The sequence below is a fragment of the Psychrobacter sp. BI730 genome, from assembly GCF_013414195.1.
Taxonomy (GTDB): Bacteria; Pseudomonadota; Gammaproteobacteria; order Pseudomonadales; family Moraxellaceae; genus Psychrobacter.
In genome coordinates, this window is the sequence record NZ_JAATTV010000011.1 from 57672 (window position 1) to 113233 (window position 55562).

Consider the following 55562-nt stretch of genomic DNA (forward strand, 5'->3'; position numbering starts at 1 on the left):
CGATAGCATGCTTGGTCATCTTTAACAAAAAACACCACATTTTTCATAGTATCAAACAGAGGCATCAATAACGATATATTGCCAACAAACTCATCAAAATTGGCTGGTTGATAAGTCTGTAGGTGCTTTGACAGTTGTTTTGTAAGTGTTTCTAATACTAACGGCCGCATCGGTATATTCTCATATAGCATCTCAAGCTTGTCGTTGAGCTTTTCAGGTATTTTAGGGTGCTACACAATATTTATACTCCTAAATATCTTTATAGCCTGTGCAGAAATGCGCATTTATTCATATAAAAACATCAAGACTGCTTTTCTGAAAAACGTCATTCTATATTTACGCCTTGTTCATTTATGAATAACGCTAACAGTATATTAACTCACGGATGAATCAGGTAGGCAGTCATGTTTGATACGCTTTTCACTCTTAAGATTATTGATTCGCATACTGGCGGTGAACCTACTCGTATGGTGTATGCAGGATTTCCTGAGCTTAGTGGGCAATCTATTCAAGAAAAACTTCAAGACTTCAAACAGAATTTCGATCATTTACGTCAAAGTATTATCCTAGAACCTCGTGGTAATGATGTGCTTGTCGGAGCGATTTTGTGCCCGCCTTCTGATCCTCGTGCCACGGCTGGCGTGATCTTCTTTAATAATCATGGCTATTTAGGTATGTGTGGCCATGGCACTATCGGCGTTATTACATCTCTAGCTTATCAACAAAAGATAACCGCTGGTGATCACTATCTAGAAACAAACGTAGGCCTAGTTAAAGCAACCTTGCATGATGATGGTAGTTGTAGCGTCCAGAATATCCCCTCTTATCGCTACCAAAAACAAGTAGAAGTTCAAGTACCCGATATCGGTCCTATCTATGGAGATATCGCTTGGGGTGGTAATTGGTTTTTCTTAGTCAACGATCATAAGCAAGCTATTGAAGCCAATAATGTTGAGGCGCTTACTCAATTTAGCATACAGATCAAAAAAGCTCTTCATAAGTCTGGAATCACGGGTGCTGACAATGGCGAAATTGATCATATAGAACTGTTTGGCAAGAGCGATCTCGCCGGCACTAACAGCAAAAACTTCGTATTATGCCCTGGATCTGCCTACGATCGCTCTCCTTGTGGTACTGGAACCAGTGCCAAATTGGCTTGCTTAGCCGCAGACAATGTACTCGCACCTGGTGAGACTTGGTATCAGCAAAGCATCATTGGCAGTGTCTTTAGTGCCAGCTATCAGCCTATTGATGTGCTTAGTCATCATAGCTCTCTTCATAACCACCCTATCAATACTATTATCCCCACGATCCGAGGGTACGCCTACGTATGTGCAGAGACCTCGCTCATCGTTCAAGACAGCGATCCGTTCAAATGGGGTATTTCTTTATAGATACCAGTTTATATAGCTTCTAGGAAGTAACCAATCACTGCTCAGTAAGGTCAAAAAAGCGAGACTCTCATGGACACACAAGTGTTTGATATACATATCATCGGTGGTGGCATTATCGGACTATGTGCTGCGGTTACCCTACAGTCTCGTGGGGTAAAAGTTGCAATTTTGGAAGCTAATAAAATCGCTCGCGGTGCAACTTATGGTAACGCAGGTCACATTGCCACTGAACAGGTTTTCCCTATTGCTGATGCCAGTATCCTACGACATGTTCCTGCCATGCTACTCAACCCTGAAGGGCCTCTGCGGATAGATTGGCGCTACCTTCCACGCTTAGCACCATGGGCATTCAAGTTATTACTTAATATGCGTACCGAACCATTTGCACGTAGTCACCAAGCGCTTTTGGCATTAAATGCACAGAGCCTTCAAGCTTGGCAAGATTTTGCCAAAGAGTGGCAGTTACATTCTTGGGTGCAAATACAAGGCTCTGTATTAACTGCAGAGACGCCCAACAGTCTAAAAGTGCTGACTGAACATGGTCAACGCTTAAATAGTTTAGGGGTTTCTAACAACCTACTCTCACAGTCAGCACTGACAGATCTTGAGCCTGCGTTAAAAGACAATCAACTGGGTGCTTTGTTTTTTCCAGAGACAGGTCATATCACCAATATAGAAGCCATTACCCATAAATTAAGCACTATTTTTAGATCGCTTGGTGGTCAAATTTATGAAAACTGCCGTGTTCTGAGCGCGGAAGTAATAACTGATGGTATTCGTTTGACGACGACACAAAAGCAGCTTCATGCCAGCAAAATTATGCTCGCCGCAGGAGCTAATTCCAAAGCCTTAGCCAAACAGCTAACAGGCGTCTCAGTACCAATGGATACAGAGCGAGGCTATCACCTGATGCTTCCTAACGAAAGTCAGCGTCTCAACATCCCTATTTCTAGCATGGATCGCCGCTTTATTATGACACCAATGGAAAAAGGGCTGCGCTTGGCTGGCACTGTTGAGTATGCAGGACTTGAGGCGCCAGCAAATATGAACCGTGCGAATATGCTATTAAAACAAGCTCAAGCAATGCTAAAGGCCCCACTAGATAGTGACAGCAATACGCAATGGATGGGGTTTAGACCTTCTACAGCAGACTCGCTACCCATCATAGATAAACATAACTCAGTCTTTTTAAACTTTGGTCATCAGCATCTAGGTCTGACCCAAGCTGTGGTAAGCGCACAGATGATCGCGGCTTTGTATTTTGGCGATACTGCCATGGTAGATCCTACTGCCTATCGTCTAAATCGCTTCAAACGTAAGTCTTTTAAATAATAATCGAACATCTTATCTCTATGACAATTCATAGAACCAACAACGTCGCTAATAGCTCATGGCTTACTAACGGCTTTTACTTCCAAATAAGGATATTTATATGAACATTCATGGCGTTTTAGTCCCTATCGTTACTCCTTTCGATGTTAATGGAGATATTGATACTCAAAAGTTAACCGAACTGGTCAATGTATTCATAGAAAAAGGCGTTACCGGAATCGTAGCTTGCGGTACAACGGGGGAATACTACACGTTCTCGCCTGCAGAGCGTGAGCTGGTTTTGACCACTATCGCTGACGCTGCCAAAGGCAAAGTCACTCTGATTGCAGGTATCAACAGTTTATCGACCAATCATTCTATCGAACTTGCTCATCAAGCCAAAAATCTGGGCTACGACGGCTTAATGTTATCAGCCAATCCGTATAGCCTACCAGACCAAGACGGTATTATTGCGCATTTTGAAACCGTCGCTGATGCCACTGACCTACCTATCATTATGTACAATTTTCCAGCACGCGTCGGTGTGAGCATTGAATTTGAAACCGTCGCGCATTTATCCAAACATCCCAATATTGTAGGTGTCAAAGAAAGCAGCGGCGATTTTAGCCATGCATTACGTATGCTACAGGCTGATTTTGAAAACTTTGAAGTGGTTTGTGGTTGTGACGACCAACCAGTAGATTTCTTCTTTTGGGGTGCTAAGAGCTGGATCGCTGGTGCGGCTAACGTATTTCCAGCAGAACAAGTCGCATTGTTTGAAGCCACAAAAAAAGGCGATTGGAACCGTGCTAAAGAGCTGATGACAGCCATGTATCCTGCTATCCACTCTATGGAGTCTGGAAACTATAACCAAAAGGCCAAAGCAGGCTGCATTAACGGGAGCATTAATGTTGGGTCAGTACGACTACCTTTGACTGATATGTCAAAAGAAGAGACTCAGTCATTTTTAGCACTTCTGTCTTGATACATCGAACCATTCTTATCGTTCCTACCATTGTATAGAAAAGGACAATCTAATGAGTATGACCACAGCACAAGTCTTCGAACTCGCCAGCAACCAACAGCTTTGGGCAGGCCATTTAATAGATACCACAGCACCAGTATCCGAGACAACACTCCCTAACTACAGCCCTATTGATAATACCTGCATAGGTAGTATTGCTAATGGGAGTCAGCAAGATGTTAATACGGCGGTCGCGGCAGCCCGAGACGCTTTTGAACAGGGTGAGTGGCGACGGATGTCTCCTGCAGAGCGCAAAGCTATCATGCAGCGTTGGTGTCAGTTAATGCATGAGCATATGGATGAGTTAGCTGCCTTAGATTGCGTCGATGCAGGCAAGCCTATTACGGAATGTCTCAACACTGACCTACCCGCTACGATTGAAACCTTTGAATGGTACGCCGAAACGGCTGATAAAGTTTTTGGCAAGGTTGCTCCTACTGGCGCAGATGCACTAGGCCTTGTGGTACAAGAGCCTATTGGTGTGGTGGGTGCAGTACTACCATGGAATTTCCCAGCACAAATGTATGCATGGAAAGTTGCACCCGCATTAATAACCGGCAACTCAGTCATTGTTAAACCGGCTGAATTGACCTCGCTCTCAGCATATCGATTAACACAATTGGCGTACGAGGCTGGCGTGCCAAAAGCGGCGTTGCAGTTAGTCTGTGGGCTTGGGGAAGAAGTAGGTGCGGCACTCGGTCAGCATATGGATGTTGATATGGTTTCTTTTACAGGATCAACCGAAGTCGGTCGACTGTTTCTACAGTACTCTGCACAAAGCAACCTTAAGGAAGTCGTCTTAGAGTGTGGTGGCAAAAGCCCTCAAATCGTCTTTGCAGATGCCATTATCAACGAACAAACCATCGAGCATATTTTATCCGCTGCTTTTTGGAATATGAGCGAAAATTGTAGCTGTGGTTCACGTCTACTTGTCCACTCTAGCCAAAAAGAAGCCTTGTTAACGCTATTAAAAGAAGGTCTTCAGTCTTGGAAGGTGGGTCATCCTTACGATCCCGAGGTCGCTATTGGCCCAATGATCGAAAAAGCGCATTTTGAGAAAGTAATATCACATCTCAATACTGCAAAAACGGAGGGTGCTCGTTTGATCGCAGGTGGACGTATCCACGATGAACTCGGTAGTGGCTGGTATATCGAGCCTACCATCTTTGATAATGTCAGCCCGGATATGACGCTGTTTAAAGAAGAAGTTTTTGGTCCACTTTTAGCTGTCACAAGTTTTGAAACCGAAGAAGAAGCTATTCAGCTCGCCAATCAGAGTAATTATGGGCTTGCCGCTTCCTTTTATACACAAAACATCCATCGCGCATTCCGCGTGGCATCCGCTATTAAAGCTGGTACCGTCTCGATTAATGGTTTCTCTGAAGGCAACATTACGACACCTTTTGGTGGTTATAAACAATCTGGCTTCGGTGGTCGTGACAATGGTTTAGAGGCGTTGTCCCAGTATACCCAAACCAAAACTATCTGGTTGGTGAACTAAAAACTGACATTGTCCGCTATCCACGCCCAAGTCAGCATAACCGAAAAGACTACAAGGAAGTAAAGTTATGGAAAATATCATCAATACTATCGTCGGGTATATTTGGAGTGACGCCTTAGTCTATCTTGCGTTAGGCGTCGGCATATATTTTACGATTATGACTCGTGCTGTACAAATCCGTTATTTCAAAGAAATGATTAGGTTGTTGTTCGACAAACAAAGCTCATCAGCAGGGATTAGTTCCTTCCAAGCTTTCTGTATGGCGCTATCAGGACGTATTGGTGTGGGTAATATTGCTGGGGTGGCAACAGCCATTGCAGCAGGTGGCCCTGGGGCAGTATTTTGGATGATTTTCATGGGTGTGTTAGGTGGTGCTAGTGCTTTTATTGAGTCTACCTTAGCGCAGGTATACAAACATAAGGTCGGTGATCAATATCGTGGCGGCTCCCCGTTCTATATTGAAAGAGGATTGAAGCTAAAACCTTTTGCTATCATCGTCGCTATCGTGACCTGTCTATCTTACGGCGTGTTAGTGCCTGGTGTTCAGGCCAATACCATTGCGGACTCTTTTAATACAGCATTTAATATACCGCCCGTTGTAACAGGAATTATCCTTGTCGTACTCTTAGGTATCATTATATTTGGCGGTGTAAAGCGTATTGCTAATTTTGCAGGAAAAGTCGTACCTGTCATGGCAATCGGTTATATTCTCATGATGGTGATTGTATTGGCATTTAACGCTCAAAATATCCCTGCAATGTTTGCACTTATCTTTAAGAGTGCTTTTGGCATGGATGCAGTGTTTGGTGGTATGGTTGGAACTGCTATCTCTTGGGGCGTACGCCGTGCTGTTTTCTCAAACGTTGCGGGTGCTGGCGAGGCGACCTTTAGCTCAGCGGCAGCCGAAGTATCACATCCTGCTAAACAAGGCTTAGTGCAAAGCTTCTCTATCTACATCGATACGGTGCTTGTCTGTACTGCAACAGCGTTGATGATTCTATCAACTGGCATGTATAACGTGGTGACCCCCGAAGGTGTAACCCTAGTTGATAATATGCCTGGTATTGAAGCTGGCACGGCATTTACCCAAGCAGCTGTATCTACTGTCTTTAACCAGTATGGAAGTGGCTTTGTTGCGATTGCTATCTTTTTATTTGCCTTCACCTGCTTGGTTGCTTATTACTATATTGCCGAAACTACGTTGGTCTATTTGGACAATAAACTGCGCTACCCCATTCTCAAGCATGTACTCAAACTGGTCTTTTTAATCGTTTGTTTTACTGGTAGTGTTCAGTCAATCGGTATGATGTGGGCGTTAGGTGATATAGGGTTTGGTAGTATGTGCTACTTAAATTTCATTGCTATTTTACTTCTAAGTAAGGTTGCTCTAAAAGTTCTAAAAGACTACGACGAGCAGATGAAATTAGGTATAAACCCTGTCTTTGATCCTAGAAAGGCTGGATTGGATAATGCGGACTTTTGGATAGAATATAGCAATGAGCATGGTCACAAAAAATCGCTCTAATAATAGTGCATTAGAGGTCTGCCAGTATCTACTAGTAAAAAAGTTGCTATCAACATCAAGCAGGCCTCACCTATTTATGTTAAATTGCAAAAAACCATAAGGATATTACGTATAAGATAACCATAGTATTGTATCCATTCATTTGATAGGAAGGTTGAAGATGACACTAGATAACAACGTACTACGTAAACGCACCAGCTTGTTGGGTTCATTATTAGGTGATGCTATTTCTCGCCAATCTGGTGAGCAGACGCTAGATACGATTGAGACGCTGCGCAAAGGCTTTATTCAACAGCGTCGTGAGCCGAATGAGGCACATAAACAGCAGCTTATCGATTTTATTGCTTCTTTGGATAATCAAACCTTAAAAAACGTCATACGCGGCTTTTCTATCTATTTTTTCCTAGCCAATCTAAGTGAAGAGAATTACTTGCGTGAGCAGCGTCATGAGCTGCGTATACAATCTGAGCAAAGCTGGGAAGGGTCATTTCGCCGTACCTTACTTGAGTGTCGTGAACGCAATATCGAGCCTGCTCAAATGCAAGAGCTAATTGATCAGCTGAAGTTTACACCTGTATTTACGGCGCATCCTACCGAAGCGCGTCGCCGTACCACGATGAATATCTTACAAAGTCTATTCACGCATAGCGACGCCCTAAACAATGTGTCTGAAAACAGCTTCGCCTACGAGCAAGCCAAAGAGCAAACGGCGCAAACGATTGATCTACTATGGTCTTCCGATGAAGTGCGCACTCGTAAGCCATTGGTATATGATGAGATTAACAATGGCTTGCATTACTTTAATGCCAGTTTGTTCAATGCCATTCCTAAAGTGTATCGTAATATCAAAAAAGCCATTGTCGATATCTATCCAGAGCTCACAGACTATCCACTGCCTGCATTTATGAGCTTTGGCTCATGGATTGGTGGTGATAGAGATGGCAATCCTTTTGTGACTTTTGAGACCACAGAGCTTGCCGTATTGATGCATGCAGATACTGTGCTGCGTCACTATCAGGTGCTACTCAAAAAACTGCGCCGACAGCTGATTCATAGTGACACTATTGTCACCGTTTCACCTGACGTATATGCCAAGATTAAAAGTTATGATGAGCTCGATCAGCGTGTGTTTGACTATAACCTCGATGACTATCGCAATGAGCCATATCGTCGACTACTCTCTATTATTCTGACTAAAGTCAAAGCCACCAATCGCCGCATCCAAAGCAAAGGCACGGATATCGAAGCTGAAAAAGATGCCTATGCCAATCCAGAAGAATTACTAGAAGACCTGCGCATTATCCGTCAAAGTGTCAATACACACGATACGGCACACGCAGAAGGATTACTGCTAGATGTGATTCGTTTGGTCAAAACTTGCGGCTTTCATTTGGCAGCGCTCGATATCCGTCAAGAGTCGTCATACCATGGCGAAGTGATTGCAGATATCTTTGCTAGTGCCTCCAACCTGCCTGATTATCAGACGCTAAGCGAAACCGAACGTCAAGAGTGGTTGACGCGCTTGCTAGAAAAACCAGGCACGCCGCTTATCTATACTGATAACCTGACAGACAAAACGCGTGAACAATTATCACTGATGAATTCGGTCGCTACTCTACGCAAATTGGTGGGACAGGCTACTTTTGGTAGCTATGTTATCTCGATGACCAATAATGCTAGCCAGCTACTAGAAGTATTGCTGCTCATGCGGTTTGCAGGCTTATGCAGAATTGATGACGAAGGTCAATTGTCTGCTGATTTGCCAGTTGCGCCGTTGTTCGAAACCATCGAAGATCTCAAAAATATCGATAAAATCTTGCCTGCCGTATTAGATAATCCACTATATCGTGGACTGCTACGGAACACGGATAACACGCAAGAGATTATGCTAGGTTATTCAGACTCATCAAAAGACGGCGGTATTATCACCTCTGCTTGGCAGCTTTATAGTGCACAGCAAACCATCAATAACATTGCTGAGCAATATGGCATAAAAACACGCTTGTTCCATGGTCGTGGCGGTTCTGTGAGCCGTGGTGGTGGATCAACGCACAAAGCCATTGCGGCACAGCCAGCAGGCACGCTACATGGGCAGATTAAGGTAACTGAGCAAGGCGAAGTACTCTATGCTAAGTATGCCAATACGGACACCGCTGTGTTTGAGCTAACTATGGCAATCACAGGCACACTCAAAGCCTGCTCGACAAGGTTTGTGGTACAACCGACTGAGTTGCCAGAGTATGAAGCGCTGTTTGCACGCTTAGCAGATGCAGGTGAACAACGTTATCGAGAGCTGACCGATCGTACCGAAGGGTTTTATAAATTCTACTCCGAGGTCACCCCAGTACAAGAAATATCTCTGTTAAACATTGGCTCACGTCCTGCCCATCGCAAAAAAGGCCTGCCAAGTAAGACCACCTTGCGAGCGATTCCTTGGGTATTTGGCTGGTCACTGGCACGCTTTACCTTACCTGCTTGGTATGGCGTCGGTAGTGCGCTAGATAGTGTCAAAAAAGACGAAGCATTGATGAAAGAGATGAATCAGCATTGGCCTTTCTTTAGCGTATTTATCAGTAATATCGAGATGGCCTTTACCAAAGCCAATATGAATATCGCTGAGGCTTATAGCCAACTGTGTGATGATAAGCCGTTACGCGAAAAAATCATGACAGCGGTCACCGATGAATACACGCTGACCAATTCAGGATTAAACTCTCTGCTTGAGCAAGACTCTTTATTATCCAATCAGCAGAATCTTGCTTCATCCCTGCAGTGGCGAGACGCTTATCTAGATCCTATTAACTATATCCAGATTGAGCTGTTAAAGCGTGCCAGACAACAGGACGCCCCGAACGATTCGGCACATGACGACCTTAATGTAGAAGATCCATTAATCCGTAGTATCAATGCGCTAGCTGCAGGGTTACGAAATACTGGTTAAGGTAGCTTTTCGATAATTAGCTTTCGGATAAATAAAAAGCTTATACCAATTGTCGCAAATATTAAGGCTTCGTTCGCGAAGCCTTAATATTATCCAAAACCCTTCAGAAAATATCTCGCCAGATATCAATCGCAGTTTAGTACTGCGTTGATTGATATTGCCTATTAGGTGATTCGTAATTCATTGTTTGAATAACCGATCCGAACAAGATACCGTAAAATATATTTTTACTTCATGTATATGTAGGGTCTGCTCCAATGGAAACGCCTCAATCAACACCATCTCTAGACATCGCAGCAATTGATTACCATATAGAATCCGTTGCACTCATTGACCGCGCTATTCAAATACGCTGGAATGATGGTATTGACAGTACGTACCACTATATCTGGCTGCGTGATAACTGCCCATCGGCTTTTCATCCGCACACTGGCGAGCGTAGCTTTGATTTACTGAGTGTCTCAAAAGATATCCATCCACTATCCGTCTCTTTTGATGAGACAACGCTAACGATTGAATGGTCAGAACAAGCGCATATCAGTCACTTTGATCAGAGTTGGTTACGTGAGTTTGGGTATTCTAGTGCATTGGCCAAGGACCATAGCAGTCCTTATGAAAGTTGGGATGGCACGTTTATTGACCACATCCCCATGTATGACCAGCAGAGCATCATGACCAGTGACAGTGCTTTATATGAGTGGATGAGTGCGCTGGATAAATATGGGCTTACTATCATTGATAATATGCCAGATGACTCTGATGCTGGCGTACAGACCGCCATGCGAGTCGATTATCTGCGGCAGACTAACTTCGGTATGACCTTTGATGTGATATCAGAAAAGTCACCAATCAATTTGGCTTATACCTCGCTCTCATTACCTTTGCATACCGACTTGCCAAATCAGGAGTTGCCTCCAGGCTATCAATTCTTGCATTTTTTGAGTAATGAAAGCATAGGCGGCGAATCTACTTTCGTAGACGGATTAAAGGTGTTAGAAGGGTTACGAGAAGAGCAGCCTGAGTATTTTCGCTTGCTTGCCGGGTATGCTATCCCCTTTCGTTTTCATGACACTGCCCATGATATTCGGGAGCACCACCCCGTCATCAATCTAGACAACTTCGGCAATATTGTCGAAATCAAATACAACGCGCATCTTGCAGATGTTTTTGATTTGCCCAGTGACGTAATGCATGACTACTATCTCGCTTATCGAGAGCTGATGGCTCGACTAAAAGACAATCGCTATAAGATTGAGTTAAAACTAGCAGCTGGTCAAATGGTGGTTTTTGATAACCGCCGAGTCCTGCATGGGCGTAATGCCTTTGATGAAAACGTCGGTGAGCGTCGTCTCAAAGGCTGTTATGTTGACCGCTCAGAATTTAAAAGCCGTTTACGAACGCTTAAAAAGCAACTGGCTTAACACGACCTGCAAGCTAGCTAAAGCATGGAGCACTGAGCCCACAAAAAAAGCCCCATTTCTCCTCTCTAAACATGAGAGAAGAGAAATGGGGCTTAATATTATTCACTTACTGACTTATAGTTATCATAATCTTATAGTGCTAATAGCAGCCCTAATAACTGGATTCACGATATAAGGTTTTATGTGCTTCTATTCTAAAGTCTTCAGCGCTGACAGCAGGCGTTATACCATGTGCACTGTACTTGGCTTGTATGATCTTTTCTTCCTCACGGAATAGCACATTTTGCGCTTCTTGCTTGAAGTCATGATAGCTAATGGCGGTGTCATCTTCATGACCGTCAATAACTATAGGTTTGCTAGGCTGGTTTTGGCTATTCGAATGCTGTTGTGCAGCCTGATTAGCATTAGCCTCTTTAGTAATGTTGCTGACTGTTAAACCGTTATTAGTCGTCGACGCTTGAGATAGCGTGGAAGAAATACGGTTAGACATATAGAAGGCGGATATTAGAACAATACAGATGACACTGATAATAGCAAAAACAAGGCTACGGGGTCTGATGCTTTTTGGCTCGATATCATTATTCACGTTTTCTGATTCATTCATAGTTACGTACCGTATAATTCATATCATAAATGGCACATAAACGCGCCTTTTACATAATGATACGAATTTTATATTGTGTTGCAACAATTTCTAGTACGAGCGCTCGAATAAATTGATAGACGGTTATCTAACCGTCTGAAATGGTATAAAACGTAAATCCTTTAATTATTGGTTTCGCGGTACAAGGTAGTCTGCGACTCTTGTCTAAAGTCCTCATAAGTTATAGCAGCTTCCTCAGTAGCTATAACAGTGGCATCATTTTCTGGTGTAGGAGCTTCAGAGGTTGACTTTGACTCATTAGCAGCTGGCAGGTCCTGTCTATTGTTGTCCAAAGTATCTTGCTGAGTAGTGGCTGGTTGCGTACTTACAGGGTCAACGCCATCCGTAGTTGTTTGACTGTCAGTAGACAGTACTGGATCAACACTAACAGCTGGTGTACTGTCTATCTCTACATTACCATCAGTGCTGTTGTCTATACTATCAACCGCAGAAGTAGATAAGACTCCTGAAAACACGAGCATTAATGCAATAGCAACCAATACTACTGAACCAATTACCATAGCCATCATGATTGGTTTCTTGCTTTTGATCACTTTATTGTTTATGACTGGCTCTTCGATAACTGATTCAGACACATTCTCAATTTTCAAAGGGATGTTTAAAGAATCATCATCCGATATCTCATTTATGTTAGATTCACTATGGTCAACCGTAGAGTGCGACTCTGTTTGATTGCTACTATCTATCTTGTTGCGTTCTATGTATTCTGAGGCTTCTGTATCTGAACTGACATCATTGACATCAATACTAATACTATCGCTATCATTGGCGATATTCAGCACATTATTTTCAGATATATTTTCAAATACTGTACTTGTATCTGAAGCTTCAGAGGTAGTGTTTGCTGCTGTAGCATTTTCTGTTTCTAGCAATAATTCTTGCTCACTGCTTTGATCTTCAAACAGCTGTAACTCTTCTGTGCTCAAAGGTTCGAAAGCGGCAAGGTTCTTTGCACTCTCTAGTGTTTCAAATTCAGCCTGATCGTTCTCTTCAGAACCATGAACTCGATTAATAAAGCGTTCATAGATATCATTGTTATTACGCTTACGCGATTTTTGGTCAATAATTCTAGCCAATTTTTCATCAAAATCGGTGCCAGCGTCTTTTTTTTCGTCGCTCATAGAATAATACCAAACCAGTTTTTTTACTGGTGTTAAATGATTGCTAGAATGAATTTTCTTACTATAGTGTAACAGTGTTATTAGCCAACAATATAGTTGCTCGACCTATTATCTTCAAGCACAATTTATGGGATAACGCTAATATTGATAAGAACTATTCTAAATAATATGATAAACCAACCCTAAGAACTGATCTATGTAGAGATAACATAGACTATGACAGGCTCAATAGTATGGATTTAAAACAGCTTAATGCGTTTATCGCGGTTGCAGATTTGTGCAGCTTTAGCGCTGCCGCCACCAAGACAGGACTGTCACAGCCGACCCTGAGTCGCTTGCTAAAACAGCTAGAGACTGACATGGGCGTGGTGCTTATTGATCGCTACCACAGGCCACTACATCTGACTGAAGCGGGCAGTTTTTTCTACGATAAAATAAGCACCATACTGACCGAGATTGATACGGTGACTAGTATGACTCAGCGTCTATCAGCACCCAGCAGCGTTTTAAATATAGGTTTTGTGCCCTCAGTGCTATATGGCCTGTTGCCTGAAATCATTGCCACGCTTAAACAGTTCAGCCCTGATATCGACGTTAATTTAAAAGACATTAGCTCATATCAACAAATGGATGCCCTCAAGTCTGGTGAGATTGATGTTGGTTTTGGCCGATTTGCCCATCAAGATCCATGGATTCAGCAGATTCTGCTACGTCATGAACGCTACGTGGTGGCATTGCCAAAATCACACCCGCTTGCCAATGTACGTAAGCAGCGCTTGATAGACCTAGCGAACAATCGCTTAATTTTATATCATCAAACACATTTGCCAGTATCGTCCACGGTGACGACAGAGGCAGTGACCCAAGCGAACGACAAGTTATCTACAAATAGAGTCAACCGTGCTGCTACTCATGAAGCAGCATCTAGCGAGCCTATTACTGAGCCTTTACTACATCTTTTTGCCCAGTATGGCATCTCACCTTTTATGACCACGACAGTCAGTGATTTGCAGGTCGCATTGGGACTGGTCGCGGCAGGCGAAGGCATTACATTGGTGCCTGCCAGCTTGCAAACCGTACGTACGGAACAGATCAGCTACCAACGTTTGGTTCATGAAAATGTCACCTCCCCTATTTATTTACACACCCTCAAAGACTTTGTACACCCAAAAATACCTGACTTGCTCACAGCCATTTATCACGTCTACGAACAGCGCGGCATTACTTATCGGCAGCAAAATTTTGTGTCACAGGCCTAAATGGGCAGATATCCGTTGAATATTGTGTTATAAAGAACCGCCAAAAATAATTCATTTTAAATATTGATATTATTTTATAAGTATGCTAACTAACAAGAATAGCAATGCAAACAAATAGTAATAATAACTAGAATAATCATTCTCCTAGACAGTGTTGGTGCGATAAAGTCGATACGATGTAAATCGTTTTATATTTAGACGGTTTATAGGACGTTCTTTTCTGATCATTGGCAAGCTGACACAGGTAAGTGATAATTTGCTGTTTTAACCATTTCGAGGTATTCATGTCCACACAACAACTCAACAACCCAAGTGCCCCTGACGATAGCGTTGCCTCGCAACAAGAGGGCTTTAGCTGGCGCATCTTTGGCCCAGGCATTTTGATGGCAACTGCTGCCATTGGTGGTTCGCATTTGATTTCATCAACACAGGCCGGTGCTATCTATGGCTGGCAATTGGCTATTATGATTGTATTGGCTAACGTGTTTAAGTATCCGTTTTTTCGCTTTGCAACTGACTACGTCTACGATACTGGCGAGAGTTTGATTGCAGGCTATGCCAAACGCTCAAAGGTATATCTTTGGATATATTTTATTCTTTCTATCTTGTCAGCGGTTATTAGTACGGGTGCGGTCTCACTTATTGCGGCCGTAATTTTGGGCTTTATGTTGCCAGCCTCACTTGGTCTGTCGACAATGGCGTTATCTCTCATTATCGTCGCAGTCTCTTGGTTCTTTTTGATTGCAGGGCATTATAAGTTGCTCGATGGTGTGACTAAGTGGATTATGATTGCGCTTACCACGGCTACTGTTGCTGCAGTTATCATTGCTGCTGGCAAGCCAACCGTTATGGCAGTAGATTTTGTGGCGGCCTCTCCTTGGAATTTAGCCACGTTGGGATTTATCGTAGCACTCATGGGCTGGATGCCAGCACCGCTAGAGTTTGCAGCAATTACATCTATGTGGACCTCTGCCAAAGTCAAAGCAGATCACACCACGCATAGCCAAGGTTTGTTAGATTTTAACGTTGGCTATGCAGTTTCAGCGATATTGGCGTTGTTCTTCTTATCGTTAGGTGTGTTTGTCCAGTATGGATCAGGACAAGAGATTGAGTTGGTCGGCGGTGCTTATATCAACCAGTTGATCAATATGTATACCGCAACCATTGGTGAATGGTCGAGGCTACTGGTCGCTTTCGTCGCCTTTATGTGTATGTTCGGCACGACCATCACCTGTGCTGATGGCTATGGACGCGCTAATGCTGAATGCTGGCGCTTGCTAAAAGGTGAAAGCGAAATAAATAAAAAGCAGATCGCTTTTTGGACGACCTATGCCATCGGTGGTGGTCTAGTAATTATCACTTTCTTCACAGGACAACTAGGCGCTATGCTTAAGTTTGCCATGATATCGGCGTTCGTCTCTGCGCCTATTTTTGGTTGGTTAAACTACTCATTGGTTAAAAAGCATAAGAAACTGTCAGCAGGTATGAATGCTTTGTCTATCGCAGGCTTAATATTCTTGGCAGGCTTCGCGTTATTGTTCTTAGCCAATATGGCAGGTCTATTTGCTTAAGCTTTTTGCTTAATTTAAAACTCAGCACTTAACAATCTTATTTAAGCGGAACATAAGCCCTAATAGCCTAGCTGTTGGGGCTTTTTGATGAGTGTAATTATATCAATAAGGCAAGGCAGCCTTAGTAATTGTAACTAAATGTAAAAAATAGAAGATTCTAAAAGCTGTGATTTTAAGTAATATGAATACTTATCATAAGAAATTACCAATAAATGCATAATGCTATTTGAATCATGAATACTATTAAAAATAATACATTCAATTATTATTTAAATTAAATACCAATCAAGAACCTAAACTTTTCAGGCATGAATAATTGAGTATAATCAACTACAACAATTAGAATATTCTCCCTCCATGTAAGGACAGTCACATGACTTCATCTTCAGCAGGCGCGCGCTTTCGCAGTGCTCTCACTCAAAAAAATGATAACAACCAACCATTACAGATTGCAGGCGCTATCAATGCCTATACAGCGATGATGGCGACCCAAGTTGGTCACCAAGCGTTGTATCTCTCTGGTGCTGGCGTGGCCAATGCCTCATTTGGCTTGCCTGATCTCGGTATGACCAGCCTTGATAACGTACTAGAAGATGCTCGCCGTATCACCGATGCCGTTGACACACCGCTATTGGTTGATATCGATACTGGCTTTGGTGGCGCGTTTAACATCGCCCAGACCATCAGAAAGATGGAAAAAGCAGGCGTCGCGGCGGTACATATCGAAGACCAAGTGGCACAAAAACGTTGTGGTCATCGCCCTAATAAAGAAATCGTTAGTATCTCAGAGATGGTTGATCGTCTAAAAGCGGCGTTGGACGCAAAGACTGACCCTGACTTTGTAGTGATGGCTCGTACAGATGCCCTATCAGTAGAAGGTTTGGACGCTGCTGTTGAACGTGCCGTCGCATTTCAAGAAGCGGGCGCAGATATGATCTTTGCAGAAGCGCTGACCGATATCGAGATGTATCGTAAGTTCACTGATGTACTCGATATTCCAGTACTAGCAAACATGACAGAGTTTGGTCAGACAGATCTATATACCACTGATCAGTTGTATAGTGTGGGTGTCGAGATGGTGCTATATCCACTATCCGCTTTCCGCGCTATGAACAAAGCAGCATTGAACGTTTATCAGCATTTGTTAGATGATGGTACACAAGACAAAGTCGTTGATACCATGCAGACTCGTATGGAGCTCTATGATTTCTTGAACTATCATGAGTTTGAGCAGACACTAGACAAGCTATTTGCTGATAATAAGTAGTTAATAACTAATAATTGCCAAGTAGCAACGCCGAAACGATAAACCACCTCTGTGTGCTTTATCGTTTCAAAACCCGTCTTCATTTACCTTTAGGTTATTTATGCCATTTTCTACTGCTCATACGGTTGTCAAATCCTCACTACTTAGTAGCACGCTTGCGGCGCTGTTATTCATGACAGGCTGTGATAAAACACCAGAAAACGTCGACGATACTACCAGTGATACGAGCGAGACTGTGGTTAGCGAAAGCGAAGCTGCACCTTCAGAGACTGATGCTCAAAATGACTTGATCATGACGACGATTACATTAGATACCGTCAACAGCCTATTGTTTGCACCAATTATCAATAGCGGCGCGCTCAGTGAAGAGCAAGTCAGCTGCCTCGAGTCACGTGACAAAGACTTGGGTAAAGCGGAAGTCGATCGTTTTTATAAGAGTCAGTTTACTGATGCAGAGTTAAAAGAATTAGATGATTTTTATACGTCGGACGTGGGTAAAAAGCTGCTTGCTTTTGGCAATGAGCAATTGCGCGTCATGAATGGCGAAGAAGTAGCAACGCCAATGGCTGACCCTACTCCAGAAGAAATGACTGAGATTCAGACATTTATGGAGTCACCACTGGGTGCCAAATATATGAAGATCAACAATGCAGAAGGCGAAGGCAGTGCAATGGAAGTCTTAAATGGCCCTATTGAAGCTGAATTTGAGCGTTGTAACGTCGATTTAGACGGTCCACAGCCTGAACAGCCTGCATAACGCTAAACTGGCGCTATAGTCATTAACCAATAAATTTATTGTCAGAAACACCGTTTTCACTCAAAAAAGCTACCAACAAAAGGAATGTAAATATGGCAGCACAGAAAGAACTTTCAGGCGCAGGTCTACGTGGACAAGTCGCTGGTAAAACCTCTCTATCTACCGTTGGCAAATCAGGCTCTGGTCTGACCTATCGCGGTTATGATGTATCAGAACTGGCAGATAAGTGTATTTTTGAAGAAGTGGGGTATTTGCTGTTATACGGCAATTTGCCTACTCAAAGCGAGCTTGATGCCTATCAAGCCAAGCTCAAAAGCTTACGTGGCCTACCACAAGCGTTAAAAGACGTGCTTGAACGTATCCCAGCTGATGCGCATCCAATGGACGTGCTACGTACTGGCTGCTCTATGCTTGGCAACCTTGAGACCGAAACTGATTTTGCTCAGCAAAACGATCAAACTGACCGTATGCTAGCTGCCTTCCCATCGATTATCAACTATTGGTATCGTTTTACCCACGACAATGTACGTATCGAGACCGATACAGATGATGCCACTATTGGCGGACATTTCTTACATTTGCTCAAAGGCGAAAAACCAAACGAGCTGCACGAAAAAGTGATGAACGTCTCGCTTATCCTTTATGCAGAGCATGAGTTTAACGCGTCGACCTTTACCGCTCGTGTGTGTGCATCTACCTTATCTGACATTCATTCTTGTATCACTGGTGCAATCGGTTCACTACGCGGTCCATTGCATGGTGGAGCGAATGAAGCGGCGATGGATATGATTGAAGGTTTCAGCTCACCTGATGAAGCTGAAGAAGAGATGATGGGTATGTTGGCTCGTAAAGACAAAATCATGGGCTTTGGTCATGCCATCTATAGTGAGTCAGATCCACGTAACGTTGTGATTAAAGGCTGGGCTGAGAAACTGGCCGCTGACGTGGGTGATGAAGTGCTATACCCAGTATCGGTACGCTGTGAAGAAGTGATGTGGCGCGAGAAGAAACTGTTCTGTAATGCTGACTTTTTCCATGCTTCTGCCTATCACTTTATGGGTATCCCGACCAAGCTATTCACCCCTATCTTTGTCTGTTCACGCTTGACTGGTTGGGCTGCTCACGTATTTGAGCAACGTGCTAACAACCGTATCATTCGCCCAAGTGCAGAGTACACTGGCGAAGATCTGCGCCCAGTACCAGATATGAGTGCACGTTAAGTAATTGTTGTTCATTGCTTATTGCTAAACAATCATTATCAGCTAGCGGCAATGCTAGCTGATACAGGTATGATGATTGAGCCTTGTTATTTTTTTAGGCTTAATCGTCATACGCTTATTACCATTTATATAAACCATGCCTTTTCAATATCGCTTCTTTAGCAAAGCCTATGATAACGAACGATGATTTTGCTAAAGGAATGAATTTTTACTCAATATCAACGCTTAACTACTTATTATAATTAGCCAACAGCCAAAGGTGACTTATGGACAACGCCCTAGTACAACCAATGAACGAACAATTCAAAAAGCCACTTCCCGGCACTGATTTGTATTATTTTGACACCCGCGAGGCTGTCGAGAGTATCGAAGCTGGCGCGTATGACAAGCTACCGTTCTGCTCAAAAGTATTATGTGAAAACCTAGTACGCCGTTGCCCACCAGAAGAGCTAACCGATGCGCTAAAACAGCATATCGAAGGCAAGCAAGATCTAGACTTTCCTTGGTACCCTGCCCGCGTCGTTTGTCATGATATCTTGGGTCAGACCGCGTTTGTTGATTTGGCAGGTTTGCGTGATGCTATCGCTGAGCAAGGCGGTGACCCGTCTAAAGTAAACCCTATCGTGCCAACTCAGCTTATCGTTGACCATTCATTGGCCGTTGAGCACGCAGGCTTCGAAGATGACGCATTTGAGAAAAACCGTGCGATTGAAGAGCGCCGCAACGATGACCGTTTTCACTTTATCAACTGGTGTCAGTATGCTTTTGACAATGTAAATGTCGTGCCACCGGGCAATGGCATCATGCATCAGATTAACCTAGAAAAAATGTCACCCGTGGTACAAGTGGTAAAAAACAAAGCGGGTGAAGAAGTCGCTTTTGCCGATACGCTAGTTGGTACTGATAGCCACACGCCGATGGTCGATGCACTAGGTGTAATCTCAATCGGTGTGGGCGGTCTAGAAGCCGAAAGCGTCATGCTAGGAAACCCATCCTATATGCGCCTCCCTGATTACGTTGGCGTCAAACTAACGGGTAAACTGCAAAAAGGCATTACCGGTACAGATTTGGTACTGGCAATGACTGAGTTTTTGCGTGATGCCGGCGTAGTGTCTACTTACATTGAATTCTTCGGTGACGGTGCACGCCAGCTAAGTGTCGGTGACCGCGCTTCTATCTCCAACATGACACCTGAATATGGTGCCACTGCCGCGATGTTCTATATCGATGAGCAAACCACTGACTATCTACGTCTGACTGGTCGTTCTGAGCCTCAGATTAAATTGGTTGAGCAGTATGCCAAGCAAACGGGCCTATGGGCTGACGGCATGGAAAAAGCCGAATACGCACGCGTCCTTGAGTTTGATTTGTCATCAGTCGGTCGTAATATGGCAGGCCCGTCGCGTCCCCATGCCCGTGTATCGACTACCGACTTGGTTGCCAAAGGTATCGCTCATGGCGCTGACGAGAAACTGCCTGAACCTAAAGACGGTCTCATGCCAGATGGCGCGGTTATTATCGCTGCTATCACCAGCTGCACCAATACTTCAAACCCACGCAACATGGTGGCCGCAGGCCTTGTCGCTCGTAATGCGAATGCCAAAGGCTTATTACGCAAACCTTGGGTGAAGTCATCCTTAGCACCCGGCTCAAAAACCGTCAAAATGTACCTAGAAGAAGCGGGACTGATGCCAGAGCTACAAGAAATCGGTTTTGATGTAGTAGGCTTTGCCTGTACGACATGTAACGGTATGAGCGGTGCACTTGACCCTGACATCGAGCAAGAAATCATCGACAATGATTTGTTCACTACGGCAGTGCTATCTGGTAACCGTAACTTTGACGGTCGTATCCATCCGTATGCCAAGCAAGCATTTTTAGCATCGCCGCCACTGGTTATCGCTTATGCCATCGCTGGTAACATCCGTTTTGATATTGAAAAAGACTCGTTGGGTAAAGACCAAGACGGCAATGATGTCTATCTAAAAGACATCTGGTTTGATGATGAAGAAGTGGATGCCATTGTCGCTGCTGCCGTTAAGCCTGAGCAGTTCAATGCGGTATATATTCCAATGTTTGATGAAGCCAAAAAAGACACAGGTAAGGCATTAAGCCCATTGTATGACTGGCGTGAAATGACCACTTATATCCGCCGTCCGCCGTATTGGGAAGGTCAAATGGCAGCGATGAACAAACTAAAAGGTATGCGTCCGCTTGCAGTCCTTGGTGACAACATCACAACCGACCATATGTCACCATCAAACGCTATCCTTGGCTCATCGGCAGCTGGTGAGTATCTCGATACTATGGGCTTGCCTGCCGAGGACTATAACTCATACGCGACCCATCGCGGCGACCATTTAACCGCGCAACGTGCGACCTTTGCCAACCCTAAGCTATTGAATGAGATGGTACGAGATGAAGATGGCGAAGTTATCCAAGGCTCATTGGCGCGCGTTGAGCCAGAAGGTCAAGTCATGCGTATGTGGGAAGCGATTGAGACCTACATGAACCGTGAGCAGCCGCTGATCATCATCGCAGGTGATGGCTATGGTCAAGGCTCAAGCCGTGACTGGGCTGCCAAAGGTGTGCGTCTCGCTGGCGTAGAAGCCGTCGTTGCTGAAGATTTTGAACGTATTCATCGTCAAAACTTAGTGGGCATGGGCGCTCTACCTCTACAGTTCGAGGAAGGTACGACTCGCCATACGCTAAATATCGATGGTACAGAAACCTTTGATGTCACAGGTGAAGTCTCGGCTGGCGGGTTGATGACCTTAGTGATTCATCGTGCCGATGGTAGTACCACTGAGACGCCTATTATCTGCCGCTTAGATACGGCTGATGAAGTAAAAATGTACAAAGCTGGCGGTATGCTACAACGCTTTGCTAAAGAGTTTATCGAAGGTACGTTAGATATTGCTTAAGATTGTCATGTAGGTTTTAACGTGATAAATAGCAGAGTACAAAGTTCGCCGATGTTGTATAGCCTTATATGACATCGGCTTTTATTTGCTAATGTTAAAGCTTAGTTCAAAACATGGTTTGCACACTATACATTGAGTTTACTTAACCAATGGCGTAATATGTACTATATATTGTACAAGTAATGCAGAATGTCATGAAAGGAGTAAGCCATGAGAGTCGTTAGTTTTTCAGAAGCCAGAAAGCATTTAAAATCTGTCCTAGATACGGTAAACGATGATGCCAATGCCACTATCGTAACCCGCCGTGACGCTGATGATGCCGTTGTGATGTCGCTTGATTACTACAATAGCCTGATGGAAACCGTCTATCTATTAAAATCTCCTGCCAATGCGGCGCACTTAGCGGACTCTATTGCCCAATATAAAGCTGGCAAGACCGTGACGCGTGAGTTAATAGATACGGTAGAAGATAGTGATAAAGCTGATGGTAGCAGCGATAATAATGAGCATACGGATAGCGATATTGAAAGTGCTTGAACTCAAAGGCTTCAATCAATCCAAAGGGTCTAATAATGAGTGAACAACTAGCATGGACAGATGCTGCGTGGAAAGACTATCTGTACTGGCAAACGCAAGACAAAAAAACACTCAAACGTATTAACAAACTCATCACCGAATGTAAGCGTAATCCGTTTGAAGGCATTGGCAAACCTGAACCCCTAAAAGAAAACCTATCTGGATTTTGGTCAAGACGCATCGATGATGCCAATCGGTTGGTATATGCCGTCGATGATAACTATCTGACGATTATCTCCTGTCGTTATCATTATTAACGAGCGCTCTTAGTCGTTCGGGCTTACTTGCTAATGACGCCATACCCATTCTTATAACAATATAAAAAGGACTTAATACAGTGGCCCAAACCAATACTAAATCAAAAGCTTCTTTTGCCCCGCAGCTATCCGTTCCTGCTACCTATATGCGCGGCGGCACCTCAAAAGGCACGTTCTTTAAACTATCTGACTTACCTGAGCGTTGCCAAGTCGCAGGCTTTGCGCGGGATAACTTCCTATTACGTGTCATCGGCAGCCCAGATCCTTACGGCAAGCAGATTGATGGTTTGGGCAATGGCAGTTCTAGCACGTCAAAAACGGTTATTTTATCGGCCTCTGACAGACCAGATCATGATGTGAATTATCTGTTTGGACAAGTCAATATCGCAAAGCCTATGATTGATTGGGCGGGTAACTGTGGCAACTTAACTGCGGCTGTCGGTGCCTGTGCCATTAATATGGGTCTAGTTGATGCTGACAAGATCAATAACAGTATTGATGACAATGCAGATAGCGGTATTTGTGAAGTACGCATTTGGCAAGAAAATATTGGTAAAACCATTATTGCCCATGTACCAGTCTATAAAGATGCAAATGATAAAGTACAGGTTCAAGAGACGGGCGATTTTGAATTAGATGGTGTGACCTTCCCAGCGGCTGAAGTCAAAATTGAATTCATCGATCCGGTTGATGCCACAAGCGACATGTTCCCTACTGGTAACTTGGTCGATGACTTCGATGTAACGAACTGTGGTCTAAATGCTGATAGCGTCAAAGCAACCTTTATTAGTGCAGGTATCCCAACTATCTTTATGAAAGCAGAAGATTTAGGCTTTACCGGTACTGAATTACAAGGCGATATTAATAGTGACAGTGAGCTACTTACCAAGCTCGAGAAAATCCGCGCTACAGGCGGTGTGGCGATGGGATTATTCAAAGAAGTGAGCGAGGCACAGACCAGCCAGCACATTCCTAAAATCGCTTGGGTTGGCGCAGCACAGAGCTATACCGCCTCTAGTGGTAAATCGGTCGATGCAGGCGAGATTGATCTAGTCGTACGTGCCATGAGTATGGGTCAATTGCATCATGCCATGATGGGTACAGCAGCCGTCGCTATTGCCGCCGCCGCAACCACGCAAGGCACACTTGTTAATCAAGCGGCAGGCGCTGGCGAGCTGACAGAGGTACGTTTTGGTCATCCATCAGGTACATTGCTGGTCGGTGGAAAAACCGAACTGGTCGATGGACGCTGGCAAGCCAAAAAAGTGTCGATGAGCCGCTCAGCAAGGCGTATCATGGTTGGTGAGGTTTTTGTGCCAGCGGATGCGTTTTAAGCATAGTCATGGCTTATTTCAATTTGCGATAGAGTTTTATGCCAACACCTCCCCAACCCCGCCGCGTATCCTTAGATAAAAAACCGCCAGTCGAAAAGAAAGAACGGCGAGCGCTGCTGTGGGATATCCTCAAAAAACTGGCAGTATTTGCTCAGCCCTATCGCTTGCTTATCATCGCCACCTTAGCGCTGACTGCCCTAGGCTCCTTTACCGCGCAGGTTAACGCCTTTGTGCTGCGCTATACCGTCGATACTTTAACTGAGATAGCCACACTTGCTGAGCCTTGGGAAGCTGGTATACGTATGCTGATGATTATCAGTGCGGTCTTGCTAACCAAAGAGATACTGTCGATATTTATCTCTTTTGGTCAGCGTTTCTTTGGTGAAAAAATACGTATTAATCTGTCACGCGATTTATCACAGCGCATCATTGAGCGCATTCTCACTTATCGCATGGCATTTTATACCAGCAGTGAAAATGACAGTGGTAAATTGCAAACCCGTATTGATTATGGGGTCAGCAGTTTGACCAGCCTCGTGCAAAACTTCTTTATCGATATGCTACCGCTGTTTGCCAACGCAATCGTGGCACTTATCATCATGTTTTCAACCAATTTTTGGGTCGGCATGGTTGGTCTTGTCATCATACCCATTTACTTTTTTATTAGCCAAAAACAAGCTAAGCGACTGCAAGGGTTTCGGCGGCAGATGCGCGGATTTCGCGAGGCCAAAAGCGGTTTGGTAATATCTTTGATCAATTCGATCAGCGTGGTGAAATCCTTTGTTCGTGAATCTATCGAAGCTGAGAAGCACCTAACCATTCAAAAAGAGATGACCGACAATCAGCTGCGCATTCGCAGTATTGGTTTTGTTTATGATGCCATCAAAACCTTTATTGAGCAGATTGGCGTCGTGGTTATTATCTTGCTCACCGCGTATTTTGTCCTACAAGGCGAGATGACCATTGGTATGATTTTGTTTCATGTCATGCTGTTCCAAAACGTCGCCGCCCCTATCCGACAGTTGCACCGCATCTATGACCAGATCAATAATGCATTGACCTATGCCGAAGGGTTTTTTGATATCTTAGAAGATGATAAACAAGTCGAAAACATCGCTGGCATTAGTAGCGACAACCTAAAAGGTCATATCGAGCTTAAACATGTCGATTTTACTTATCCGAATGGGACGCAAGCGCTCAAAGACGTTAGCTTTACCATCAAGCCCAACCGTATCACGGCACTGGTCGGTCTCTCTGGCGCTGGTAAGAGCACGATTATCAATCTATTGGTCAAGTTCTATGCGCCAGACGCTGGCACGATATGTTTAGATGGTCATGATTTGGCCGACTGCGATACCCATGAGCTGCGTCAGCGCATCGGTTTAGTACTACAGAGCAATCATATTTTTTCAGGGACGATTAGTGAAAACATCCGCTATGGGAATATGAATGCCAACGAAGATGATATCATCGTGGCTGCAAAAAAAGCCTCTATCCACGAGCAGATCATAGGGTTAGCTGATGGCTATGAGAGCACTGCCAAGTCCTTATCAGGCGGTCAGCAGCAGCGGATTGCGCTGGCAAGGATGTTTTTAAAAGACCCACCTATTGTATTTTTGGACGAGCCGACAGCCAGCCTCGATGCCATTGCCAGCCAACAGGTCAAAAAAAGCCTTGATCTGATCAAAAAAGACCGTACCGTCATTATGGTCTCGCACAATATTGCCCAAATCATCGATGCCGACGATCTCGTGGTGATAGAAAATGGCGAAGTGGTTGAGACAGGTACCCACGAGGTACTTTATGCCCAACGCGGCAAATATTTTGAAATCTTTAGCGCTATGTCTGATAGCCTAAACTTAGATAAAATCAGCCAGACCCTAAACGGTTAGGAATGGTTAATGCCTGCCTAAATCGTTATAATGCCAATCTTTTACTGCCTATTGCCAGAAGCTAGCCCATTATGACTTGTGAATTTTCTCTAAAAACCTTTGACGAGCTGACCTCAGTTGATCTTTATCATATTTTAAAGGCGCGCTCGCAAGTGTTTGTCGTCGAACAAAACTGTGCCTATCAAGATATGGATGAAGTGGATTTTGATTGCTTGCACCTAATCGCTCATCAAAACGCAGCATTGGTGGGCTATTGCCGTATTATCCCACCTGAGTTTAATAAGCTAAAATCCAACCTATCAGTAGCTGATCCTGCGATTAAGACCAACCACACTGCGATGCCTGCTATCGGTAGAGTGCTTGTGCTATCGGAGCATAGAGGTGATGGCCTAGCACGGCAGATGATGAATCAGGCTATTGCACAGTGCCGAAAAAAGTACGGTAAAAAGCGTCCGATTATCATCTCAGCACAGGTTTACTTACTGAGTTTTTACGAGTCGTTAGGTTTTGTGCCTGAAGGCGAGCATTATCTCGAGGACAATATCGAGCATGTAAAAATGGTGCTATACGTTGCAAAGAAAAACAAAATCAAAAAAGAGAGTACGGATACTGCATCAACCACGACCAAAGTTTTAAGTTTCCTGCTGTTTATCATGGCCGCTTTGTTTGTTTTAGGTCTGTTGTACTTAATGATTTAGATCGCTGCTAACGTCTTAATTCTTAACATAATTCAAATTGGTTGTTCTATATTGAGTATGCTACTTTTAAATGACGATGGCTTTAAAAGGATAACCAGAATCATTGGTTAATAAAGCGGCACACTCAAGGAAGAGGACACAACCATGTCAAACGACCATTCAAATACAAAAAATGCGACGGTAGAGAGCAATGTCCGTCCGGAATACGACGTCGAAATCCAAAGGATTGCCGATTATGTGCTTAATTATTCAATAGATGACGAGTCACCGAACGCTGCTGAAGCATGGAACACTGCACGTCACTGCTTGATGGACACTATCGGCTGTGGCCTACTGGCGCTGCGCTTTCCTGAGTGTACCAAGCACTTAGGCCCTAATTGCCCCGACCAAATAACACCGCATGGCGCGCGCGTTCCTGGTACATCTTATCGGCTAGACCCAATCAAAGCCGCTTTTGATATCGGCTGTATCGTACGCTGGCTTGACTACAATGACACGTGGCTCGCTGCCGAATGGGGTCATCCTTCCGATAATTTAGGTGGTATCTTGGCGGTCGCGGACTATATCAGTCAGAAAAACATCAGCCAAGGACAGGCGCCGCTTACAATGAAAACTGTGCTTGAGGCGATGATCATGGCGCATGAAATTCAAGGCGTACTCGCACTTGAAAACTCATTCAACCGTGTGGGCCTGGATCATGTGTTTTTGGTCAAACTGGCTTCAACTGCGGTGGTTGCCAAACTCTACCAGCTACCCCGTGAGCGCATCATGGCAGCCATCTCGCAAGCCCTCGTTGATGGTCAGGCACTGCGCACCTATCGCCATGCCCCCAACGCTGGTAGTAGAAAATCATGGGCAGCCGGTGATGCAACCAGTCGTGCAGTACGCCTAGTAGATATCACCGCGCGCGGCGAGATGGGTATCCCAGGCGCATTAACCGCACCGCAGTGGGGATTTTATGATGTGCTGTTCAGCCATACCAATCACGATCTGGCCACAAAGCCACAAGACGAGCGCCGTTTTACCTTTCAGCGTGATTTTGGCAGTTACGTGCTGGAAAATATTTTATTCAAAATAAGCTTTCCTGCTGAATTTCACGCCCAGACCGCTTGTGAAGCAGCGGTCATTTTGCATCCACATGTCAAAGGCCGAGTGGATGATATCGAAAAAATTGTTTTGACCACGCATGACTCAGCGATTCGCATCATCTCAAAAGAAGGCGCGCTTGCCAACCCAGCTGATCGTGATCATTGCTTACAGTATATGGTAGCCGTGCCACTATTGATGGGTGATCTAATGGCAGAGCACTACGAGGACGACTATCACGAGGAGCATCTATCTATTGATGAGCTACGCGGCAAAATGGTAGTAGAAGAAAACGTACAGTACTCAAAGGACTATCATGATCCCAGTAAGCGCTCTATCGCCAATGCCATTCAAATATTTTTTGCAGATGGTAGTAGCACAGAAAAAGTTGCCATTGAATATCCTATCGGTCATAAACGCCGCCGCGCCGAAGGCATTCCTGTATTAGAGGCAAAGTTCCGTGCCAGTCTGGCAACTCGCTTTGTCGACAGCCGTTGTCAGCAGATCATTGAATTGTGTGACGATCAAGAAAAGCTTACGCAAACACCGGTAAATGAGTTTATGGATTTATTTATGGCTTACTAACTAGGGCTGATTAACGGCGCATCTTTTATGGTCTTATTTAGCGAATATACCTACTACCAAGGTATGAGCTCTCCCGCCCAATCGACAAAGCTGCCTGATTGAGCAACTGTCATACCTGATAGCACATCTAATAAGCACTCCGCGCTATACGCTGGTGAGAACAGATGTCCTTCAGCGACATTGCCTTGGAACGGTGCGGAGAGTTGGGTGTCAACAGTGCCTGGTTGCATGACAACCACGCAGACGTCTTTTAGTGACCTACCCCATTCGATACTTAGATTTTTCATGCCCATATTAAGCGCCGCCTTACTCATTCTATAGCTATACCAACCGCCAAGCTGATTGTCAGTAATACTGCCAACACGGGCTGATATGGTCGCAAAAATCGCTGGATTCTCAGCGCTGCGTTTAGCTTTGGCGAATAATGGCTTAATGTGCTTGGCGATGAGCAATCCTGCTAGCGCATTGATTTGCATATTTTGCAAAAAAAACTCGGTATCCATTTGTCGCAGCGCTTTCTCTGGCTGCGCGGTATCTGTATGCAATAACCCCACGCAGTTAATGACCCAATCTATATGACCGACTGTCTGCTTGATGGTATCAGCCGCTTTTTCGATGCTGTCCTCATCGCAGATATCCATCGGTAGCCAGTGCAGATTTTCTGTTTCAACATTCGGTTCAGTGCGATGATAAGTGGCAAATATTTGTACACTATGGCTGTGATTAGCTTGCACCAGCTGTTGGACAATAGCTTGACCAATACCGCCTGTACCACCGATAATCAGGTAAATTTTGTCATTCATGTGATACTTTTCCTTGTTTATAAGTCTTTATTTATTTTGGCTGATTTTATGAGGGTTTGCTATAGTCAATATACGCTACAATAATTGCTAGCGATTAAACCGACGTTTTGTTGTATCTTATTTTTATATTGATGTTTTTATACGGATATCAGCGCCTTATGCTATCACCTCAAGACCAATTGACCGAACTAGTACGTGCCTTAGAGCGCGATCAGCATGTATTTGCTACTGACCCGTTACTTATCACTGAAAAGCTACAGGGTAAGGATGGCACACCTATCCAAAAACTGCACAGACGTGCATCCCGTATCGATAGCAATGGGGCGCTCGCTCGGGTGCTTGGTAAAATTGATGGTCGTATAAAAGGCATTATGATTGTCATGAGTGTGGTGTGGTGCCTCTCAGGATTTTTGGGATTATTTACCCTCTTGCAGTCCAACGTCGTGAATTTCTTTTATGTACTGGTCTGCTTGCTTGGGTTCCACACTATCATGCTTGGTGGTTGGCTGGTCATGACACTCATCAATCGAGACCAACAAGCACCCAGTTGGTTTGCCAGCTTTGTCAGTCCAAGCTACCTTATACGCGGTAAAGACGATGTGACCAAAGCGGCTGTCGATCTGTATGAACGCCAGTTGCAGCACAGCGGTATGCGTTGGTATTTGGGGCGGTTTAGCCATCAGTTGTGGCTTGCGACATTGACCGGTATGCTGCTTGCAATTATATTTTTGCTGATTGTACGTCAGTATAGCTTTAGCTGGGAGTCAACATTACTCTCTGATCAGGCGCTGGTGAGCTTGACTCAAGTATTAGGCTGGCTACCTAGTATGGTGGGATTTGGTGTGCCAGACAGCACAGCGATCGCACAGAGCAGGCTTGTCACCGAAGCGATGCCGCTGTCTGTTGCAAGGCAATGGGCAAGGTTACTAGTTGGTAGCTTGCTAATGTACGGCATTGTACCGCGCGCGATAGCATGGGCGTTCTGTGCATTGATGTTCCGCCGCAAAAAAATGCGTTTGGATATCAAACAGCCCTATTATCAAAAAATCCTAAACTTTTGGCAGCGGCACGTGGTGGATGCTGATGACTTTACTGAGGCACCAGCCCCTATCGCTCCAAAAGCGACGGTCAGTGCGGGCAAGAAGTTAGTTGCGCTGCTTGAATACCCTGCAAATCAGGACAAATGGTGGCAGTCAGGGCTTGATAGCAGCAACCATGGTTTTGAACACTCAAGCGAAGTTGAGAATTTTGGTATCGTTGATGATCGTGATGATATGACACGGCTTAAAAACTATCTAGATGCGCATCCGGTGCAAGTCTTGCTTGGCATCCATAGCAATGCACTGCCCGACCGCGGTACGCTACGCAAACTCGATCAAATCGCTGCTCATGCAAAAGATGGGCTTATCGTACAACTGCTTAGCGATACCAACTCTGCTGCTGACTTAACTGACGCACGTACCGATGATGAGCCGTCAGACAAACAAACGGTTCGCTATCAACAATGGCAAACAGCGCTCTCTGCACGAAAAATTGGATTGGTTGATATAGATACTTAATACATTCTAATTTTTAATCTATTACTTTTAATCTGTTGTTCATATATGAACTTATCATTATGACTGGTATGATATACAATAAATAAATATTATAGGTCTATAACCTCAGACAGGCTTAAAGACTTATTGATATAACAGTAGTTAGAATACATTTTGATAGCTGTGACGTCATATCAAGATGACAAGGATGTTTTATAGTGGCTAGGAGCCCAAGATGGCAGCAGACAATTCCCTTATGGCCCTAGGTCAGTATGGTCAACTATTGGATGGTTACCGAGAGGCGTTAAACCAAAGTATCTTAACGGCTGCGCCAGAGTCGTGGCAGCCACTGCTGGCGAGCATTCTGCCCGCGTATTGGCAAGAGTGGCTGCTTCCGCTGGCTGGCGGTCCATTTTTCTTGTTATTTTTGGCAGAATGGCTATATCAGTCCAAGCGCGGCAATAGTAAAAGCTTTAGTTGGCGTCGTGCGATGACCAATTTTAGCTTGGGTGGCTCTTATCTAGGGTTTGAATTGATTGCCCAAGCGCTTATCGTCATACCTATCTGCTTATGGTTATATCAATATCGCCTATTTACTATTGAGGTGACATGGCTTACCGCCATCCCTATATTCGTCGCGGTTGAGTTTAGCTATTACTGGTTCCATCGTGCGTCACACCGTATGAATTGGTTTTGGTCAGCGCATGTCGTGCATCATTCAGATGACCATATGAATTTGTCCACTGCCATGCGTCAAAGCCTTTTGTACTCAGTGACGGGTTGGTGGTTATTCTTTGTCCCACTGATGATGTTGGGCGTGCATCCTGTCTGGGTATTCTTTTTTTATGCCTTAGATTTGATTTATCAGTTCTTTATCCATACCGAAACTGTCGGAAAATTTCCAAAATGGGTTGAGTATGTTTTTGATACCCCATCCAATCACCGTGCCCATCATGGCACCAACGACGAATATATTGACCAAAATTACGGCGGTGTTCTCATTATTTTTGATCGCTGGTTTGGTACTTATGTAGAAGAAGATACTATCAACAACCCAGTTAAATACGGTGCCGTTGGTGAAACCAGTCACGACAATATCATCAGCCTGATATTTGGCGTCTTTTACCGTATGTGGCAGCGGTTTTTTCGTGCCAAAGGTGTTAAGAAAAAGCTCAAGGTACTACTGCGTCCACCTAGTGCTGTCTAATATAGTCAATTCTCTATAAATTGGATACGGTGTCAGTCTCGCTTAGACTACTACTTGTAGTGCTTTCACTCGTCTTCCTTGTATTCAAAGTATATTGAACCGACTAGAGTATGATTATAAATGCGTAGATTACGATTTATGATATGGGCAATACGCATTCATAACCGATACCCAATCAGATTTGTTTTACAATAAATGGCTACTATGTATTTCGATCATCAATAAATATAAGACGTTACTATGAATAATGACAATAAAAATAATCATGAAAATAATAAGCCTGCAGGTCTCTTTGCGGACAAAGCTTATGAGCCAACTTCTGATGTCTCAAATCATCCTTCAGACAACACATCAAAATACACAGTAGCTCAGTCAATAGCTACTCAGGATAATCAACCTGTATCAACCGAAGCATCAGCAACGACAGCACCAGTGTCAAGGGTAACAAAGAAAACCATCGCCAGTGGTGAACCGCTCAAATTGGCCGTTGTTGGTCATACCAATACGGGTAAAACCTCTATACTGCGCACGTTATTGCGAGACGTATATTTTGGTGAAGTCAAAAACGAAGCTGCGACCACGCGTCACGTTGAGCAAGCACAGCTGACAGACAGTCGAACTGGTGAGGTGCTGGTAGCACTATACGATACGCCTGGTCTGGAAGATGCTTCAGGGCTTATGGACTGGCTAGAGGACAACACTGCCAGTCGCCGTGATGGTATTGAACGTCTGCAACAGTTTTTGGCGGCGGATGTCGCTCAAGGTTCAGACAGCTATGACTTGCCCTATGATTATAGTCAAGAAGCCAAAGTAATTCGTCAGCTGCTGACAAGTGATATGGCCATTTACGTGGTAGATGCTCGTGAGCCTGTATTGGGTAAATATAAAGACGAGCTATCGATTTTGTCTTGGGCTGCTATCCCCGTCATGCCTGTTTTTAATTTTACAGACAGCCAGAATGCTAATATCGACGACTGGCAAACGATGCTGGCAAGACGCAATCTGCATATTTCAACGCGTTTCGATTCGGTCGCGTTTGAGTTTGAAGATGAGATGCGCCTATGGAAAAACCTAGCCACCATGCTCACCCACTCTGAGATGCTTGAGCAGCTGATGCAACGTCGAACGGAAGACTGGGCTCAGCTGTATGATGAGGCCAATATCATCATCGCTGATTTTTTATTGAATGTTGCTGCCTTTGTGCGCGAGATCAATGAAGATGACGACCCACTGCCTGTACTACAGCAAATGCAAGAAGCGGTCAGGCAAAGTGAGCGTGCGATGCAGCATAACTTACTTAACCTTTATAAGTTTTATGACAATGCCGTCGCAGCAACACCGCTTGAACTACAAGCCTATCAACAAGATCCTTTCGACCCTGAACTTCTCAAGAGCTACGGTATTCGTACCACTTCTGGTGCAGCAGCTGGTGCGCTTCTAGGATTAGGTATCGATGCAGCAGCCCTAGGTACGACCCTTGGATTGGGTGCCGCAATAGGTGGGATCGCAGGCGGGTTGCTATCGAATACCAGCAGTATTGCCGATAGGATTACTGGGGTAAAACGCTTATATATCGATCCTGCTACGTTGACGCTATTAGCAACGCGAGCATTAGACTTACTTACTGCATTACGCCATCGTGGTCATGCTGCTACAGATGCCACTCAGTTATTATATAAAGGCGAAAACAGCAGTCTTGGAACGTCGCTAACTAACGACATTAACCATGAAGATGAAGACAATAATCCAATTACTGTATGGCCAACTCATAAATTACCAAGTGAGCTCAAAAAAGCGCGTGGTAAACCACAATGGTCGTCGCTTAGCAGCGGCAAGTCCGAACAAGCTCAGTTATTACGCACAGACATGGCATGGTCGCTGTCAGGTAAACTACAGTCGTATAAGCGTGAGTCATAAATTACTAGCTAACTATCTATGCACCCTGTGCACTTAACAACGCACTCAATGCATCAGTACCACGTACATCTGTCTGTTGCAGGTAAATCGGATACAGCGGGTACTTGGTAAAGCTTTGTTCGATATCCTGCAGCAAATGCTGCTGACGCTTAGCACGGCGTCGCCAAAACTCATCCGACTGCGTTGTTGATATCAGCTGATTAATGACGATTGCTGCTGGCATGAGCTTACTGTCTTCTAATTGCTCGATAGCGCGCTTGGTCTCAGCCAATGGTAAGACGTCAGCAGTCATCACCAACACAATCGCTGTTTGTGTACGGTCATGTAGTAGCAACCCTGCTTGGCGGAACAATTGCTTGCGCTTTTCTAATACGGAGACAGCTTGCTCCCAGCGGTCTGATTTTTTGGCTGCAAACGGATTGGCCACGTCGTTCTTTTGCGTGCTCTGTTTTTGATTGTTTTTCTGATTGTGACTATCCAAGTGTGTCGCCACCGAACGTAGTTTGGCCTGTCGTCGCTGCTGTGCAAGCAGCCCATCCGTCCATGCTCCCATCATTTCTGGTAATACCAATAATCGCAAAGTATGACCTGTCGGTGCGGTATCAAAGATAATGTGTTCATACCCAGCATCTGCCGCTTCGACTAAATGATGACACATAGATTCGAGCATCGCGGCTTCTTGGGCGCCAGGTGCCGACTTAGATAGCCTCAGATGCTCACGAATTTTTGGCATCATATCTGGGTTGGCATAAGCTTTAATCGTACGTTCGACTTGAGCAAAATGTTCATCGACAATCACGTCAGGATTTAACTCAATCGCATCTAGATAAGGTGATATTACCGTTGTCTCATTATTGAGTCGTACATTCAATACATCACCCAAACTATGTGCCGGATCGGTTGAGACAATTAAGGTTTTTTGTTGCTGGCTTGCATAATTGCTGGCTAGGGCTGCTGCAGTGGTGGTCTTCCCTACACCACCTTTGCCGCCGATAAATATAATCGGTTGTGTCTTTAACTGCTCTACCAATCCATGTAAAGGGTGTAATGCCATATTGTTATCTCGTATTTTGTCTCATTATCTAATAAATGCTTGGCTACTGTTTATATAGTCAACCCACTACTGTTAGCAGCAGCCGACGTGGTCAAATGGACATCTATCCATCCCCATACGTGTATGCCACTCATGAAAGTTCTCTAAAAATAGAGGTTGCAACTCTAATGTATAAAAGCTGGCGGGATTATCAATCCCCAAACTCTCAGCAAACATAAGCAACATAAAAAAATCTTCTTCATCACGTGCCGCGCGTGCCATTGTCTGACGATAAGGCGCATGATAAAACTCATTTAATCCACTCTTAAACCGTTGCCACCATGGTTGAGTGTTCTCTAATGGTTGAACGTTTTCTATATCATTCGATGTGTTTTCATTTTCCATAATGTGCTCGTATTTTACTTAATTCTTATGATCTATCATGCCTATATGATACAAAAAACGCCAGCAATTGCTGCTAGCGTTTTTTATTAAACAGACACTCAATATGGGTTAATGTTTAAACTTCACCGCTTTTACCTTTATGTAGTGACCACTCTTTTCGTAGTACAGACAAACTCTCAAACGTCACCAAAATGGTCGCGATTAAGATAATAATATCCATAATAATAAGTAGCCAATTACCATCAGTAAAGAAGGTTTTGAGCTGAATCAATAGTGCAAAAACAGTCATAACCAACAAGAACGACAATGGTGCTAAGGTGTACCAAACTGGCTTACCCTTACGTAACAAGATAATGGTAACGATCATCAAGGTTAAGGCAGCCATTAACTGGTTGGTTGTACCAAATAGCGGCCAAATGATCATACCGCCCGCGCCATCGATACCACCAGCACCGAACGCTAATAACAAACAGCTTCCGACAGCAAGTAACGTTGCAACGACACTCTTATTGAGTACGGGCAAATTATAAAATTCACCAAATTCTTGGAAGATATAACGTTGTAAACGTACGCCAGTATCCATCGTCGTACCAGCAAACAATGCAGCCATTACTGTAAGCATGGTCTGTGATAGCACCATATCGATACCAACGCCTGCATTCAAGATGGTCGCACCGCCGTCAATGAAAGCACCGATAGAGCCATCACCGAACTTTTGGTAGACCGCTTGCCAGTCACCAAGAGTTGCAAAACCTGCGGTTGCTGCAAGGATTGCCCCAAGCGCTAGCATACCCTCGCCCAATGCACCAAAGTAACCAACGAAACGAACGTCTTCTTCTTTATCAATTTGCTTAGAAGTAGTCCCTGTGGCGACCAAACCATGGAATCCTGATATGGCACCACAAGCAATTGTCACAAACAACAATGGCAGCAGTGATGGTGTATCGGCTGGTAATGCAGTGTTAACGGCTGGCGCGACAATATTAGGCGTGCCAATAAAAATAGCAGCATACAATAAAATCAAACCGACAAATAACTGTAAGCCATTAATATAATCACGAGGTTGAAGCAGCATCCATACGGGCAACAACGACGCAATCGCCGCATAGGCGAACAAGATCAAGATCCATACTGCGTTATCAGGTAAACCCATCACGGTTTCAGGTAACACAATCGGGAACATAGGGCCAAGATAAATAAGCCCGTACAAGGCCGTTACCCCGATAATGGACACCCAGACCAGATTCATATTGTAGCGATAGATACATTGCCCGATGATAAAGGCAACCACTAAGGCACCCCAAACTGGCAATACCGCAGATGGCGTCTTAATCATCATATTGGCAATAGCTACGCCAAATACAGCATTGACCATCAGTAGTAATAAGAAAATGACAACCATCATCAAGCTGCGGACACGTGTGCCCATGACAGTACCAGCGATAGAACCAATCGACTGCCCTCTATTACGCATACTTGCCCAAATAGCAGACATATCATGTACGCCAGCCATAAAGATAGTACCTACCACTACCCAAATAATGGCAGGCACCCAGCCCCAAATAACTGCAATGGCAGGACCGATAATTGGTGCAGCCCCTGCCACTGACGTAAAGTGATGCCCCCACAATACATACTTATTGGTAGGAACATAATCGATCCCATCTTTCATCGTATGTGCGGGTGTAGGACGGCTGTTGTCCAATGCTAAAATTTTGGTGGCGATAAATTTTGAATAAAATACGTAGCCGCAGAGCATAGCGGCAACGGCGAATAGTAGTACAATAGCACTATTCATCTCATCTCTCCCTAGACAAGTAGTCAATAGCCTTATAAGTTCAAGCTTTTTGAATTAAAATATGAAAAATATGCTAAATTAGTGTGCAATGAGTGACTCAGCTCATCTATCGTTTAGGTAAATTCTAGCAATTTGCAAAATTATTACCAATCAACAAAGTCATTTATCTTATAACTAGGGCATGTCACTAATCAGCATTTGGTGTGATGAGCCTGAGACTAAAACTTTGTTTGAATAATAACCGATTTGGTGATAAATGTAACGCAAGTAAGACATAAAAAACAACAAATAAAGGAAGTGCAATGGCACATTATTTTGGATTCGTACCCTCAGATAAACTAAAAGCTTTAATCAGTGAGGCCGAACAAGTCGTTGCTTCAAATGAGAATGTAGAGTACTACCCTTATCGCGATGCTCTTACGCATCAGACAGCGCGCGATCTTACTGATAATTTATTGGTTGGTTTGGTAGAGATTATTCCTAACCCTGAGCGCCAAGCCTCTATGCGTAAAATTGTTGGAACGATTGAACGCGCGACAGATACTTTGCTTAATATCTTACTAGGTAAAGAAAACAACAAAGACGTGTTACCAAGTTTTCATTTTCTAAGAGATCATGCAACCTTTATTGATAATGAAGGCATTAAACGTGTTGGCTTTAAACTGTCAGAAAAAGATGCCAATACCATCACTGAAGGGTTTGCTGCTATCACGCCTGAACAGGTAGATAGAGCCAAATTTAAAACAGCACTCGAAACCATGAACGAAGAAACATTGACCCATTTTATCAGTCGTTATGCCGAGACATTAAAGCTAGGCATGATCAAACGTAAGTCAGTTCCAGTTGCCAAATCGGCAATTGATAAAGGCATGAGTATGGCACTTAATAAGCTATTACCTGACCTACCAAATGACTCATTGAATAGATTGGCCAATTATTACCGTCCATTTATTATAGAAAAGCCAGAATAACCCTAAAAGTTGGATTAATTTTGTCCCAAAAGTCATATGACGTTGGGCAAATTCACTAAAATTTGCTAAAATAAGCGGCACTTTTTACCAAAGGCGCACCCGATGACCCAAATCAGTAACCAAGAAATTGAAAAAACCTTACGCAACTCAGAGTGCCTTATCAGCAGTATCGAAGTAGCTGCTGCTTATGAGCGTTTGGCCGCTCAGCTCAATCTACATTATGCTGGTCTAAACCCAATTGTCATGGTCGTGATGAACGGCGGCTTGATCCCAGCTGGTCAACTACTGACACATCTTACGTTCTACCATCGCATGCACTATATCCATGCGACTCGTTATCGTGATAACGAAGGTACTAACGAGCTTGATTGGAAATTCAAGCCTGATGTTAGTATCGAAGGTGAGCACGTATTGTTGATTGACGACATCTTTGACGAAGGTATTACCCTAAAAGCAGTTGTTGAAGAATTAAGCAAAGAAAAGCCTCTATCACTTGAGTCTTGTGTCTTGCTTAACAAGCAACATGATCGCAAAGTTGCAGATTTTGACGTAGATTTTGTGGGTATTGATGTTGCAGATCGCTATGTTTACGGTTGTGGTATGGATTTCCATGGTTACTTGCGTCACCTGCCAGGTATCTATGCAATCAAAGAAGACAAAGTTTAATTCTAGACTTAATTGATTGAAATAGTTAAGTCCTAAAAAAGCATCCAAATTGGATGCTTTTTTATTGCGCTGACTTATTGCGTCGACAACAACTTGAATGAATCGTTAAAACTGTAATGCCAAACCAGTATGCCGCTCAGTTGGTGTTTGAACTGCTTTTTCTAAAGCGTGCTTGGTACTATATATCGTTACCTGCTTCTTAGCACGAGTCACTGCTGTATAGATAAGCTCTTTGCTCAGCAATCTTGCATGACTATTATCAAAAGTAATAGCAACATGATTAAATTCAGATCCTTGTGACTTATGAATGGTCATTGCATATGCCGTGGCTATCACCTCTTCATTTAGCAAGTTGACCGCAATCCCTTGTGTTTTATTTTCAAAGAATACTTCTAATTGGCTTCTTTCATCTGATGTTTGTAAGCAGAAACCAATATCCCCATTAAATAATCCAAGCTCATAGTTATTTTGTAGAATCATAACAGGTCTACCATGGAACCATGTGTTTTGACCCAAGGGCAACTTTAACTCAGCAAGATGCCATTGAGTGAGGTAGTTATTGATATAGTGGTCGCCCCATTCACCATTGTGGCCAGCGGTTAAGATTCTAAATTGATTAAATACTTCCATTAACGAAGATGTAGTATTTTTAACTGATTCTGGCACGGATTTTTCTATTGGATTTTCTAGTAAATTTCTAATTTCATTCACGTATGATTGGTAATTATTGGAGATTCTTGAAATAATTTTTTCTCCGCTTAGGCTATTTTCTATCTTATTATTTGATATGGCCTCTGCTTGTAACGTATTAACATATTGAAAACTCAAAGCAGCGTCTTGCCTTAGTAATTGCCAAATAGCTTGAAGATTTGTCTCTGCTTTATTGATTTGCGTGGCCAGTTTACCGATACCTGACTCGGCGCTAAATCTGCGGCTCTCTGTTAGCTCTGCGTGAATAGGTTGCAGTAGAGGAATGCGACAGAGATCAGCCAATACTGCTCCTGCATCAACGGCTGCTAACTGATTAGCATCGCCTAATAATATCAGCCTAGCACCTGGCTTTACCGCGCTCACAAGGTAATTGGCCAACTCAACTCCGAGCATAGATGCCTCATCAACGATGATAATATCTTCACCGAGTGGGTTGTTGGTATCGTAGCGCGGTCTACCCGTTCGACCGATACCTAGCAGACGATGGATGGTTTTTGCCTCTTGCAACTGTAGCTCTACATTTGCGTCGTCTAAAGCCGCCTGTAGAGACTCCTGCATACGTTGGGCCGCCTTACCCGTTGGCGCTGCTAATGCTAGACTAGCACTGTCTGTGCTAAACCTAATATGTTCAGACTCATCCCCCCTACTTTCTGTCGCCTGTTGTAACGCGATAACCAATTGAGCTACAGTGTAGGTTTTACCTGTCCCTGGGCCACCAGTAATGATACTAAATGCATTATTGTTCGCCACATTGATTGCCTTCACTTGGTGCTCATGAAGGTTTTCAGGTATTGCTATCTGTAAAGGACTTACTTGCTGATTTAAGATATTGTTGATATTTTTTGCTAAATTAAACTCTGCTTGCCAAGCACGGTGTAACCAAAATGTGATTTTCGAACTTCGAGTTTGTTCACTTTTAGCTATGTCGTAAATAATCGGTTGATTATCTTTGCTTAGGCTATTTTGATTGTTGTTACAATTAGTGTTCGCATTAACATTAGCAAATAAAGCATGCTCATGGATTGAATGAACGAAAGTATTTAAGTCGCTATTTTTTAAGCGATGATATAACGTAGTTATCGCATCAAAACGTTTGATCAATGTCTCTTTTTCATGATTACTAAGTGCTAGCTGCGCCCACAGGTAATCTCGCTGACCAAACAAAGTATCTAGTAATACAAATAGCGATATCTCCGTTGTAGTATCATCGTTTGATTGCGTGTCTATTTGCGTTTTTATCTGAGTATCAATCAGCGCAAAAATTGGTGTTGCCAGTATCCCCAATAATTGCTGCTGCCATGCATATAACGTGACTATTTCCCCATTAATCTGACCTTGCATGGGAGCTCCATGATCGGCTGTATCGACAGTTAATACAGTATGGCCCTCTTCCAAATGAGCCGCTAAAATAACGAATAGAGCAGTAAATAAGTCATTGTTTTCCGACTTATTGATTTTTTTGCTCTCATCATTCGTCTTTGCATTTGTCGCGTCATACGCTACATGTGTTTGCTGACGGCGCAGCAAAATATAATCGCTGATGTTACTTGCCCAGCTCTCTTGTAAACTAATGGCTGACTTGCTCTTATTGTTATTATTACTCATCGTATATTTATCTCTTATCAATCTGATTAACTGCTATAACAATTTTTATCTACCTAGTTGCTATATAAGGTTTATTAATCCGGTAGGCCAAACAAGGCATCTAGACCTTTAATAAAGTCGATAGGAATATCCCAAGTGACCAATCCATAGCAACTATTACTGCTCAAGCTATCGTGGTTAGACTGAACCCTATCTTGCGATGTAGGCATAGTAGCTACTTGAGCATTCAGGTCATACACACCGCGTAAAAATACGTACTCTACAGCGCCTAAGTACTTATCTTCGTTACCCGTATAATCACTGATTCTCATGGCAAGGAACCGATGTAATGCTACTTGATAGATTGCTGCTTGTAGCCAGTAGCCTGCTTTGGACATTGCTTTCTTGAGCGTATCTTCATTGTAATCGCTTAGGCTATTTCCTAGAAAGTTACTTTTATAATCGACCACATAATACTTGCCAGCATGCTCATACACCAAGTCAATCTCACCGCGTAGATAACGATACAGATGCGCTTTATTTTGTGGCACTAGAGTGACATGTTTATCTGTCTCATCAGGTAAATACTGTTGAAAAAGTTGACTAATATCCTGTGCTTTAAAATTCTCTGACAACCCCATGTTGAACTCTAACTCGGCAAATCGTTTACCTTTATCAAGAGCAATCAAGGGTTGATTGGAAGCCAACAGTGGCGCATGCAGCACTTCTTCAATCCAATTGATTAACGCCTCATGCTTGGTTGTATCTATTGACTCAAGATCAAACCCATCGCTATCTCTTTGTTTTTTGCCTTGGGATCTGCGGCTCTGCTGTTCAGCACTGCTATATATCAGCGGCAATTGATAGCTACTAATTGCTTTATCAATAACCTGAGGCCACTGAGCCTTATTGGTAAAGTCTATTTGTTCAAATATCTCATGCAAAAACGTACCGGCATTGGCACCCTTTACAAAGGTGAAGCGGATATCATCTTCTAACTTGGGACTGAATTCACTGTTTTGTTCGCTAGATCCATCGTTATTAAGTAACGAAATATCAGAAACTGAAGACTCTGTCATATCAATGTCTATCGCATCATCAATACGCTCATCCACTATCGCCATTGCTTGTGTAGACTCATCTAGCTGACGCGCTAAGGCGGTAAAACTAGTCTTAGCCCAACCATAAAAATAATTGGTTTTCATAACCTCTGCGAAAGGTGCGTATTCAATAGCCTCTGTCGTAGGCTTATGAGCATTTGATTTGATAGCATTCATCTGAACATTGTCATTTATACCTGCTGAGTTAGCATCATTGCTTGCGTAATTATTGTCATAAAACTCATTAACTTTATGACCTCTAAGCATGCCTACAATACCTTTGAGCCTGTCAGGTAGCTCAAATTTTGCTTCTGGCGATCCAAACCAATAAAACACTGGCTTTAGCTCAAACCCTGTCTTGTTACTCGGATCTCGCAGCACAACATAAAGTTGCTCACTGGCTCGAGTAAATGCCACATAGCCAAGCCGTTTTATCTCATCAAAACCTTCTTGTGTTTCGATATCCGTATAGTAACCCTCGACAGTAGCAGAGCCTTGCAGTGGTGAGAATCGGCGCTGATTTCCCGTCGATTGACTGTCTATCGGCTGCTGTACTTCTATCGACTGCCGCACTAGCGCTGAAGGCGCTTGTTGCGCATTATATAGGTACAGCCCATAGTCTTCCTTATTACCAGACTTCCTACTGGCATCACCCATTCCCAATACATAGACAATAGGGAACTCAAGCCCTTTTGACTTATGAATAGTCATCAATTGCACACCAGACTCTGTCGGTAGCGGATATTGCTTAGCCCAATCACTGTTGGGTGCTGTATCTATCTGCTGTCTGAACCACGCCAGCAACTCATACTCACCCATGCCTAAGCCATACTGCGCCAAAATGTCCATTACATGACGCAAGTCCATGATATGACGATCACCTTCTGGATGAGCAGCTAGGTCCTGCCAAACGCCTTGCGGCTGCACAGGGCTTTTATCTAATAAATAATGTAGCGCCGATAATATGCCAAAGTGCTGCCAACGCTGTGCCCCTTCTTTTAGATAGGTAATAAAGTCTTGATAGCTCTTTTTAATATCAGTCGTTTCATTGGCTGGGAGGTCTTTCGAATTAGAGTTTTGTGAATGGAAGCTTGATGTACTGCTACCCTCGGTAATGCCTGACTCATGATCCGTCATCATGGCTTTGATGTTTTTGATACTCAGTCCATATAGATGACTGGTCAATACCCGATTAATCATGTCATGACGATACGGGTATAGCATGGCACTTAGCAATGCTGCCACATCTTCTGCCATAATAGTCTCAAAGATACTGACGTCACTGGTGGTCAAAGTCGGCACATTAAGTTTTACTAGCTCGTCTTCAACTCGCTTCAGATCTTTTTTGGCACGTGCCAGCACCCCAATATCACTGGGCTGAATCGGCTTACCTTTGAGTGTCTGACCACTATTAAGCAAAGTGGCTATATGGCGAGCTGTTATCTCATGTTCATCGTAATCAAACTTTTTTTCCTTGTCATAAGGCAGATGCAATAAGCTCACGGGCTGAGCAGAAAGCACCTCTGTCACCAGCACATCATCCAGACTATTTGACTCATTAAACCAAGACAGCTCATATTCTGGTTTTGCTGCTTTGATATGTTGGTAATGAATACCGGTTCCTAGTTGCGACAGCTTATTCTCAGCAGTTGTGGCATCAGCCATACCAAACCAACAGTTCAATGCGTTAATCACACCGGCATTAGAACGTCGGTTGATATCAAGCGTCCAAAGGGCGCTTTTATCAAACTGGGCTTTCATATAGTTATAGTTGGCCACATCGCCACCACGAAACCCATAAATAGCCTGCTTGGGATCACCAACCAATAGCAGAAACTCATGATTGGCTTTCTTAGTGGTTGATTGCTTGTCATTGTCCGACTGTTTACGTTTACTCTTTGGCAAATAGATACTTTCAATCATAATGGCTTGCTCGCCATTGATATCTTGCGACTCGTCAATCAATGCCACAGGATAGTGATGACGAATATAACGCGCCAGCTTATCTCCTTGACGACCAGTCAATGCTTGGTTTAAACGTACCATCTGCAAACTAAAGGTCGTCTCACCACGCTCTTCCAAAATAACTGGTAGCCTATTGCGAACAGCCAGCACAATATGACGGTTCAGGTTGGCTAATACCAACAAAATATGCTGATTTAAACTATCAAGCATGTCTAAGATAGCCATTAACTTGCTAATGGTCTCTAATTCAAAAAGCGTCTGATGCTCTTTTTCTTTATTCTTATTAAAGTTCTTAATTTTGCCATCTTCATCGGGATATATAGAATCCTGCAATGATGTCAGAATCTTATTCTCGCTCTCATTTAAATAGCTATTAAATGTCAGCTGATACTCTGATATCTTTTGATGCACCTCGACAATGGCATCAAACTGTTTAAATAAGTTAGAACGCCCATTGAAGCCTTGAGACTTTCTATAATCAGGATTTAAGTAAGGCTGAATATCGGCTAAATCTAACTGAGAAAACTCATTAATTAGTTTTTCGTATGCATCAAAGTCAAAGCCTTTCTCAATCCTTATCTCATCAATCGGCGCAGAGATAAAATTAAGCGAGCGAGTCACATATTTCTTATGATCGCCAACTGCAGTCAGCTTATCTTGCTGATCCATTAGCGCGTAAAGTTTGGGCTGCTCATAGTATAAGCGGCTCTGAAACTGACGCAGCTCATCATGGATAATACTGTCAGTCACCTGCTCAATACTGCTGTCTTCAATAATCCCCATACCCTGCTGGTGACCAGTTTCACCGCTGTACTCCGTCAGCCATTTTTGTGCCAAGCTATCAAGCGTGCCTACGAACAGCTTATCTAAGGTGGTTAATACGAGTGCAGTACGCCTGATAGCTTCGGCCATTGGGTAACTGTACACGTGATCTAGCAAATAGCCGACGAGATGCAAGTTAATAGGATCTTGCATGATGCCATCTAAACGCACGTATTTGGCCTGACTAACCAGCCAATCTTCACGGTCTTTTTTTGTTTGTTGACATTTCTCTGCCGCCGCTTGCTTATCAGCAGCAAGGCCTTGATTTAACTCGTTAATATCTATTTCAACATTTGCATCAGTACTTGAGTCATTATCTGCTTGTGCGTCTTTATTACCCTCAGGCATAACTTGCAATACATTGGGGTACAAACGCTCTTTATTGCTAGTATCAGCACTTAGGCTATTGACCCATTGTAATAGCTGATAAAAATCTACCAAACGATCGTGGATACGTTGACGCATTTCAGCAGCGGCAGCTCGAGTAAAGGTCGTGGCGATGATTTGCTCTGGCGCGCGTCTCGCTTCAATCAGTAGGCGCAGTACAATACCGGTCAACGTCCAAGTTTTGCCCGTGCCCGCTGAGGCTTCAATCAGGTGTTTACCCGTTAGATCAACCTCAACTGCCGGTATGACATCATTTTTACGCTCAGGCACAGCAGATAAAGTCAGTTCATCTGAATATTCATCAAATAAATTCGGTTGTGTAGACAAGTCAATGGTACTGGTTGGATCGCTAAGGTCTGTCATATGGGCGCATACTTTTAATTATTATTTATCAAAACAAAATAGCAAAAACTAATTAGAGGCTGTTCTAAATAACTGGCTAACTATCTAAGTTAGTTAACGCATTAAACATCGGCTCATACAGTGGTTGGGCTAATGTAGTCAACGCTGCCGATAGCGCTTTGAATGCATCTTGGTCTCGTAGTACGTACTGCCAAATAGCATGCTGCGAGCAAGTATCGTATACCGTGTCTGAGTTGTAGTTAGGTCTTAACCAGTCTGAGAAGTCGGCTCGTTTTGGCCAGTAGCGGTTGCTGTCACCTTCTTCATGCTTTAGATACTTATCAAGGTAGTTAAGTGCATATTCTGGTAATAACGTAATAGGCACTTGACCCGTTAACTTACCAAAAACAGCCCATTTTATCAGCTCAATCACAGCATCTTCATACACAATCGGGCTCAGTTTGAATGTGATGACCTTGTCATACTTTTTGACTTGTGAGCTGGGCTTATTAAAGCGCCAAATACTCACGCCATCATTTAATACTACTTGCTCGGCAGTGGTACGTCTGGCCACTTGCCAATACAAATGTGACAACCAAAACTTGAGTAAATGCCTAGGGCTGGCAGAATTGGGCAATATATTTAACCACTGCTTGGGTGATTGCTGAGCATAAGGCACGCCCGCCTGAATAATTGATATGGGTGCTAATATTGGTACTGAACCTTTGATCTTAATGATTTTTGGCAACAGCTTAAGCAGTGTTTCTATACCCTCTATATCTGTCTGGTCTTTTGAATTATTATCAGTGTTATTCAGTATATTTTTTAGCTCTATCTGAACAGGATATTCGGCGGTTGGGGTCAGTAGCTGTAATACACTGCTGATATCTGCCGTACTCTCGTTGAGAATACTGCTTTCGTCAAAGCCATTAGCCATTAACTGCTCTTTAAACTCTAAACATTGCTGTTGTAGCTTCTTTTGTTGTTTGGGTAGCGTGGTTTGGCGAGCAACACCAGCGGGCATATTTTTTTGATACATCAGAATTGGAGTGGTGGTTTCAGCCGCTGCATTACTATCATTTTTCTTATTCTCATCAGTAACCAACTGTTTAATCAAATGGTCTTTTATTTGATAGGTAGTTAAACTGTTTAGAAATAGCGGCTCTTGCTGCGACAGCGCTTCTTCACCTTGCACCACATGCACCTTTTGAGCCCGTAAGAACGCTTTGGCAGGATGGCGTACTTGGTAAGCCAACTCTCCTTCAATATCTATCTCTCCGATGTTAAATATGCTATCAGATAGCGCTTCCGTCATGCTACCGACATCGTTAGCATCAACAACCGTATCTAGCGCCAACAGTTCAACCAATGCAGACAAGGTTTGATTGTCTACTTGACCTAGCTGACCTAAGCCTTGACCAAGCACCTGAGCGATTGACTCATACTGTACTTTTGTAGGTAAGCCGACCAGTTGCATAGGCTCACTAGATACTCGCCCTTTCAATGTATCAAACACCGCTTGCCAAAGCGGCGCAGGCGGAAACTGTTTTTTCTGAGCCAGTTTGGTTTTGCGCATGGCTGTATTTAATAAAGCATCCAGCTCATCAATCATATCGACAGGACTGGTATCCTGAGTACTGATATTAATATTGGCATTAACGTTGGCATTAGCATTGTCATCAATATCAGGAGACACTTGCTCAAAAACATCAGTGCCTTCGATTTCTGTCTCAAACAGACTCTCATGGAAAGGGAGTGCAGGATGCTCAGTCACCAACCACTGCTTAATCAATTTAGGCAAATAGCGCTTGAGACTCTCGGTAGTCGGATCAATATTCTCGGGTAATGTCTCAAGCGAGTTCACCTGCCATTGCACCTCGCCTTGCAAAAACTGCAATAGCTCGCTCACTGGGTTGGCTGGCAAATGCTCATGGGTATCCGTCAAGCTTTGGCCGTTGTAGAACATCCAGCAAGCACTGCGCGCACACAGTAGCGCATCTAAAAATGCGCCGTTGTCATCATCTTCACTAACTCTGTCACCACGGCGTGCATTGGTCGCTTTCATCAAATCATAGCGGTTATCACGGTCACGCCCAGGAAACTCAGAGAGATCCATATTGAGCATCACCACTAGCTCAAACGGCACGTTTCTGAGTGCACCGAATCGTCCAAAAGTAATAACCCCCGTCGGCTCCGCACTAACCTGCTGACTTTCAAGCTCGTTTTCGATACTGTCTAGCATAAAGCTCAGCTTGAGTGGCAATTGCTCCACACCTGCTAGCTTCTGCTCCACTTCTCTGTTATCGACATCACCACTAGCGTACTGCCTATAGTGACGATTGGCTCGCAGACTTGATTTAAAGCCATTCATTGCGTTGTAGATGGCGCGCATGGTACGCGTTTGATCCACATCACCAAAGTAGCGATGGATAACTTGTGTCTCAATCTGATCGAGCCAATCTTCCGCTTTCATTTTTTGTGTATGATCATCACGTCGTGCAACCAAACCAGTATAAATTCGGCAAAGCGCTTCAACAATCAACGCATCATTTAGGCTCACTTGTGGCAACGGCAAGGTCATTTCTGGTAACGCAGTGCTTGGCCATTCATCGTCATTTAGAGCATATAAGCAGTCGCTCAACTCAGCCTCTGGCATGACCAGACCTAAAGTTAATCTGTCTAATGCCTGTGCAAAGCTAAAGCGATAGTCGTAATCATTGCTGTCCAACGTTTGCTTAAGATGCAGCTCGTCAAAGCCGCGAATAAAGCCCGCCTCTACCAATAAATCACAGCCACGGCTCATTTGCTCATGAGTCAGTCCAAAGCTTTCAAATAAAGGCGGTAACATGAGCCAGTCTAAGACTTCAGCTGCTTCAAAACGGGCACTATGGCTACCCAATAGCTTGTAAAAACCGATAATCGCTTCCCATAACTGGCGAATGTCGGCATCAACAACACCAGTCACTTTAGCAGGCAAAGTCAAACCGTCTTGACCTTTACCATTGACGAAGATAGACCCAATCAATGCATGATGACGTTCAACATCAGGTAGCAGTACAACAATGTCGGAGATATGGCGTTTCTTCTCACCTAGTTTGATAGGTTCATTTAGCCAACGGCCAATCATAATACGCAATACTTCAAGCTGACGCTGCAAACTATGACACGAATGGATGCTTAAGCTATTATCTTGGGAAGAGATTGCCCAAAAACGGTCTTTCTCAAAACGCTTATTCTCTAACGCTTCATCTTCATACCAAGCCGTTGCTGGCTTAGCTTCATTAAAGCTTGACTCTAGTTGCTTACTTACCGCTTGTGAGACTGTAGCGGCTGTCGCCTGCTGGGTAGATTGCTCATCAAGCATCAATACATCATTTTGCAAACGTTTTAATAAGCTCAGGTTACCTTGGGCATCTTGAGTACTGACAGCGTCATCAGCAGCATCTATGCTTTCATAATCGTAATGACCGAGCACATTATCTACACCATTATCAAAATTATCTTGCCATTCGACTAGCGCATCGTTGTATTGCTCATTACCTGATAAATTGGCAAGCATCGCAAACGCATCGCGCGACTGCTTGCCCAAACGCGATAGCAAGCTGTGACCATAATCACGCAAAAACACACTCTCAGGGTTGATAATCTGCTGGCGTTGTAACCATGATTTATCAACGATATCTGCCCAAAACAGCTTTGATGGATTGTAATGCAATAGCGTGATATTCATGTATTGCGACAGACTCTGTAGAAAGTCTAACTCGGTCTGTGGCAGTTGCTGAATGGTAAATATACGCAGTACTTTGGGCAACTGATCACGCTCATTCGCCTTGTTATTTTTTAAGGCTGACCAGAACGCACGCTCCAGTGCCACACGGTGTAGATGAACATCAGCAAACAAATGCGACCACAAGAATCGTTGGGCGATTTCTAACTCTACATAATGGTCGACCAACCACTCAGGCGTGCCGCGCGCATACTTATCAAAGCGCAGGGATAAGGCGTCTTTATCTGCTATCAACTCACTTACGTTCAACGGCTTGTTTTGCGACCATAATGCCAACCAATCCTCACGATGAGTCAAATAGCGGTTAAACACCCTAGCCAAATCGCTTGCCAGCTGCCAAATACGGGCATCTTGTTGCGCCTTATCCTGTTGTAAGCTGTCTTGTTGAGCAATTGCCTGTGGGTCATCAATCAAAGACGCTAACAATGGATGAACTGGATGCTTTTCATCTGCAACGATTGTCTCTTGATAATAAGTCAAATACCCAAACAATCGCCACTGCATTACTGTCGGTGACAACACCGCCACTTCCGGCACGTTTAGAGTTGTCGCTTCAGGGTTTTGCGCCAGTAAGTATGCACTATGGCGGGTCAATACATCTTGCATCAGCGTCCATTGATACTGGCCCCAAAATTTAGTACGCACCAAGGTACTAATACCAGCACGGCTAGCAATAGTTTTATCCAACCAATCACCCAATACCATTGACGGTACAATGACAATAAAAGGCTCAAAAACAGGCTGATCCTTGGACTGGTACTGTACAAGCAATTGATCAACGAGGTTTTCGGTACGGTGCGACTGAATAATAGTGAACATAGACAATAATCTGATTGAAATAAGGGTTAGATATTAGGATTAATAAAAAAGGCTTCACTTATAAATGATGCAGCTGATAAAAATAGTGATAATAGTACTACGCATAATAAAGATAAGATGAGATGTCTGTATCCAATGTCAAAAACGCCATAAAACGTCTAGACAAAACAAAAATCGATACTCATCAATCCATGTTTGATGGTCGTTACTATGATGCATTTCTGCTAGCATGAGGGCCAGAAACAAAAACAATCATAGTAGCAAATTCTACATATCCATTGATAACGTTGACTTGCCAAATTTGCTATCAGTGTGCCATTGATGGTTATCGTTTACTAGTGTAAATGCCGATATTATAATAAGCTTGCGACATTTAGTGTCGTTTTATACTATTATTCATATTTACAATGAAATAATCTCATTGCGGTTTTTAAATTGGCCTTTACAACCTGTATCTAAATAACACTTTCTGTTGACGGGATTACTTAATATTATGCCATTGCGTCCCATTGATGCTATTTTTGTCCATCCAAAACAACGCTTATACGTCGTGTATTATCGCGGTGAGTTGTGGCAACTGCCACGTATGAAAATCGATGAGAGATCATGGAAAAACAGACGACCCTATACCGATGATAGTAGCTCACTTTATTTGAGCATCCATCAAGCTATCAGCGACCCTATCCTTGCGCAGAAATTGAGAACGCTAGATCTACCTGTAGCGGTACGTGGTAGCACGTTGCCACGTTTTGAAGCATGGTGGGAGGCACATGGGTTTAGATGGTTAAAAGACAGACTATTAACCGGTGAATCGCCGTTAGCAGCGCATCAAACTACTACACCTGCTGCCAAGGTATTAAACGACCAATCTGATCCTCTAACAGATTGCCAAACCAATGGCCATACTGATGAAAGTGGTGAGGTTAATGAAGAACAAGTATCTACCCCTTCTGCAGACACGGATATCTTTGCAGACATGTTGGCTGAATTAACCGATGAAGTACTAGAACAAAAGCTTTGAAAACTAGATACCACCCTGTATATAAACGTTGCTATGAATCAACTAATAATAAAAGAGCAGTAATATATGAAAGACTACAAACTACTGCTGGCTGGGCTAATCTTGCTACTGCTCACAATCTTTATCGCGGTCTTCATTTGGTTGTGGACCAGTAATCAAAAAAACACAGACCCATTGCCAATCATGGCAAGTGAAAGTGAAGCAGACCCTATTACGAAAGGGGATGAATCAAGAGAGATTGCTGACAGTGTTTTATACATTCGAGCAGAGGAGAAGTTACAGATACCTTTGGACGATATCATTGTGAGCTTTGAATCTCGTTATCCGCACGTACAAGTGTTAGCGAGCTATGTCCCCTCTCACGACCTTCTTACAGTACCAAGTAGTGGTTCTACCAAAGACAAACTCTCTGACTTTGTCTTTGATACAGATATGATTATTACCAATGACGATAGCCTATCCACAGAACGGGTATCGCTCCTACAGTCAGAGTTACAACAGGCACAAGATAGAAATGATCAAAGACAAAAAAGTACTGAGGCCAGTGATATAAGTAATGCATCTGATAAAAATAGTGATAATAGTACGCATGATAAAGATAAAAAGATACACACTCTAAACCCCTTTAACTATGCGCTAAAAGATGAACAGGCGCTTGAAGGTGTCATCCTGACAGACGATACAACTGCTATTAACTTCCGTAATTTTTTACTATCGAGCACAGGTCAAGATATACTAAAAAAATATGATTATGAGAACATTAGTGGTTATAAGAACAGTGTAAATGACTTATTTAAACCAACCTCACAGGCAAAAAATGCATCAGGTGATCATGCTGTAGATGTCACTGACGCGCTTAGCAATGGTGAGTAAAGATAAATTGTCTCTATTTGTCTTTTGTTGATTGCTTTTATGACTGCTTTTTTCTACAATGTCACTCCATAATGCGCCTATAGCTCAACAGGATAGAGCAGTTGCCTCCTAAGCGATCGATCCGAGTTCGAGTCTTGGTGGGCGCGCCATATAACATACCCATAAAACCCCGTATCGCCTCAAATATAAGGCTTTCGGGGTTTTTTAATGCCTCATACGTACCCATTCTCACCCATAAATAACCATTGCATACTGTATTAATTACAGTATTCTATACAGCAAGAGCGATTATACTGTAAAAAGGATACTGTAAAAATGGCAAAAATAGTCAAACCCTTGACCAACACTCAAGTGAGCCAGGCAAAACCTAACGGGAAAATTCAAAATTTAACCGATGGTGGTGGGCTTTACTTGCATATAAGTAAGGCCGGTACCAAGGCATGGCGAATCGACTTTACCACTCCTGTCACCAAAAAACGGGTAACAATGACGCTAGGTCAATATCCAGAAATTACATTGGCAGCTGCTAGACAAATGAGGGCTGATGTGAAATATCATCTGGCCAACGGTGATGATCCCCGTACTATAAAAAGAGACAATGAGCGCCAGCAGTTATTGGAGTCGAATAATACGTTTGCCATGATTGCTGAAGAATACATATCTAGGCAGACACACCTATCAGAGGCCACGCATAAGAACAATAGACGCTATGCTGAATATCTAAACAAATCCATTGGTGGTATGCCTATCAGTAGCATCAAGCCTATTGACGTACTGGACGCTTGTAGGCCTGTAGAGAGCAAAGGTTACTTAGAGACGGCACTGAAAATGAAGTCGCTAGCGGGCCAGGTGTTTAGATATGGGGTGCAGACGGCAAAATGTGAACGGGATGTGACGCAAGACCTAAAAGGCGCTCTAAAACAGCCTCCTACTAAACACTACGCTGCTATTACAGACCCTATTGAGTTTGGTGCTATGTTACGGTCATTAGAAGATTACAACGGCTCATTTGAGGTGAAATGCGCTCTTAAGCTTATGCCATTGTTATTTGTGCGATCAGGTGAAATGAGATATGCTATGTGGAGTGACTTCGATTTTGATAAAAGAACGTGGACATTTACACCTCGCAAGACAAAAAGAAAAACAGGCATATCTTTAATTGTGCCCCTGCCAGACCAGGCAATGGATATACTCACTGAGCTGATTAAGCATAAGAGAAGTGAGTTCGTATTCCCAGCCATTCATACAACTGTACAACCAATGTCTGAAAATACATTGAGCCAGGCACTCAAAAGACTAGGAATTGATGGTGACACCCATACTATCCACGGGTTCCGCGCCAGCGCCAGGACAATGATTGTTGAACGGTTAAAATACCAAGAAAAATACATTGAGATGCAATTAGGTCATAGAGTACCAGATCTGCATGGCCGGGCTTATAACCGTGCTCAATTTTTAGATGAGCGCCGGGAAATGCTGCAAGACTGGGCAGACTATTTAGATAAACTGAAAGCATAAGAGATGAATCAAGCCTTGCAACTTTACATAGCAAGGCTTAGTTTATTTGGGATTTATAACTCACCTTATTTAAATACAACCAGAGCAAAAGAGACTTTTCATTGTAAAACCTTCGTATTCTTTTATATCGATTATCGCCTATGTCTTTTAGTAATGCTTTCCAGTAATTCCTCGTGTGCTTTATCCATAGCTTCTTCAGACTCATAACCGTCATATATAACCATTTGAGCCTTATTCTTCTTATATTTCTCAGCTGCTCTTGCTCTGCTTATAGTTGTAGCTTTAAGCATCTCATCTGCTGAGTTTTCAAGTGCTTTGCTAGCTTCTTCTGCATATGTAGTAGCGCCTTTAAACAAAGACTCTATAGTGGATTCTACTTTGCCGATGCTTATGCCTTATGGCAACGAGGAACAAACGAAAATCCTAATGGCCTGGTTAGAGAGTATTTGCCTAAAGTCTGTGACTTTAAACAAGTATCTGATGATGAGGTACAAAACATTGAAGACAGATTAAATAACAGACCAAGAAAGCATTTGGGGTTTAGAATGCCAAACCAGGTGTTCTATTCCATTACTTAGCGTTGCACTTGGTGTGTTAATCTAAGATTGAAAACAGATGCTCAACTACTACATGTAGGAATGTCGAGTTTACATTTTAGATATAAGGGACTGTATGTTAAATAAAAATAAAGACTCCGTGCCAAGTGTGGGTCCATCAATTTTCAAATGCAAATTCTGTGGTAAGGGTGGCATGGTCTGGAAAGAAGTACAGAAAGACATATGGAGACCTTATGACATAGAACAAAATAAAGTACATTCATGTACAGTTCGCGAAGATGAAGAATATCTTGAATATCAAAGAAAGAACACTGGATCAATTACGCTTGAAAGTTTAGTAGAAAACTTAAAACTATTGGGTTTTGAATGTTTTGTACCTAGAACTTCATCATGGAAATTTGCTTTAATAAAAAGCAACAACACACAAACAGTCTATTTTTTAATAAATAGATTAGGAGTAGATTTTAAGCTTTACGATTATGTACGAGATACTAATATCGATCATAATGGTAAGCTATATACTGATGGAGGCCTCGCAGTCCGAAATTACTACTTGGGCAGTGATATAAACGTTCACCACTTAATTCTCAGAGTTGCTAATCAGCTAGCTAACGACATACCTATCGGTAATATGCTTTTAACAGGACAAGGCTGGTCAATACATCAACAAAGTGCTACTGAAAAAATTAAGTCGGAATCAGCACAAAAATACCCTGAAATAGCAGAACTATATAATACTATTTCAACAGAAGATGACAGCTATTCTTATGATATTACCAAAACTGCAGAAACATTAAGAGCCTCTAATCAAGCGTCGGTTAATGAAAGTTGGATGCAAGAAATATGGGAATGGGCAGATAGGTTTGAAATAGATGAAGGTGCTATTCCTCATGATAGTGCGGTTTTATTAGCCTTAGAGAACCTTTCTATTTTCTCTGTCGATTTTTTACCTGAGAGTATAGGAAATCGAGCCCATCCCATATTCTGTGTAACTGCTTATAATCCATTAACAGGAGAATAAGCAATGACTAACCAAACTGACATCAAAAAACTGGCCGAGCAAATGGCTGGTAGCATGAAAAGCTTTGATAACATCAAAGACTTCCAAAAGCAGCTCATGCAATCCTTTATCGATACTGCCTTGGAAGCTGAGATGGAAGACCATCTCGGCTACCCTAAACATGAGAAGGCAGACAAGCCCAATAAGCGCAACGGACACACTAAAAAGACAGTCCGTAGCGACACAGGCGATCTTGAGATATCCACCCCAAGAGACCGTCATGGTGACTTTGAACCTACACTCGTGTGCAAGCATCAAACCCGTATTAGTGGCCTTGATGACAAGATCATATCGTCACTACAGGCATAGCCTTCCGTCTTGCGCTTCGGGCAAGTGTGCCCCACACACTT

The 55562-nt window shown here is 43.4% G+C and carries 39 protein-coding genes, 1 tRNA gene and 1 pseudogene (1 of these 41 only partly in view); 30 read left to right on the top strand and 11 right to left on the bottom strand.

Going from position 1 to position 55562, the window contains the following annotated elements; translation table 11 throughout:
- On the bottom strand, window positions 1-170 hold the 5' portion of the coding sequence (locus HCZ91_RS09595; protein WP_179799177.1) for a helix-turn-helix domain-containing protein. It extends 628 nt beyond the left edge of the window; 170 of the gene's 798 nt are visible here — the first part of the coding sequence; the start codon lies at window positions 168-170; the stop codon falls past the left edge of the window.
- Between the two features lie 234 nt (window positions 171-404).
- Here HCZ91_RS09595 and HCZ91_RS09600 point away from each other — a divergent pair, with 234 nt between their 5' ends.
- From HCZ91_RS09600 to HCZ91_RS09630, 7 genes are all read left to right on the top strand, one after another.
- Window positions 405-1394, top strand: a complete 990-nt coding sequence (locus HCZ91_RS09600; RefSeq protein WP_179799178.1) for a proline racemase family protein — start codon at window positions 405-407, stop codon at window positions 1392-1394.
- A gap of 69 nt (window positions 1395-1463) precedes the next feature.
- A complete protein-coding gene (locus HCZ91_RS09605) occupies window positions 1464-2726 on the top strand; it encodes an FAD-dependent oxidoreductase (RefSeq protein ID WP_179799179.1) in 1263 nt (420 codons plus the stop codon).
- A 100-nt stretch (window positions 2727-2826) separates the two neighbouring features.
- Window positions 2827-3690 carry a 4-hydroxy-tetrahydrodipicolinate synthase gene (gene dapA / locus HCZ91_RS09610; RefSeq protein ID WP_101205880.1) on the top strand — a complete coding sequence of 288 codons (864 nt, stop codon included), beginning with the start codon at window positions 2827-2829 and terminating at the stop codon, window positions 3688-3690.
- A gap of 52 nt (window positions 3691-3742) precedes the next feature.
- The gene (locus HCZ91_RS09615; protein ID WP_179799180.1) at window positions 3743-5230 is read left to right on the top strand and encodes an aldehyde dehydrogenase; all 1488 of its coding nucleotides are present in this window, start codon (window positions 3743-3745) and stop codon (window positions 5228-5230) included.
- A 67-nt stretch (window positions 5231-5297) separates the two neighbouring features.
- Complete coding sequence (locus tag HCZ91_RS09620; protein WP_179799181.1) at window positions 5298-6755, top strand: alanine/glycine:cation symporter family protein; 1458 nt, start codon at window positions 5298-5300, stop codon at window positions 6753-6755.
- A 160-nt stretch (window positions 6756-6915) separates the two neighbouring features.
- Window positions 6916-9696, top strand: a complete 2781-nt coding sequence (gene ppc, locus HCZ91_RS09625) for a phosphoenolpyruvate carboxylase (protein WP_179799182.1) — start codon at window positions 6916-6918, stop codon at window positions 9694-9696.
- Between the two features lie 257 nt (window positions 9697-9953).
- Window positions 9954-11117 (top strand): TauD/TfdA family dioxygenase, encoded by a 1164-nt coding sequence (locus HCZ91_RS09630; RefSeq protein WP_179799183.1) that lies wholly within the window; start codon window positions 9954-9956, stop codon window positions 11115-11117.
- 151 nt (window positions 11118-11268) lie between these two features.
- Here the strand turns inward: HCZ91_RS09630 and HCZ91_RS09635 are convergent, their stop codons facing one another.
- A complete protein-coding gene (locus HCZ91_RS09635; RefSeq protein ID WP_179799184.1) occupies window positions 11269-11721 on the bottom strand; it encodes a hypothetical protein in 453 nt (150 codons plus the stop codon).
- Between the two features lie 161 nt (window positions 11722-11882).
- Window positions 11883-12902, bottom strand: coding sequence for a hypothetical protein (locus tag HCZ91_RS09640; protein WP_179799185.1), 1020 nt, complete (start codon window positions 12900-12902; stop codon window positions 11883-11885).
- A gap of 233 nt (window positions 12903-13135) precedes the next feature.
- Here HCZ91_RS09640 and HCZ91_RS09645 point away from each other — a divergent pair, with 233 nt between their 5' ends.
- The 12 genes and pseudogenes from HCZ91_RS09645 to HCZ91_RS09700 all read left to right on the top strand — a co-directional run bounded on the left by HCZ91_RS09645 (window position 13136) and on the right by HCZ91_RS09700 (window position 28328).
- Window positions 13136-14161: a LysR family transcriptional regulator gene (locus tag HCZ91_RS09645; protein WP_179799186.1), complete on the top strand. Its 1026-nt coding sequence runs from the start codon at window positions 13136-13138 to the stop codon at window positions 14159-14161.
- A 383-nt stretch (window positions 14162-14544) separates the two neighbouring features.
- Window positions 14545-15732: a divalent metal cation transporter gene (locus HCZ91_RS09650; protein WP_257020037.1), complete on the top strand. Its 1188-nt coding sequence runs from the start codon at window positions 14545-14547 to the stop codon at window positions 15730-15732.
- Between the two features lie 373 nt (window positions 15733-16105).
- Window positions 16106-16999 (top strand): methylisocitrate lyase, encoded by an 894-nt coding sequence (prpB, locus tag HCZ91_RS09655; protein WP_114700000.1) that lies wholly within the window; start codon window positions 16106-16108, stop codon window positions 16997-16999.
- A gap of 100 nt (window positions 17000-17099) precedes the next feature.
- On the top strand, window positions 17100-17756 hold the full coding sequence (locus HCZ91_RS09660; RefSeq protein ID WP_179799187.1) for a DUF2059 domain-containing protein: 657 nt from the start codon (window positions 17100-17102) through the stop codon (window positions 17754-17756).
- Window positions 17757-17848: 92 nt separating this feature from the next.
- Window positions 17849-18976, top strand: coding sequence for a 2-methylcitrate synthase (gene prpC, locus HCZ91_RS09665; RefSeq protein ID WP_179799188.1), 1128 nt, complete (start codon window positions 17849-17851; stop codon window positions 18974-18976).
- A 290-nt stretch (window positions 18977-19266) separates the two neighbouring features.
- The gene (gene acnD / locus HCZ91_RS09670; RefSeq protein WP_179799217.1) at window positions 19267-21900 is read left to right on the top strand and encodes a Fe/S-dependent 2-methylisocitrate dehydratase AcnD; all 2634 of its coding nucleotides are present in this window, start codon (window positions 19267-19269) and stop codon (window positions 21898-21900) included.
- 210 nt (window positions 21901-22110) lie between these two features.
- Window positions 22111-22359: pseudogene (locus HCZ91_RS09675) on the top strand (type II toxin-antitoxin system prevent-host-death family antitoxin); the annotation flags it as partial.
- A 113-nt stretch (window positions 22360-22472) separates the two neighbouring features.
- Window positions 22473-22733 carry a Txe/YoeB family addiction module toxin gene (locus HCZ91_RS09680; protein ID WP_037025847.1) on the top strand — a complete coding sequence of 87 codons (261 nt, stop codon included), beginning with the start codon at window positions 22473-22475 and terminating at the stop codon, window positions 22731-22733.
- Window positions 22734-22813: 80 nt separating this feature from the next.
- Complete coding sequence (gene prpF / locus HCZ91_RS09685; RefSeq protein WP_179799190.1) at window positions 22814-24067, top strand: 2-methylaconitate cis-trans isomerase PrpF; 1254 nt, start codon at window positions 22814-22816, stop codon at window positions 24065-24067.
- Between the two features lie 38 nt (window positions 24068-24105).
- Window positions 24106-25959 carry an ABC transporter ATP-binding protein gene (locus HCZ91_RS09690; protein WP_179799191.1) on the top strand — a complete coding sequence of 618 codons (1854 nt, stop codon included), beginning with the start codon at window positions 24106-24108 and terminating at the stop codon, window positions 25957-25959.
- A gap of 71 nt (window positions 25960-26030) precedes the next feature.
- Entirely contained in the window at window positions 26031-26657 is a 627-nt protein-coding gene (locus HCZ91_RS09695; protein ID WP_057760177.1) for a GNAT family N-acetyltransferase, read from the top strand.
- 144 nt (window positions 26658-26801) lie between these two features.
- The gene (locus HCZ91_RS09700) at window positions 26802-28328 is read left to right on the top strand and encodes a bifunctional 2-methylcitrate dehydratase/aconitate hydratase (protein ID WP_179799192.1); all 1527 of its coding nucleotides are present in this window, start codon (window positions 26802-26804) and stop codon (window positions 28326-28328) included.
- 53 nt (window positions 28329-28381) lie between these two features.
- Here the strand turns inward: HCZ91_RS09700 and HCZ91_RS09705 are convergent, their stop codons facing one another.
- Window positions 28382-29131, bottom strand: a complete 750-nt coding sequence (locus HCZ91_RS09705) for an SDR family oxidoreductase (RefSeq protein ID WP_179799193.1) — start codon at window positions 29129-29131, stop codon at window positions 28382-28384.
- 158 nt (window positions 29132-29289) lie between these two features.
- Between HCZ91_RS09705 and HCZ91_RS09710 the strand changes: the two genes are divergently transcribed.
- From HCZ91_RS09710 to HCZ91_RS09720, 3 genes are all read left to right on the top strand, one after another.
- A complete protein-coding gene (locus HCZ91_RS09710) occupies window positions 29290-30690 on the top strand; it encodes a DUF2868 domain-containing protein (RefSeq protein WP_179799194.1) in 1401 nt (466 codons plus the stop codon).
- Between the two features lie 214 nt (window positions 30691-30904).
- Window positions 30905-31876 (top strand): sterol desaturase family protein, encoded by a 972-nt coding sequence (locus HCZ91_RS09715; protein ID WP_218870125.1) that lies wholly within the window; start codon window positions 30905-30907, stop codon window positions 31874-31876.
- A 240-nt stretch (window positions 31877-32116) separates the two neighbouring features.
- Window positions 32117-33793 (top strand): DUF3482 domain-containing protein, encoded by a 1677-nt coding sequence (locus HCZ91_RS09720; protein WP_179799195.1) that lies wholly within the window; start codon window positions 32117-32119, stop codon window positions 33791-33793.
- A gap of 16 nt (window positions 33794-33809) precedes the next feature.
- On the opposite strand, the gene HCZ91_RS09725 is transcribed toward HCZ91_RS09720, so the two are convergent.
- The 3 genes from HCZ91_RS09725 to HCZ91_RS09735 all read right to left on the bottom strand — a co-directional run bounded on the left by HCZ91_RS09725 (window position 33810) and on the right by HCZ91_RS09735 (window position 37029).
- Window positions 33810-34847: an ArsA family ATPase gene (locus tag HCZ91_RS09725; RefSeq protein ID WP_179799196.1), complete on the bottom strand. Its 1038-nt coding sequence runs from the start codon at window positions 34845-34847 to the stop codon at window positions 33810-33812.
- A gap of 72 nt (window positions 34848-34919) precedes the next feature.
- The gene (locus tag HCZ91_RS09730) at window positions 34920-35231 is read right to left on the bottom strand and encodes a cory-CC-star protein (protein ID WP_179799197.1); all 312 of its coding nucleotides are present in this window, start codon (window positions 35229-35231) and stop codon (window positions 34920-34922) included.
- A 115-nt stretch (window positions 35232-35346) separates the two neighbouring features.
- Entirely contained in the window at window positions 35347-37029 is a 1683-nt protein-coding gene (locus tag HCZ91_RS09735; protein WP_057760164.1) for a carbon starvation protein A, read from the bottom strand.
- 302 nt (window positions 37030-37331) lie between these two features.
- On the opposite strand from HCZ91_RS09735, the gene HCZ91_RS09740 reads away from it, so the two are divergent.
- Both HCZ91_RS09740 and HCZ91_RS09745 read left to right on the top strand, forming a co-directional pair.
- Window positions 37332-38000 carry a hypothetical protein gene (locus tag HCZ91_RS09740; RefSeq protein WP_179799198.1) on the top strand — a complete coding sequence of 223 codons (669 nt, stop codon included), beginning with the start codon at window positions 37332-37334 and terminating at the stop codon, window positions 37998-38000.
- Window positions 38001-38102: 102 nt separating this feature from the next.
- Window positions 38103-38666 carry a hypoxanthine-guanine phosphoribosyltransferase gene (locus HCZ91_RS09745; protein WP_057760160.1) on the top strand — a complete coding sequence of 188 codons (564 nt, stop codon included), beginning with the start codon at window positions 38103-38105 and terminating at the stop codon, window positions 38664-38666.
- A 105-nt stretch (window positions 38667-38771) separates the two neighbouring features.
- Here HCZ91_RS09745 and recD read toward each other — a convergent pair whose 3' ends face one another.
- The 3 genes from recD to HCZ91_RS09760 form a co-directional block, all read right to left on the bottom strand.
- Window positions 38772-40982, bottom strand: a complete 2211-nt coding sequence (gene recD / locus HCZ91_RS09750) for an exodeoxyribonuclease V subunit alpha (RefSeq protein WP_179799199.1) — start codon at window positions 40980-40982, stop codon at window positions 38772-38774.
- 74 nt (window positions 40983-41056) lie between these two features.
- Window positions 41057-45598, bottom strand: coding sequence for a UvrD-helicase domain-containing protein (locus HCZ91_RS09755; RefSeq protein ID WP_179799200.1), 4542 nt, complete (start codon window positions 45596-45598; stop codon window positions 41057-41059).
- A gap of 76 nt (window positions 45599-45674) precedes the next feature.
- A complete protein-coding gene (locus HCZ91_RS09760; RefSeq protein WP_179799201.1) occupies window positions 45675-50183 on the bottom strand; it encodes an exodeoxyribonuclease V subunit gamma in 4509 nt (1502 codons plus the stop codon).
- A gap of 493 nt (window positions 50184-50676) precedes the next feature.
- On the opposite strand from HCZ91_RS09760, the gene HCZ91_RS09765 reads away from it, so the two are divergent.
- The 4 genes from HCZ91_RS09765 to HCZ91_RS09780 all read left to right on the top strand — a co-directional run bounded on the left by HCZ91_RS09765 (window position 50677) and on the right by HCZ91_RS09780 (window position 53595).
- Window positions 50677-51204, top strand: coding sequence for a hypothetical protein (locus tag HCZ91_RS09765; protein WP_179799203.1), 528 nt, complete (start codon window positions 50677-50679; stop codon window positions 51202-51204).
- 66 nt (window positions 51205-51270) lie between these two features.
- On the top strand, window positions 51271-52077 hold the full coding sequence (locus HCZ91_RS09770) for a hypothetical protein (protein ID WP_179799204.1): 807 nt from the start codon (window positions 51271-51273) through the stop codon (window positions 52075-52077).
- A gap of 73 nt (window positions 52078-52150) precedes the next feature.
- Window positions 52151-52226, top strand: a tRNA-Arg gene (locus tag HCZ91_RS09775).
- A gap of 166 nt (window positions 52227-52392) precedes the next feature.
- Window positions 52393-53595, top strand: coding sequence for an integrase arm-type DNA-binding domain-containing protein (locus HCZ91_RS09780; RefSeq protein WP_179799205.1), 1203 nt, complete (start codon window positions 52393-52395; stop codon window positions 53593-53595).
- Between the two features lie 131 nt (window positions 53596-53726).
- Here the strand turns inward: HCZ91_RS09780 and HCZ91_RS09785 are convergent, their stop codons facing one another.
- Window positions 53727-53951, bottom strand: coding sequence for a hypothetical protein (locus HCZ91_RS09785; RefSeq protein WP_179799206.1), 225 nt, complete (start codon window positions 53949-53951; stop codon window positions 53727-53729).
- A gap of 316 nt (window positions 53952-54267) precedes the next feature.
- Between HCZ91_RS09785 and HCZ91_RS09790 the strand changes: the two genes are divergently transcribed.
- Window positions 54268-55173, top strand: a complete 906-nt coding sequence (locus tag HCZ91_RS09790) for a hypothetical protein (RefSeq protein WP_179799207.1) — start codon at window positions 54268-54270, stop codon at window positions 55171-55173.
- Window positions 55174-55176: 3 nt separating this feature from the next.
- Window positions 55177-55521, top strand: coding sequence for a transposase (locus tag HCZ91_RS09795; RefSeq protein ID WP_179799208.1), 345 nt, complete (start codon window positions 55177-55179; stop codon window positions 55519-55521).
- Window positions 55522-55562: the final 41 nt, after the last annotated feature.

Coding starts and splice junctions, on each gene's coding strand:
- HCZ91_RS09700 (WP_179799192.1), top strand. CDS start 26,802: ATGTCAAACGACCATTCAAATACAAAAAATGCGACGGTAGAGAGCAAT.
- HCZ91_RS09605 (WP_179799179.1), top strand. CDS start 1,464: ATGGACACACAAGTGTTTGATATACATATCATCGGTGGTGGCATTATC.
- HCZ91_RS09635 (WP_179799184.1), bottom strand. CDS start 11,721: ATGAATGAATCAGAAAACGTGAATAATGATATCGAGCCAAAAAGCATC.
- acnD (WP_179799217.1), top strand. CDS start 19,267: ATGAACGAACAATTCAAAAAGCCACTTCCCGGCACTGATTTGTATTAT.
- HCZ91_RS09755 (WP_179799200.1), bottom strand. CDS start 45,598: ATGACAGACCTTAGCGATCCAACCAGTACCATTGACTTGTCTACACAA.
- HCZ91_RS09795 (WP_179799208.1), top strand. CDS start 55,177: ATGACTAACCAAACTGACATCAAAAAACTGGCCGAGCAAATGGCTGGT.
- HCZ91_RS09745 (WP_057760160.1), top strand. CDS start 38,103: ATGACCCAAATCAGTAACCAAGAAATTGAAAAAACCTTACGCAACTCA.
- HCZ91_RS09705 (WP_179799193.1), bottom strand. CDS start 29,131: ATGAATGACAAAATTTACCTGATTATCGGTGGTACAGGCGGTATTGGT.
- HCZ91_RS09645 (WP_179799186.1), top strand. CDS start 13,136: ATGGATTTAAAACAGCTTAATGCGTTTATCGCGGTTGCAGATTTGTGC.
- HCZ91_RS09790 (WP_179799207.1), top strand. CDS start 54,268: ATGTTAAATAAAAATAAAGACTCCGTGCCAAGTGTGGGTCCATCAATT.
- HCZ91_RS09780 (WP_179799205.1), top strand. CDS start 52,393: ATGGCAAAAATAGTCAAACCCTTGACCAACACTCAAGTGAGCCAGGCA.
- HCZ91_RS09695 (WP_057760177.1), top strand. CDS start 26,031: ATGACTTGTGAATTTTCTCTAAAAACCTTTGACGAGCTGACCTCAGTT.
- recD (WP_179799199.1), bottom strand. CDS start 40,982: ATGAGTAATAATAACAATAAGAGCAAGTCAGCCATTAGTTTACAAGAG.
- dapA (WP_101205880.1), top strand. CDS start 2,827: ATGAACATTCATGGCGTTTTAGTCCCTATCGTTACTCCTTTCGATGTT.
- HCZ91_RS09615 (WP_179799180.1), top strand. CDS start 3,743: ATGAGTATGACCACAGCACAAGTCTTCGAACTCGCCAGCAACCAACAG.
- HCZ91_RS09690 (WP_179799191.1), top strand. CDS start 24,106: ATGCCAACACCTCCCCAACCCCGCCGCGTATCCTTAGATAAAAAACCG.
- HCZ91_RS09620 (WP_179799181.1), top strand. CDS start 5,298: ATGGAAAATATCATCAATACTATCGTCGGGTATATTTGGAGTGACGCC.
- HCZ91_RS09710 (WP_179799194.1), top strand. CDS start 29,290: ATGCTATCACCTCAAGACCAATTGACCGAACTAGTACGTGCCTTAGAG.
- prpB (WP_114700000.1), top strand. CDS start 16,106: ATGACTTCATCTTCAGCAGGCGCGCGCTTTCGCAGTGCTCTCACTCAA.
- ppc (WP_179799182.1), top strand. CDS start 6,916: ATGACACTAGATAACAACGTACTACGTAAACGCACCAGCTTGTTGGGT.
- HCZ91_RS09660 (WP_179799187.1), top strand. CDS start 17,100: ATGCCATTTTCTACTGCTCATACGGTTGTCAAATCCTCACTACTTAGT.
- HCZ91_RS09720 (WP_179799195.1), top strand. CDS start 32,117: ATGAATAATGACAATAAAAATAATCATGAAAATAATAAGCCTGCAGGT.
- HCZ91_RS09735 (WP_057760164.1), bottom strand. CDS start 37,029: ATGAATAGTGCTATTGTACTACTATTCGCCGTTGCCGCTATGCTCTGC.
- prpC (WP_179799188.1), top strand. CDS start 17,849: ATGGCAGCACAGAAAGAACTTTCAGGCGCAGGTCTACGTGGACAAGTC.
- HCZ91_RS09600 (WP_179799178.1), top strand. CDS start 405: ATGTTTGATACGCTTTTCACTCTTAAGATTATTGATTCGCATACTGGC.
- HCZ91_RS09680 (WP_037025847.1), top strand. CDS start 22,473: ATGAGTGAACAACTAGCATGGACAGATGCTGCGTGGAAAGACTATCTG.
- HCZ91_RS09765 (WP_179799203.1), top strand. CDS start 50,677: ATGCCATTGCGTCCCATTGATGCTATTTTTGTCCATCCAAAACAACGC.
- HCZ91_RS09640 (WP_179799185.1), bottom strand. CDS start 12,902: ATGAGCGACGAAAAAAAAGACGCTGGCACCGATTTTGATGAAAAATTG.
- HCZ91_RS09630 (WP_179799183.1), top strand. CDS start 9,954: ATGGAAACGCCTCAATCAACACCATCTCTAGACATCGCAGCAATTGAT.
- HCZ91_RS09725 (WP_179799196.1), bottom strand. CDS start 34,847: ATGGCATTACACCCTTTACATGGATTGGTAGAGCAGTTAAAGACACAA.
- HCZ91_RS09770 (WP_179799204.1), top strand. CDS start 51,271: ATGAAAGACTACAAACTACTGCTGGCTGGGCTAATCTTGCTACTGCTC.
- HCZ91_RS09730 (WP_179799197.1), bottom strand. CDS start 35,231: ATGGAAAATGAAAACACATCGAATGATATAGAAAACGTTCAACCATTA.
- HCZ91_RS09740 (WP_179799198.1), top strand. CDS start 37,332: ATGGCACATTATTTTGGATTCGTACCCTCAGATAAACTAAAAGCTTTA.
- HCZ91_RS09760 (WP_179799201.1), bottom strand. CDS start 50,183: ATGTTCACTATTATTCAGTCGCACCGTACCGAAAACCTCGTTGATCAA.
- HCZ91_RS09715 (WP_218870125.1), top strand. CDS start 30,905: ATGGCAGCAGACAATTCCCTTATGGCCCTAGGTCAGTATGGTCAACTA.
- HCZ91_RS09650 (WP_257020037.1), top strand. CDS start 14,545: ATGGCAACTGCTGCCATTGGTGGTTCGCATTTGATTTCATCAACACAG.